Annotated in this window: 52 protein-coding genes, 2 tRNA genes, 1 pseudogene and 1 riboswitch (2 of these 56 running past the window's edge); of the genes and pseudogenes, 25 read left to right on the top strand and 30 right to left on the bottom strand. The window is 71.1% G+C overall.

What is annotated here, in order from left to right:
* On the top strand, positions 1-248 hold the 3' portion of the coding sequence (locus ABZ919_RS30410; protein WP_361253847.1) for a helix-turn-helix transcriptional regulator. It extends 151 nt beyond the left edge of the window; 248 of the gene's 399 nt are visible here — the last part of the coding sequence; the start codon falls outside the window, past its left edge; its stop codon occupies positions 246-248.
* Between the two features lie 40 nt (positions 249-288).
* Positions 289-705, top strand: a complete 417-nt coding sequence (locus ABZ919_RS30405; RefSeq protein WP_351613532.1) for a VOC family protein — start codon at positions 289-291, stop codon at positions 703-705.
* 8 nt (positions 706-713) lie between these two features.
* Here the strand turns inward: ABZ919_RS30405 and ABZ919_RS30400 are convergent, their stop codons facing one another.
* The 4 genes and pseudogenes from ABZ919_RS30400 to ABZ919_RS30385 all read right to left on the bottom strand — a co-directional run bounded on the left by ABZ919_RS30400 (position 714) and on the right by ABZ919_RS30385 (position 4,047).
* Positions 714-1,046 carry a DUF952 domain-containing protein gene (locus tag ABZ919_RS30400; RefSeq protein WP_361253844.1) on the bottom strand — a complete coding sequence of 111 codons (333 nt, stop codon included), beginning with the start codon at positions 1,044-1,046 and terminating at the stop codon, positions 714-716.
* Between the two features lie 29 nt (positions 1,047-1,075).
* A pseudogene (locus ABZ919_RS30395) lies at positions 1,076-1,240 on the bottom strand (dihydrofolate reductase); the annotation flags it as partial.
* 148 nt (positions 1,241-1,388) lie between these two features.
* On the bottom strand, positions 1,389-2,528 hold the full coding sequence (locus tag ABZ919_RS30390; RefSeq protein ID WP_361253842.1) for a family 2 encapsulin nanocompartment cargo protein polyprenyl transferase: 1,140 nt from the start codon (positions 2,526-2,528) through the stop codon (positions 1,389-1,391).
* A 112-nt stretch (positions 2,529-2,640) separates the two neighbouring features.
* Entirely contained in the window at positions 2,641-4,047 is a 1,407-nt protein-coding gene (locus ABZ919_RS30385) for a family 2B encapsulin nanocompartment shell protein (RefSeq protein WP_361253841.1), read from the bottom strand.
* 338 nt (positions 4,048-4,385) lie between these two features.
* Between ABZ919_RS30385 and ABZ919_RS30380 the strand changes: the two genes are divergently transcribed.
* A complete protein-coding gene (locus ABZ919_RS30380) occupies positions 4,386-5,285 on the top strand; it encodes a pyridoxal-phosphate dependent enzyme (RefSeq protein ID WP_361253838.1) in 900 nt (299 codons plus the stop codon).
* On the opposite strand, the gene ABZ919_RS30375 is transcribed toward ABZ919_RS30380, so the two are convergent.
* The gene (locus tag ABZ919_RS30375; protein ID WP_361253837.1) at positions 5,282-6,877 is read right to left on the bottom strand and encodes a Na+/H+ antiporter; all 1,596 of its coding nucleotides are present in this window, start codon (positions 6,875-6,877) and stop codon (positions 5,282-5,284) included. The genes ABZ919_RS30380 and ABZ919_RS30375 overlap by 4 nt on opposite strands.
* Positions 6,878-6,938: 61 nt before the next feature.
* Here ABZ919_RS30375 and ABZ919_RS30370 point away from each other — a divergent pair, with 61 nt between their 5' ends.
* The 3 genes from ABZ919_RS30370 (at position 6,939) to ABZ919_RS30360 (ending at position 9,107) form a co-directional block, all read left to right on the top strand.
* The gene (locus tag ABZ919_RS30370) at positions 6,939-7,199 is read left to right on the top strand and encodes a UBP-type zinc finger domain-containing protein (RefSeq protein ID WP_361253835.1); all 261 of its coding nucleotides are present in this window, start codon (positions 6,939-6,941) and stop codon (positions 7,197-7,199) included.
* A gap of 325 nt (positions 7,200-7,524) precedes the next feature.
* Positions 7,525-7,941 (top strand): anti-sigma regulatory factor, encoded by a 417-nt coding sequence (locus ABZ919_RS30365; protein WP_137301875.1) that lies wholly within the window; start codon positions 7,525-7,527, stop codon positions 7,939-7,941.
* Between the two features lie 17 nt (positions 7,942-7,958).
* Complete coding sequence (locus ABZ919_RS30360; protein ID WP_361253833.1) at positions 7,959-9,107, top strand: RNA polymerase sigma factor SigF; 1,149 nt, start codon at positions 7,959-7,961, stop codon at positions 9,105-9,107.
* A gap of 9 nt (positions 9,108-9,116) precedes the next feature.
* On the opposite strand, the gene ABZ919_RS30355 is transcribed toward ABZ919_RS30360, so the two are convergent.
* Positions 9,117-9,551: a hypothetical protein gene (locus tag ABZ919_RS30355; protein WP_361253887.1), complete on the bottom strand. Its 435-nt coding sequence runs from the start codon at positions 9,549-9,551 to the stop codon at positions 9,117-9,119.
* 147 nt (positions 9,552-9,698) lie between these two features.
* Here ABZ919_RS30355 and ABZ919_RS30350 point away from each other — a divergent pair, with 147 nt between their 5' ends.
* Both ABZ919_RS30350 and ABZ919_RS30345 read left to right on the top strand, forming a co-directional pair.
* Positions 9,699-10,667 carry a diacylglycerol kinase family protein gene (locus ABZ919_RS30350; protein ID WP_361253831.1) on the top strand — a complete coding sequence of 323 codons (969 nt, stop codon included), beginning with the start codon at positions 9,699-9,701 and terminating at the stop codon, positions 10,665-10,667.
* 333 nt (positions 10,668-11,000) lie between these two features.
* Positions 11,001-11,258, top strand: coding sequence for a WhiB family transcriptional regulator (locus tag ABZ919_RS30345; RefSeq protein WP_003992873.1), 258 nt, complete (start codon positions 11,001-11,003; stop codon positions 11,256-11,258).
* A 195-nt stretch (positions 11,259-11,453) separates the two neighbouring features.
* On the opposite strand, the gene ABZ919_RS30340 is transcribed toward ABZ919_RS30345, so the two are convergent.
* Together ABZ919_RS30340 and ABZ919_RS30335 are read right to left on the bottom strand one after the other, a co-directional pair.
* Positions 11,454-12,929: a PAS domain-containing sensor histidine kinase gene (locus ABZ919_RS30340; protein ID WP_361253829.1), complete on the bottom strand. Its 1,476-nt coding sequence runs from the start codon at positions 12,927-12,929 to the stop codon at positions 11,454-11,456.
* Positions 12,930-13,264: 335 nt separating this feature from the next.
* The gene (locus ABZ919_RS30335) at positions 13,265-13,894 is read right to left on the bottom strand and encodes a TetR/AcrR family transcriptional regulator (RefSeq protein WP_361253827.1); all 630 of its coding nucleotides are present in this window, start codon (positions 13,892-13,894) and stop codon (positions 13,265-13,267) included.
* 123 nt (positions 13,895-14,017) lie between these two features.
* Here ABZ919_RS30335 and nagB point away from each other — a divergent pair, with 123 nt between their 5' ends.
* From nagB to mctP, 4 genes are all read left to right on the top strand, one after another.
* Complete coding sequence (gene nagB / locus ABZ919_RS30330) at positions 14,018-14,803, top strand: glucosamine-6-phosphate deaminase (RefSeq protein ID WP_361253825.1); 786 nt, start codon at positions 14,018-14,020, stop codon at positions 14,801-14,803.
* 213 nt (positions 14,804-15,016) lie between these two features.
* A complete protein-coding gene (locus ABZ919_RS30325) occupies positions 15,017-15,781 on the top strand; it encodes a GntR family transcriptional regulator (protein WP_361253823.1) in 765 nt (254 codons plus the stop codon).
* 133 nt (positions 15,782-15,914) lie between these two features.
* The gene (locus ABZ919_RS30320; RefSeq protein ID WP_361253821.1) at positions 15,915-16,178 is read left to right on the top strand and encodes a DUF3311 domain-containing protein; all 264 of its coding nucleotides are present in this window, start codon (positions 15,915-15,917) and stop codon (positions 16,176-16,178) included.
* Positions 16,175-17,803: a monocarboxylate uptake permease MctP gene (gene mctP, locus ABZ919_RS30315; RefSeq protein WP_361253819.1), complete on the top strand. Its 1,629-nt coding sequence runs from the start codon at positions 16,175-16,177 to the stop codon at positions 17,801-17,803. The genes ABZ919_RS30320 and mctP overlap by 4 nt, the downstream gene beginning before the upstream one ends.
* Positions 17,804-17,886: 83 nt before the next feature.
* On the opposite strand, the gene ABZ919_RS30310 is transcribed toward mctP, so the two are convergent.
* On the bottom strand, positions 17,887-21,498 hold the full coding sequence (locus tag ABZ919_RS30310) for an ATP-binding protein (RefSeq protein WP_361253817.1): 3,612 nt from the start codon (positions 21,496-21,498) through the stop codon (positions 17,887-17,889).
* A 164-nt stretch (positions 21,499-21,662) separates the two neighbouring features.
* On the opposite strand from ABZ919_RS30310, the gene ABZ919_RS30305 reads away from it, so the two are divergent.
* The 3 genes from ABZ919_RS30305 (at position 21,663) to ABZ919_RS30295 (ending at position 25,854) form a co-directional block, all read left to right on the top strand.
* Positions 21,663-22,217 carry a GNAT family N-acetyltransferase gene (locus ABZ919_RS30305; protein WP_361253815.1) on the top strand — a complete coding sequence of 185 codons (555 nt, stop codon included), beginning with the start codon at positions 21,663-21,665 and terminating at the stop codon, positions 22,215-22,217.
* Positions 22,215-22,347, top strand: a riboswitch (cobalamin riboswitch). Its footprint overlaps the gene before it by 3 nt.
* Before the next feature lie 124 nt (positions 22,348-22,471).
* Positions 22,472-24,841 carry a ribonucleoside-diphosphate reductase subunit alpha gene (locus ABZ919_RS30300; RefSeq protein ID WP_361253813.1) on the top strand — a complete coding sequence of 790 codons (2,370 nt, stop codon included), beginning with the start codon at positions 22,472-22,474 and terminating at the stop codon, positions 24,839-24,841.
* Positions 24,841-25,854: a ribonucleotide-diphosphate reductase subunit beta gene (locus ABZ919_RS30295; RefSeq protein WP_361253811.1), complete on the top strand. Its 1,014-nt coding sequence runs from the start codon at positions 24,841-24,843 to the stop codon at positions 25,852-25,854. Before ABZ919_RS30300 ends, ABZ919_RS30295 begins: the two co-directional genes overlap by 1 nt.
* Here the strand turns inward: ABZ919_RS30295 and ABZ919_RS30290 are convergent.
* Positions 25,767-26,009, bottom strand: a complete 243-nt coding sequence (locus ABZ919_RS30290) for a hypothetical protein (protein ID WP_361253810.1) — start codon at positions 26,007-26,009, stop codon at positions 25,767-25,769. The two genes, ABZ919_RS30295 and ABZ919_RS30290, sit on opposite strands and share 88 nt — an antisense overlap.
* 92 nt (positions 26,010-26,101) lie before the next feature.
* Here ABZ919_RS30290 and ABZ919_RS30285 point away from each other — a divergent pair, with 92 nt between their 5' ends.
* Positions 26,102-27,064, top strand: a complete 963-nt coding sequence (locus tag ABZ919_RS30285; protein ID WP_361253808.1) for a helix-turn-helix domain-containing protein — start codon at positions 26,102-26,104, stop codon at positions 27,062-27,064.
* 22 nt (positions 27,065-27,086) lie between these two features.
* Here ABZ919_RS30285 and ABZ919_RS30280 read toward each other — a convergent pair whose 3' ends face one another.
* The 10 genes from ABZ919_RS30280 to ABZ919_RS30235 form a co-directional block, all read right to left on the bottom strand.
* Entirely contained in the window at positions 27,087-28,457 is a 1,371-nt protein-coding gene (locus ABZ919_RS30280) for a cytochrome P450 (RefSeq protein WP_361253806.1), read from the bottom strand.
* Positions 28,454-29,539 (bottom strand): epi-isozizaene synthase, encoded by a 1,086-nt coding sequence (gene cyc1, locus ABZ919_RS30275; RefSeq protein ID WP_361253804.1) that lies wholly within the window; start codon positions 29,537-29,539, stop codon positions 28,454-28,456. Before cyc1 ends, ABZ919_RS30280 begins: the two co-directional genes overlap by 4 nt.
* Before the next feature lie 284 nt (positions 29,540-29,823).
* Positions 29,824-30,480 carry a peptide deformylase gene (def, locus tag ABZ919_RS30270; protein WP_361253802.1) on the bottom strand — a complete coding sequence of 219 codons (657 nt, stop codon included), beginning with the start codon at positions 30,478-30,480 and terminating at the stop codon, positions 29,824-29,826.
* A gap of 73 nt (positions 30,481-30,553) precedes the next feature.
* Positions 30,554-31,534, bottom strand: coding sequence for a hypothetical protein (locus tag ABZ919_RS30265; protein ID WP_361253800.1), 981 nt, complete (start codon positions 31,532-31,534; stop codon positions 30,554-30,556).
* A 98-nt stretch (positions 31,535-31,632) separates the two neighbouring features.
* On the bottom strand, positions 31,633-32,925 hold the full coding sequence (locus ABZ919_RS30260; RefSeq protein ID WP_361253798.1) for a metal-dependent phosphohydrolase: 1,293 nt from the start codon (positions 32,923-32,925) through the stop codon (positions 31,633-31,635).
* Positions 32,922-34,223 (bottom strand): HD-GYP domain-containing protein, encoded by a 1,302-nt coding sequence (locus ABZ919_RS30255; RefSeq protein WP_361253796.1) that lies wholly within the window; start codon positions 34,221-34,223, stop codon positions 32,922-32,924. Before ABZ919_RS30255 ends, ABZ919_RS30260 begins: the two co-directional genes overlap by 4 nt.
* A gap of 109 nt (positions 34,224-34,332) precedes the next feature.
* Complete coding sequence (gene rsrA, locus ABZ919_RS30250) at positions 34,333-34,635, bottom strand: mycothiol system anti-sigma-R factor (RefSeq protein ID WP_361253794.1); 303 nt, start codon at positions 34,633-34,635, stop codon at positions 34,333-34,335.
* Positions 34,632-35,327 (bottom strand): RNA polymerase sigma factor SigR, encoded by a 696-nt coding sequence (sigR, locus tag ABZ919_RS30245; RefSeq protein WP_361253792.1) that lies wholly within the window; start codon positions 35,325-35,327, stop codon positions 34,632-34,634. Before sigR ends, rsrA begins: the two co-directional genes overlap by 4 nt.
* Positions 35,328-35,583: 256 nt before the next feature.
* Positions 35,584-36,210 (bottom strand): alpha/beta family hydrolase, encoded by a 627-nt coding sequence (locus tag ABZ919_RS30240; protein WP_361253790.1) that lies wholly within the window; start codon positions 36,208-36,210, stop codon positions 35,584-35,586.
* A 1-nt stretch (position 36,211) separates the two neighbouring features.
* Positions 36,212-37,027, bottom strand: coding sequence for an SOS response-associated peptidase (locus ABZ919_RS30235; protein ID WP_361253788.1), 816 nt, complete (start codon positions 37,025-37,027; stop codon positions 36,212-36,214).
* A 49-nt stretch (positions 37,028-37,076) separates the two neighbouring features.
* On the opposite strand from ABZ919_RS30235, the gene ABZ919_RS30230 reads away from it, so the two are divergent.
* The 4 genes from ABZ919_RS30230 (at position 37,077) to ABZ919_RS30215 (ending at position 40,576) form a co-directional block, all read left to right on the top strand.
* Positions 37,077-37,799 carry a M50 family metallopeptidase gene (locus ABZ919_RS30230; protein WP_361253786.1) on the top strand — a complete coding sequence of 241 codons (723 nt, stop codon included), beginning with the start codon at positions 37,077-37,079 and terminating at the stop codon, positions 37,797-37,799.
* Positions 37,800-37,827: 28 nt separating this feature from the next.
* Positions 37,828-39,144, top strand: a complete 1,317-nt coding sequence (gene aroA / locus ABZ919_RS30225; RefSeq protein WP_361253784.1) for a 3-phosphoshikimate 1-carboxyvinyltransferase — start codon at positions 37,828-37,830, stop codon at positions 39,142-39,144.
* Between the two features lie 9 nt (positions 39,145-39,153).
* The gene (rsgA, locus tag ABZ919_RS30220) at positions 39,154-40,164 is read left to right on the top strand and encodes a ribosome small subunit-dependent GTPase A (protein ID WP_361253782.1); all 1,011 of its coding nucleotides are present in this window, start codon (positions 39,154-39,156) and stop codon (positions 40,162-40,164) included.
* 88 nt (positions 40,165-40,252) lie between these two features.
* Positions 40,253-40,576 (top strand): multidrug efflux SMR transporter, encoded by a 324-nt coding sequence (locus ABZ919_RS30215; RefSeq protein WP_073889359.1) that lies wholly within the window; start codon positions 40,253-40,255, stop codon positions 40,574-40,576.
* A 63-nt stretch (positions 40,577-40,639) separates the two neighbouring features.
* Here ABZ919_RS30215 and ABZ919_RS30210 read toward each other — a convergent pair whose 3' ends face one another.
* The gene (locus ABZ919_RS30210) at positions 40,640-41,248 is read right to left on the bottom strand and encodes a TetR/AcrR family transcriptional regulator (protein ID WP_361253780.1); all 609 of its coding nucleotides are present in this window, start codon (positions 41,246-41,248) and stop codon (positions 40,640-40,642) included.
* Between the two features lie 213 nt (positions 41,249-41,461).
* On the opposite strand from ABZ919_RS30210, the gene hisN reads away from it, so the two are divergent.
* Together hisN and ABZ919_RS30200 are read left to right on the top strand one after the other, a co-directional pair.
* Positions 41,462-42,262: a histidinol-phosphatase gene (hisN, locus tag ABZ919_RS30205; RefSeq protein ID WP_361253778.1), complete on the top strand. Its 801-nt coding sequence runs from the start codon at positions 41,462-41,464 to the stop codon at positions 42,260-42,262.
* A gap of 149 nt (positions 42,263-42,411) precedes the next feature.
* A complete protein-coding gene (locus ABZ919_RS30200; protein ID WP_361253776.1) occupies positions 42,412-42,807 on the top strand; it encodes a CBS domain-containing protein in 396 nt (131 codons plus the stop codon).
* Between the two features lie 182 nt (positions 42,808-42,989).
* Here the strand turns inward: ABZ919_RS30200 and ABZ919_RS30195 are convergent, their stop codons facing one another.
* A complete protein-coding gene (locus ABZ919_RS30195; RefSeq protein WP_361253774.1) occupies positions 42,990-44,441 on the bottom strand; it encodes a catalase in 1,452 nt (483 codons plus the stop codon).
* A 156-nt stretch (positions 44,442-44,597) separates the two neighbouring features.
* Between ABZ919_RS30195 and ABZ919_RS30190 the strand changes: the two genes are divergently transcribed.
* Positions 44,598-45,014 (top strand): Fur family transcriptional regulator, encoded by a 417-nt coding sequence (locus ABZ919_RS30190; protein WP_361253772.1) that lies wholly within the window; start codon positions 44,598-44,600, stop codon positions 45,012-45,014.
* Between the two features lie 142 nt (positions 45,015-45,156).
* On the opposite strand, the gene ABZ919_RS30185 is transcribed toward ABZ919_RS30190, so the two are convergent.
* From ABZ919_RS30185 to ABZ919_RS30170, 4 genes are all read right to left on the bottom strand, one after another.
* A tRNA-Met gene (locus ABZ919_RS30185) sits at positions 45,157-45,230 on the bottom strand.
* 68 nt (positions 45,231-45,298) lie between these two features.
* Positions 45,299-47,110 (bottom strand): tetratricopeptide repeat protein, encoded by a 1,812-nt coding sequence (locus ABZ919_RS30180; RefSeq protein ID WP_361253770.1) that lies wholly within the window; start codon positions 47,108-47,110, stop codon positions 45,299-45,301.
* Positions 47,111-47,313: 203 nt separating this feature from the next.
* A tRNA-Met gene (locus ABZ919_RS30175) sits at positions 47,314-47,387 on the bottom strand.
* Positions 47,388-47,428: 41 nt separating this feature from the next.
* The gene (locus tag ABZ919_RS30170) at positions 47,429-50,317 is read right to left on the bottom strand and encodes a UPF0182 family protein (RefSeq protein WP_361253885.1); all 2,889 of its coding nucleotides are present in this window, start codon (positions 50,315-50,317) and stop codon (positions 47,429-47,431) included.
* A gap of 164 nt (positions 50,318-50,481) precedes the next feature.
* Here ABZ919_RS30170 and ABZ919_RS30165 point away from each other — a divergent pair, with 164 nt between their 5' ends.
* On the top strand, positions 50,482-51,024 hold the full coding sequence (locus ABZ919_RS30165; protein WP_361253768.1) for a PPA1309 family protein: 543 nt from the start codon (positions 50,482-50,484) through the stop codon (positions 51,022-51,024).
* 90 nt (positions 51,025-51,114) lie between these two features.
* On the opposite strand, the gene ABZ919_RS30160 is transcribed toward ABZ919_RS30165, so the two are convergent.
* The 4 genes from ABZ919_RS30160 to ABZ919_RS30145 form a co-directional block, all read right to left on the bottom strand.
* Positions 51,115-52,212 (bottom strand): PDZ domain-containing protein, encoded by a 1,098-nt coding sequence (locus ABZ919_RS30160; RefSeq protein WP_361253766.1) that lies wholly within the window; start codon positions 52,210-52,212, stop codon positions 51,115-51,117.
* Positions 52,213-52,261: 49 nt separating this feature from the next.
* Positions 52,262-52,435, bottom strand: coding sequence for a hypothetical protein (locus ABZ919_RS30155; protein ID WP_361253764.1), 174 nt, complete (start codon positions 52,433-52,435; stop codon positions 52,262-52,264).
* 190 nt (positions 52,436-52,625) lie between these two features.
* Positions 52,626-53,087 (bottom strand): molybdenum cofactor biosynthesis protein MoaE, encoded by a 462-nt coding sequence (locus tag ABZ919_RS30150; protein ID WP_361253762.1) that lies wholly within the window; start codon positions 53,085-53,087, stop codon positions 52,626-52,628.
* A gap of 119 nt (positions 53,088-53,206) precedes the next feature.
* Entirely contained in the window at positions 53,207-54,319 is a 1,113-nt protein-coding gene (locus tag ABZ919_RS30145; RefSeq protein ID WP_361253760.1) for an SDR family oxidoreductase, read from the bottom strand.
* A gap of 192 nt (positions 54,320-54,511) precedes the next feature.
* Here ABZ919_RS30145 and ABZ919_RS30140 point away from each other — a divergent pair, with 192 nt between their 5' ends.
* On the top strand, positions 54,512-55,072 hold the 5' end (the start) of the coding sequence (locus tag ABZ919_RS30140) for a zinc-dependent metalloprotease (RefSeq protein WP_361253758.1). 882 nt of this gene lie beyond the right edge of the window; the window shows 561 of its 1,443 coding nt (coding positions 1-561); the start codon lies at positions 54,512-54,514; the stop codon falls past the right edge of the window.

Below are 55,072 nucleotides of genomic sequence, written 5' to 3'. Positions count from 1 at the left end.
CGCCGTACAGCTATCTGATGACCCGCAGGATCGAGCGGGCCAAGGCGCTGCTGCGCCGGGGCGACCTCACCGTGACCGAGGTGTGCCTGGCCGTGGGGTGTACGTCGCTCGGCTCCTTCAGCTCCCGTTTCACCGAGCTGGTCGGCGAGACCCCGAGCGCCTACCGGGCCCGTGACCACGAGGAGAGCGCGGTGATCCCGTCCTGCGTGGCGCGTACGTTCACCCGGCCACGCCGCCGTCCCTACTGAGTCGCGCGCGCCCGGGCCCGGATGGGCCTAGCGTGAGCCCATGGACGTGAAACTCAAGCAGTGCTTCATCGCGGTGGACGACCATGACAAGGCGCTCGCCTTCTACCGTGACGTGCTCGGCCTCGAGGTCCGCAACGACGTGGGCTTCGAGGGCATGCGGTGGGTGACGCTGGGCTCGCCGCTCCAGCCGGACGTCGAGATCGTGCTGGAGCCCCCGGGCGCGAACCCGGATGCCTCCCCCGCCGACCGGCAGGCGCTGGCCGAACTGCTCGCCAAGGGCATGCTGCGGGGTGTCATCTTCACGACCGAGGACTGCGACGCGCTGTACGAGCGGGTGCGGGAGTCCGGCGCCGACGTGCTCCAGGAACCGACCGACCAGCCGTACGGTGTGCGCGACTGCGCCTTCCGGGACCCGGCGGGCAACCAGCTGCGGTTCCTCCAGCGTCCCGCGGAGTGACGGACGGGTCACCCCCAGGACTCCACCTCCACCACGGCGGCGGCCGGCACCGGCCCGTACACGTGCGGGAACTCCTCGCCGCCCGGCTCCATGGCCTCGTACCTCACCGGCGCGCCCACCAGGGCCGGATCCACGACCAGCACGACCAGCTCGTCCGGTCCGTCGTAGTCGCCGTAGAGGAACTCGGCGATGCGGGGCAGCTGTTCGCGGGTGGAGAAGTGGATGAAGCCCTCCTCCTGGAGGGTGCGGCCGCGGGTCGACAGCTCGTAGGCGCCGCGCTCGCACGCCGCCTCCCACAGGGAGCGTTCGGTGATGTGGAAGATGCGGGGCAGTTTCGGCATGCGCTCACGGTACGGCGTCCGGGGCGGTCTCAGCGCTTCCTGGCGTACGTCCGCACCAGCACGCCGTCGGGGAAGGCGCGCACCCCTTCGAGGGTGAACTCGTTGATGTCCAGGCCGGTGCCGGACATGGGCATGCCCGTGCCGTAGACGATCGGGTAGGTCTTGACGACGAGTTCGTCGATCTCGTCCGGCAGTGCTTTCACGCATGCGTGAGCGACGGGTCCCGCACGCCGTGGGGATGTGCGGGACCCGCCCGGCCGGAGCCCCGGTGAGCGTGCGGGGTCAGGAGCCGCACGGACCCGGGACTCCGGGGTTCTTCCCGGCCGCCGGTGCCGGCGGCTGTCAGCTGCTGCGCCGGGTGACGAACTCGGCGAGCGCGAGCAGACCGCCCGCCGCCTCGGGAACGGGGACCGCGCGGGACAGGTCCTGCACGGCGCGGGCCATCCGGTCGGCCGCCTCCGCCTGCGCCCAGTCCCGGCCGCCGGCCCGCTCCACGGCCAGTGCCGTGCGCGCGATGCCCTCGGCGTCACCGGAGACGTACGGCTTGCCGTAGAGCTCGGCCAGTTCGGCCGCCGCCCCGGTGCCGGAGGACAGGGCCGCCACCACCGGCAGCGACTTCTTGCGGACCGCGAGATCCGCGCCGGCCGGCTTCCCGGTGTGCCGCGGGTCACCCCATATGCCGATGACGTCGTCGATCAGCTGGAAGGCGAGCCCCGCCTGGCGGCCGAAGCCGTCCAGCGCCGCCACCTCCTCGTGCTCGGCGCCCGCGTACAGCGCGCCGAGGGCGCAGGCACAGCCCAGCAGCGCGCCGGTCTTCGCCTCGGCCATGGCGAGCACCTCGTCGAGGGTGACCTCGCCCGGGGCGCGGCGCTCCATGTCCGTGTCGCTGTGCTGCCCGGCGCACAGCTCCACGACACAGTCCGCGAGCCGGGCCGCGGCCGGACCGGCGGCCGGGTGCGGGTCCTCGGCGAGCAGCCGCAGGGCCAGCGCCTGCAGGGCGTCGCCGGCGAGGATCGCGTCGGCGTCGCCGAAGACGGTCCACGCGGTGGGCCGGTGCCGGCGGGAGGTGTCCCGGTCCATCACGTCGTCGTGCAGGAGGGTGAAGTTGTGGACCAGTTCGACCGCCACCGCCGCACGGACCGCCGCCGCACGCGCCGCCGGACCGCCGAGGGCGGCGGCCGCCGCCAGCACGAGCGCGGGCCGTATCGCCTTGCCCGCGTTGCCCGTCGCCGGGGCGCCGTCCGCGTGCTGCCAGCCGAAGTGGTAGAGCGCGATCCGGCGCATGGAACCGGGCAGCGACTCCAGGGCCGCGCGCAGCTCCGGGTCGACCAGGGCGCGGGTGCGCTCCAGCAGCGTCGCCGCCTCCTGCCCGTCGAACGGCCCGGCACCGGCGTCGCCGGCCCTCCCCCGACGGTCTCCTGCCGTGCCGGCCCTCTGCACGGCAGGGGACCGCTGTTCGGTCTCCGTCATGAACTCGGCCATGTCTCCCCCTCGCCAGGTCCGCGGACACCGGCGTCGCCGGCCCGGCCGGACGCATATTCCGAGGGTCTACCCGACACGGCGGGCAGGGACACGGCCGCGAAGTGCGGAAACGTCACCTCCACCGGCCGATCTCGACGTTCTCCAGCACGCCGAGCGCGTCGGGCACCAGTACGGCGGCCGAGTAGTAGGCCGTGACCAGGTACTTGATGATGGCCTGTTCGTTGATGCCCATGAACCGGACGGACAGGCTCGGCTCGATCTCGTCCGGGATCCCCGACTGCCTGAGACCGATGACGCCCTGGTCCTGTTCTCCGGTCCGCATCGCGATGATCGAGGTCGTGCGCTCGGGGGTGACGGGGATCTTGTTGCACGGGTAGATCGGCACTCCGCGCCAGGTCGGGATGCGGTTGCCGCCGATCTCGACGGTCTCCGGTACCAGTCCGCGCTTGTTGAGCTCGCGCCCGAACGCGGCGATCGCGCGCGGGTGGGCCAGGAACAGCCTGGTGCTGCGCCGGCGGCTGAGCAGCTCGTCCATGTCGTCCGGGCCGGGCACGCCGTCGTGCGGCTGGATCCGCTGGTCGTACTCGCAGTTGTTGAGCAGGCCGAAGTCGCGGTTGTTGATCAGCTCGTGCTCCTGGCGCTCCTTGAGCGCCTCGACCGTGAGCCGCAACTGCTGCTCGGTCTGGTTCATCGGCTGGTTGTACAGGTCGGCCACGCGTGTGTGGATGCGCAGCACGGTCTGGGCGATGCTCAGCTCGTACTCGCGCGGCCGGGGTTCGTAGTCGACGAAGGTGTGCGGGATGTCGGGCTCACCGGAGTGGCCGGCCGCCAGCTCGACCTCCTTCTCGCCGTACTTGTTGGTCCGCTGCTCCGGCACCGAACGCAGCTGTTCGAGGTGTTCGCGCAGGCTGTCCGAGCGCTCCGCGACCTGCTGGAAGTCCTGGCGGCTGAGGATCAGCACGGTGGTCGCGGTGTCCGCGCGGACGGTGTACTCCCAGATGGCGTCCGGGTCCAGCAGCGCCTGGTCGCCGAAGTAGGCGCCGTCGGCGAGGACTCCGAGGACGGCGTCGTCGCCGTAGGGGCCGGTGCCGATCTTCTCGAGCCTGCCGTGGGCCAGCAGGTACACCTCGTCGGTCTGGTTGCCGAAGTCGGCGATCACCTCACCCGGGGCGAAGTCGCGCTGACGGCAGCGCCGGGCGAGCTCGGTGAGCACCTCCTCGTCCTCGTACGCGCGCAGGGCCGGCAGCTCGCCGAGCTCGGCCGGGATGACCTCGACCTGGTCCCCTGTCTTCACGAAGGTGATACGGCCGTCGCCGACGGTGTACGTCAGCCGCCTGTTCACCCGGTACGTGCCGCCCTGCACGTCGACCCACGGGAGTGTGCGCAGCAGCCAGCGGGAGCTGATCTCCTGCATCTGAGGAACGGACTTGGTGGTGGTGGCCAGGTTCCGCGCTGCCGCCGTCCCGAGGGACTGCTGCGGCTTGCCCTGTTCCGTGCGGACCTCTTCGCCTACCGACATAGAGAATTGCCTCCCAGGTATGCCCGGCGCCGAATCGCAGGGGGGCACCGGTCTCGGCACCGAGCCTTCCAGCACGGAACGTGACCGCGCCATTACCCGAAAGAGCGGGAATGGATCATCGGATTACTGGGCACGAAGAGGGACCCCGGCCGGCCCTCGCCACGCCGGTGACCTGCGCCGGCTGTCCGGATCGGCTCGCACACCGTGCGAACGAAGCGGTCCGGCACTTCTACGGCGTCGTGCGGGGACCCGGGCGGCGGAAAGGATCCCTGCCTGCCCTGCGGGATCGTGTGGCCCGGCGGCCGAGGGGACAGCGCGCAGCGGGCGACAATGAGTCGGTGACCAGCCGTGCCCCGCTCAGCCCCCGCCTCCCCTCACCCCTGCAGGAGGTCGGGGACGAGCGCTTCGGCCGGCACGGACTCCGGCTGCTCCTCAAGCGCGACGACCTCATCCACCCCGACCTCATCGGCAACAAGTGGCGCAAGCTCGTGCCGAACATCGAGGCGGCTCGCGGCCGGCCGCTGGTGACCTTCGGCGGGGCCTACTCCAACCATCTGCGGGCCACCGCCGCCGCGGGCCGTCTCCTCGGCCTGCCGACCACCGGCGTGGTCCGCGGCGACGAGCTGGCCGACCGCCCGCTCAACCCCTCCCTCGCCCGGTGCGCGGCGGACGGCATGCGGCTGCACTTCATCGACAGGTCGACGTACCGGCGCAAGGCCGAGCCGGAGAAGCTGGCCGCGATCCTGCGCGCGGCCGGTACCGAGGAGGCGTACGTCGTGCCCGAAGGCGGCAGCAACAGCGCGGCCGTGCGCGGCTGCCGGGCCCTCGGCGAGGAGCTGCGGGGGCACGCCGATGTCGTCGCCGTGGCCTGCGGCACCGGCGGCACGCTCGCGGGGCTGGCCGCCGGGCTGGCGGCACGGCAGCGCGCGCTCGGCGTGCCGGTCCTCAGGGGCGGCTTCCTGGAAGCGGACGTCCAGGCACTGCAGGAACGTGCCTTCGGCGGCCGTACCGGCTCCTGGTCCCTCGACGAGCGCTTCCACTTCGGTGGTTACGCCCGTACGACGCCCGAACTGCTCGCCTTCGCACAGGACTTCGAGGACCGCCACGCGCTGCCCGTCGAACGTCTCTATGTCGCCAAGTTGCTCTACGGACTTGTCGCTCTCGCTCGGGAGGGGGCCTTCGCGCGCGGGACGGCGATCGCGGCCGTCGTCACCGGGCGGCCCTTCCCGGAGGGCTAGTCCGTCTCCCGGTAGGCCGCCGCCTCCTCCAGGTCCAGGCGCCTGAGCAGTGCGCGCAGCATCTCGTCGTCGATGTAGCGGTGGTCGCGGAGCTTGACGAAGACCTCGCGTTCGGCGCCGATCATCTCGCGGGACAGCCGGCGGTAGGTGTCGTCCACGGACTCGCCGGTGACGGGGTTGGTCTGCCCGAGCCGCTCCCAGACGGCGTTGCGGCGGCGTTCCAGGACGGTACGCAGGCGGTCGGCGAGCGGCGGGGGGAGGGCGTTGCGGTCGTCGGCGAGGAGGTCGTCGAGGCGGTGTTCGGCGGCCCGGGAGGCCTGGGCCTGGGCGTTGGCCTCGGCCAGCGTCTCGGCCTGCTGGTCGCGGCCGGGGAACCTCATCAGGCGGATCAGCGGCGCGAGGGTCAGGCCCTGCAGCACGAGGGTGCCGATGACCGTGGCGAACGTCAGGAAGAGGATCAGGTTCCGCTGCGGGAAGGGGGCGCCGTGGTCGACCGTGAGCGGGATCGAGAACGCGATGGCGAGGGACACCACACCGCGCATGGCTGCCCACCCGGTCACGACCGGCGCCCGCCAGGTGGTGTCCGGCTCGCGCTCCCTGATGCGCGGGAAGAGCGCGCGGGGCAGGAACGTGGCCGGGAACACCCACACGAATCGGGCCGCGACGACCACCAGGAAGACGGCGATCGCGTACCAGGCCGCGTCGGCCCCGTGGTACGCGCGCAATCCCTTCAGGACGGTGGGCAGTTGGAGGCCGATCAGCGCGAACACCGCCGATTCCAGCAGGAAGGCGACCATCCGCCACACCGCGTCCTCCTGGAGCCGGGTGGCGAAGTCGACCTCCCACGCGTGGTGCCCCAGGTAGACCGCGACCACGACGACCGCGAGGACTCCGGAGCCGTGGAGCTGCTCGGCGACGCCGTAGGCGACGAACGGGATCAGCAGGGAGAGGGTGTTCTGCAGCAGCGCCTCCGTCAGATGGGTGCGCAGCCAGTGGATCGGCACCATGAGCACCAGACCGACGACGACACCGCCGACGGCCGCCCGCAGGAACTCGCCGATCCCGCCCGCCCAGGTGGCGCTCGCGCCGACGGCCGCGGCGAGGGCGACCTTGTAGGCGGTGATCGCGGTGGCGTCGTTGAACAGGGACTCGCCCTGCAGGATGGTGGTGAGCCTGGGGGGCAGGCCCACCCGGCGGGCGATCGCCGCGGCCGCGACCGCGTCCGTCGGCGCGACCACCGCGCCCAGCACCAGGGCGGCGGGCAGCGGCAGCCCGGGCACGACGAGGTAGGCGACCCAGCCGACGGCGAAGGTCGCGAAGAGCACGTACCCGATCGACAGCAGCCCCACGGGCCGCATCTGGGCACGCAGGTCGAGGTACGAGCTCTCCGTGCCCTCCTTGTACAGCAGCGGCGGCAGCACCAGCGGCAGGACGACCTCCGGGTCCAGGGTGTAGTGCGGGACCCCGGGGACGTAGGAGACCGCCAGGCCCACCGCGACCAGCAGCAGCGGCGCCGGCACCGGAGTGCGCCGCGCGGCCCCCGCCACCGCCGCACTGCCCGCCACCAGCAACAGCAGCGGCATCACGTCCATGATCCTCGCCCACCCTCGTTTTCCGCGCGGCCACCCGCACGCCCGTCGTAATCTGGCAATCATGAAACAGTGCACGCACGCCGACGCGCTGCCGCACCCGGAACCGGAGCCGCTGGACCCGACCTGCCCGGAGTGCCTGCGGGACGGCACACACCCGGTGCAGCTGCGGCTGTGTCTCACCTGCGGCCACGTCGGCTGCTGCGACTCGTCGCCCGGGAGGCACGCGACACAGCACCACGAGACGTCCGGTCACCCGGTCATGCGGACCTTCGAACCCGGCGAGGACTGGCGGTGGTGCTTCGTGGACCACGTCCTGGTCTGAGCGACACCGTCGCAACGGGTTCCCACGTGATCGCATTCCCGCCCGGCCGGGTTCTCGTGTGACACTGCATGCGACGGGACCGCACGACGGTTCGAGCGTCTGACGCCTGGGTACGTCAATCCGGCGCGCGCTCTTCCCATTTGGGGCCGCAGACCCCCTAGACACGGAGCGTATGCACAGCTTTACTGTGAGTGACGCCAGGGGGGGTTGGGGTCCCGGGACAGGAACGTTCGGAGCGCGATAGCGTCACCGCGGAAGCACGTACGCGTTTACCCCGGGGGGCGACCCTCGGCCCCGTAGAGCTTGTACCACCATGGAGGTGAGGGTGTCCCAGATCGCAGGCGAGCCCGCGGCGAACCAGGACTTCGTGGAAGTCCGGCTGCCGGCTGCGGGTGCCTACCTGTCGGTGCTGCGGACGGCCACGGCCGGTCTCGCGGCCCGCTTGGACTTCACCCTGGACGAGATCGAGGACCTGCGCATCGCCGTGGACGAGGCCTGCGCGATCCTGCTCCAACAGGCCGTGCCCGGCTCCGTGCTCAGCTGTGTCTTCCGGCTCGTCGACGACTCGCTGGAGGTCACGGTCTCGGCGCCGACCACGGACGGTCACGCCCCCTCGCGGGACACCTTCGCCTGGACCGTGCTGTCGGCCCTCGCGGGCAAGGTCTCGTCCGCCGTCGACGAGGACAGGACCGTGTCGATCAGCCTCTACAAACAGCGCGGCGCGGGCCCCGGCCCGGCGTGAGGAACGGGGACGGTCCGGTGCGGGACGAAGAGCGCGGCACACGGGAGCTGCCGGCCGGGGACGGGGGTGCCCCCGGGCCATGGGGGTCCCCCCGCTCGAGCGGAGCCGAGAGTGGGGGAACGGGCGACATCTCCGGGGAAGTCCCCCCGGGCGGTTCGCGGCGCATGGCGAACGGCATCGACGGCATCCCGGAGCAGGCCAGGCCACACCCGGAGGACGACTCCGCGGCGACCGGCGGCGACGGCGCCGTGCAGGACGTGCCGCCGGAGGGCCCGGGCGGCACGCCGCCCCCCGTGCGTACGGGGGCCAGGGCTCGGGGAAGGGCTACGGGCGGGACGATGAGCGAGCACGAGCGGTACGGCCAGGACGACGCGCCGGTCGCGGAGGCCGTGCAGGCCGCACCGCACGATCCCCAGGACCGCAGCGGGGCGCGCGCGATGTTCGTTGAGCTGCGCAAGCTGAACGCGGGCAGCGCGGAGTACGCGGAGCTGCGCAATCGGCTGGTCCGTATGCACCTGCCGCTCGTGGAGCACCTGGCGCGCCGGTTCCGCAACCGCGGAGAGCCGCTGGACGACCTCACCCAGGTCGCCACGATCGGTCTGATCAAGTCCGTCGACCGGTTCGACCCGGAGCGCGGCGTGGAGTTCTCCACGTACGCCACCCCGACGGTCGTCGGCGAGATCAAGCGGCACTTCCGCGACAAGGGCTGGGCGGTCCGCGTCCCGCGCAGGCTGCAGGAGCTGCGGCTCGCACTGACCACGGCGACGGCCGAACTGTCCCAGCTGCACGGCCGCTCCCCCACGGTCCACGAGCTGGCCGAGAAGCTCGCGATCTCCGAGGAGGAGGTCCTGGAGGGCCTGGAGTCCGCCAACGCGTACTCCACGCTGTCCCTGGACGTCCCCGACACCGACGACGAGTCCCCGGCGGTCGCCGACACCCTCGGCGCGGAGGACGAGGCGCTGGAGGGCGTGGAGTACCGGGAATCGCTGAAGCCGCTGCTGGAGGACCTCCCGCCGCGCGAGAAGCGGATCCTGCTGCTGCGCTTCTTCGGCAACATGACCCAGTCGCAGATCGCGCAGGAGGTCGGCATCTCCCAGATGCACGTCTCCCGGCTGCTGGCACGCACGCTCGCCCAGCTGCGGGAGAAGCTCCTCGTCGAGGAGTAGGGCGCCTGCCTACTCGGCGCGGCCCGGCCCCTTGATGCCGAGGGCCCGGGTCGTCTCGCCGTTGACGAGGAGGACCAGGACCGCGACGGCGACCACCGCGAGGGCGATGCCGGCCGGGATGGCCATGCTGTCGGCCTTGAGCAGGCTGTAGGCGATCGGCAGCGCCATGAGCTGTGTGATCACCGCCGGGCCCCGGCTCCAGCTGCGCCGCAGCAGCAGTCCCCGCGCGGCGAGGAGCGGCAGGAGCGCCAGGACGGCCAGCGTGATGCCCAGGGTCACGGCCTGCTGCCGGTCGTCCGGGGCGCCGGTGATCCCCAGCACGAGCACCCAGAGACCGCCGGCCACCAGTGCGACGCCCTCCAGGCCGGCCAGCACGGCGGCGTAGGTCAGCCGACGAGGGCGGGGGCCGACGGTGTCCTGGGCGGGGTTCTGCTCACTGCTCACCCCAGCAGGGTAGCCGCCGGCCGGGTGCGGGCAGCGGGGGGTGCGCGTGCCGGCGGCGCTCTGCGTGTCCAGGCTCACGCCCCGTCCTCTTACCTGATCCCTACCTCGGTATGGGCGGGGTACCACCCAGTAGGTACGCTGCCCTCCATGCGTGCACTTCTCGTGGTCAACCCGGCGGCAACCACCACAAGCGCACGCAGGCGTGACGTGCTCATCCACGCGCTGGCGAGCGAGATGAAGCTGGAGGCGGTCACCACCGAGTACCGCGGCCACGCCCGCGACCTCGGCCGGCAGGCGGCGGACAGCGACGACATCGACCTGGTGGTGGCCCTCGGTGGCGACGGCACGGTCAACGAGGTCGTCAACGGCCTGCTGCACGCGGGACCCGCCCTCGAGCGCCTGCCGGGGCTCGCCGTCGTACCCGGCGGCTCCACCAATGTCTTCGCCCGCGCCCTGGGCCTGCCCAACGATCCGGTGGAGTCGACCGGCGCCCTGCTGGACGCGCTGCGCGAGGGCCGGGAGCGGGTGGTGGGGCTCGGGCTGGCCTCCGGCGTGCCCGGCACCGAGGACGAGGCGGTCCCGGACCGCTGGTTCACCTTCAACGCCGGACTCGGCTTCGACGCGGGCGTGGTCGGCCGGGTCGAGCAGCAGCGCGAACAGGGCAGGAAGTCGACGCACGCGCTGTACGTGCGTCAGGTGGTCCGGCAGTTCCTCGGTGAGCCGAACCGCCGGCACGGCTCGATCACGCTGGAGCGGCCCGGCGAGGAGCCGATCGGTGACCTTGTGGTCGCCATAGTCTCGAACACGTCGCCTTGGACGTATCTCGGCAATCGCCCGATGTACACGTCGCCTAAGGCCTCGTTCGACACGGGGGTCGACGTGCTCGGTCTCAGCCGCCTGTCGACCGCCGCGGTTGCCCGGTATGGCACCCAGTTGCTCACTTCGTCCCCCGAGCGCGGCCCCCATGGCAGGCACGTGGTATCTCTGCACGATCTGGATCAGTTCACCTTGCATTCGAAGGTGCCACTACCCCTGCAGATGGACGGTGACCACCTGGGGCTGCGTACGAGCGTGGCGTTCACAGGCGTACGCCGTGCACTGCGTGTGATTGTGTGAGCGGAAGACGCAAAAGTCCTTTCACTCGAACGTTTAGGCCAGGATCCACCCCATGGAAGTACGGCTGTGACCTAGTCGACACCGAGGAATCAAAAAAAACTTTCCGGAAGGGGTTGTATCCGTCGCTGAGGTTTGCCAGTCTCTACGTGGCGATCGGGACGGCCCGCAACACCGGCCTCCACTGATCACCAGAACCCCTCTTCAAACCAAGGACCACGCCGGGGAGACTCGGCGGTCGGCCCTTCACTTGTTGAGGGATTCGTGAAAGCGTTCACATTCACAAGCACCCTCTACGTCATACACGTTCAGAGGAACCAAGGAGAGGTAGCAGCCATGGACTGGCGTCACAACGCCGTTTGCCGCGAGGAAGACCCCGAGCTCTTCTTCCCCATCGGCAACACCGGTCCTGCGCTGCTGCAGATCGAGGAAGCCAAGGCCGTCTGCCGTCGCTGCCCGGTGATCGAGCAGTGTCTGCAGTGGGCGCTCGAGTCCGGTCAGGACTCCGGCGTCTGGGGTGGTCTCAGCGAGGACGAGCGCCGCGCCATGAAGCGCCGCGCCGCCCGCAACCGGGCTCGTCAGGCCTCCGCCTGACATACCCACCCCTGCTGACAGCCTGAGCTTGGCGGCGCGTGCAGCACGCACGCATCTCCCGCCCCCGAGCCGCAGCGCGCAGTATCCCCCGATGCGCTTAGCGATTGAGCGGAGCAGCAACGAGCACGAGCCTCGGACCCATGGCGGTCCGGGGCTTTTTGCTGTGCCCGATCCAAGGCCAGGCAGGGAAGTCGGCTACTTCTGCGCCCGCACCGGAATGTCGAGGATCACCCGGGTTCCCCGACCCGGTGCCGGAACCATGTCGAAGGAACCGCCCAACTCCCCCTCCACCAGCGTCCGTACGATCTGCAGCCCCAGGTTCCCGGAGCGGTGCGGGTCGAAGTCGTCCGGCAGGCCGACGCCGTCGTCCTGGACGGTGACCAGGAGGCGGGCCTCCTTCGTCGTACCGCCACGGACCGCGGAGACCTCGACCGTGCCGGTGTCGCCCTCACGGAAACCGTGCTCCAGGGCGTTCTGCAGCACTTCGGTGAGAACCATCGACAGCGGGGTGGCGACCTCCGCGTCGAGTATCCCGAAACGCCCGCTGCGCCGGCCGGTCACCTTGCCCGGCGAGATCTCGGCGACCATCGCCAGCACGCGGTCGGCGATGTCGTCGAACTCCACGCGCTCGTCCAGGTTCTGAGACAGCGTCTCATGCACGATCGCGATCGAGCCGACCCGGCGCACGGCCTCCTCCAGGGCCTCCCGGCCGCGCTCGGACTCGATGCGCCGGGCCTGCAGCCGCAGCAGCGCGGCGACCGTCTGGAGGTTGTTCTTCACCCGGTGGTGGATCTCCCGGATGGTCGCGTCCTTGGTGATCAACTCGCGCTCGCGGCGCCGCAGTTCGGTGACGTCCCGGCACAGCACCAGCGAACCGATGCGGGTGCCCTTGGGCTTGAGCGGGATCGTCCGGAACTGGATCACCCCGTCGCTGGCCTCGATCTCGAACTCGCGCGGCGCCCAGCCGCTGGCCACCTTGGCGAGCGCCTCGTCCACCGGCCCCCGGGTCGGCGCGAGTTCGGCGGTGGTCCGCCCCAGGTGCTGGCCGACCAGGTCGGCGGCGAGGCCCAGGCGGTGGTAGGCGGACAGGGCGTTCGGGGAGGCGTACTGGACGAGGCCGTCCACGTCGAGCCGGATCAGGCCGTCGCCGACGCGGGGCGCGGCGTCCATGTCGACCTGCTGGTCGGGGAACGGGAAGGAACCGGCCGCGATCATCTGCGCGAGGTCCGAAGCGCTCTGCAGATAGGTGAGCTCGAGGCGGCTCGGGGTGCGGACGGTCAGCAGATTGGTGTTGCGGGCGATCACACCGAGGACGCGGCCCTGACGTCGTACGGGGATGGACTCGACCCGGACGGGGACCTCTTCGCGCCATTCCGGGTCGCCCTCGCGCACGATCCGGCCCTCGTCGAGCGCCGCGTCCAGCATGGGCCGCCGGCCGCGCGGGACGAGGTGGCCGACCATGTCGTCCTGGTAGGAGGTGGGGCCGGTGTTGGGGCGCATCTGGGCGACCGAGACGTACCGTGTGCCGTCGCGGGTGGGGACCCACAGGACGAGGTCGGCGAAGGACAGGTCGGAGAGCAGCTGCCACTCCGAGACCAGCAGGTGGAGCCACTCGAGGTCGGAGTCGTCGAGGGCGGTGTGCTGGCGGACCAGTTCGTTCATGGAGGGCACGTCTGCGAGCGTACCCGGACGTTCGAGCATGGCCGAAAAACACCCGCGGGCCGCGGCGCCTGGAAGGGACCCTCAACCCTCCCGGCACCGCAGCCCGGAGCATCATCGGCCGTGGGGTGTGCGGTCCCGGTCGGCCGAAGGTCGAGGAGCCGGGGCAGTCAGGGCAGAGAGCTCCGGTTCCTCGGTCCGCCCTCCTGTGCGGGGAAGACGGAGGCTTGTTCACTTGCGATTGTGGACTAGACCACAAGTCCGTGTCCATGGTCGTGTGGGCATGCACGGAGAACGCCCCACAGACCCTACTGGCACCCGATGCCACGCAGCCTAGCCCGCACAGATCAGTAGCGGGGCCAGATGGCCATGGCAATTTCCGCGAGGGCCTCCAGTTCCCCCCGGCCCGCCCCGTCCCGGGCCTGCTGCGACATGCCCTGCTGCAGAGCGCCGGTGTGCCGGGCGAGGGCGGTGGCATCGGTGCCGGGCGGCAGCCGGCCGGCCGCGACGTCCGCCCGGATCCGGGCCTCCACGGCGGCGATGCCGGCGTTGCGCCGCTCGCGCAGCAGCTGCTCCACCTCGGGGCTGGTGCAGTTCGTGGCGGCGTGGACGACCAGGCAGCCGTACGGATGGGCGGGGTCGGTGTACTCGGCGGCGGCCTCGCGCAGCATGCGCGCGACGGCGGCGCGGGCGGTGGGCTCCTCGGTGAGGGCGCGGTCGCCGAAGGCGCCGTACGTGTCGGCGTAGAGCCGCACGACCTCCTCGAACAGCGTCCGCTTGTCCCCGAAGGCCGCGTACAGGCTCGGGGCGCCGATACCCATGATCCGGGTGAGCCCGGAGACGGAGGTGGCCTCGTATCCGTGCCGCCAGAAGGCCATGAGCGCCTTCTCCAGTGCGGTGGCACGATCGAAGGAGCGCGGGCGGCCACGGGACCTGGGGGCTTGGGGCTGTGTCCTGGTGTCCTGACCGCTCGCCATGAGCGGCATTTTATAGCGGCCCTTAGAGAAATGAAGAGGCCCAGTGCGGGAAGGTCGATTCTGTTAGATTGGTCTAAACCACATAGAGACGTCCAGAGCCCACTTCAGAACGGCAGGCCCAGCGTGGAAGTTGTCATCGTTCCGGACGCCGCGGCGGGCGGCGAGCTGATCGCCGAGGCCATGGCCCAGCTGCTGCGACGCAAGCCCGACGCCCTGCTCGGCGTGGCCACCGGCTCGACCCCGCTGCCCATCTACCAGGCGTTGGCCGCGAAGGTGCGCGACGGCGCCGTGGACACCTCGCGGGCGCGCATAGCCCAGCTCGACGAGTACGTGGGGCTGCCCGCCGACCACCCCGAGTCCTACCGCTCGGTGCTGCGCCGGGAGGTGCTGGAACCGCTCGGCATCGGCATGGACGCGTTCCTCGGGCCCGACGGCACCGCCGAGGACGTCCAGGCGGCCAGTGCGGCGTACGACCGTGCGCTCGCCGAGGCCGGCGGCGTCGACCTCCAGCTGCTCGGAATCGGCACCGACGGGCACATCGGGTTCAACGAGCCGTGCTCCTCGCTCGCCTCGCGCACCCGGATCAAGACGCTGACCGAGCAGACCCGCGTCGACAACGCCCGCTTCTTCGACGGCGACATCGACCAGGTGCCGCACCACGTCATCACCCAGGGCATCGGGACCATCCTGGAGGCCCGGCACCTGGTGCTGCTCGCGACCGGCGAGGGCAAGGCGGACGCCGTGGCCGCGACCGTCGAGGGCCCGGTGGCGGCCGTCTGCCCGGCGTCCGCGCTCCAGCTGCACCCGCACGCCACGGTGGTCGTCGACGAGGCGGCCGCGTCCGAACTGAAGCTGGCCGACTACTTCCGCCACACCTACGCGGGCAAGCCGGACTGGCAGGGCATCTGATCCGGGGTGCCCCTCCTGGGCAGCCGCCCGGGCGACGGCACGGCCGAGAAGCGCCGCCGCCCGCTGGACTAGACCAACAGTGGGGCCACCGGTATACAGAGGAGATCACGGAGCGTGCGGGTGGGCCCCTGAACACACGAAGGCGTGCCACGATGTGAGCCGTGGCCGATGTCAGTCGGTCGCTTTCGGCATCAGGAGCCGGGAAGGCAGAGCATGAGCACCGACGTCAGCAGTGCGGAGAACGAGGCCGGGACGACCGTCCGTACGGCGCGCGTGCCCAAGTACTACCGCTTGAAGAAGCACCTGCTCGACATGACCGAGACACAGGCGCCGGGCACCCCGGTCCCGCCCGAACGCACCCTGGCGGCCGAGTTCGACACCTCCCGCACCACCGTCCGCCAGGCCCTGCAGGAACTGGTCGTGGAGGGCCGGCTCGAACGCATCCAGGGCAAGGGCACCTTCGTCGCCAAGCCCAAGGTGTCCCAGGCGCTCCAGCTCACCTCCTACACCGAGGACATGCGCGCGCAGGGACTGGAGCCGACCTCGCAGCTGCTGGACATCGGCTACATCACCGCCGACGACCGGCTCGCCGGACTCCTCGACATCGCCGCCGGCGGACGCGTGCTGCGCATCGAGCGGCTGCGCATGGCCAACGGCGAGCCGATGGCGATCGAGACCACCCACCTGAGCGCCAAGCGCTTCCCGGCCCTGCGCCGCTCCCTGGTGAAGTACACCTCGCTCTACACCGCCCTGGCGGAGGTCTACGACGTCCACCTCGCCGAGGCCGAGGAGACCATCGAGACCTCCCTGGCCACCCCGCGTGAGGCGGGTCTGCTCGGTACCGACGTGGGCCTGCCGATGCTGATGCTCTCCCGCCACTCCCTGGACCACGAGGGCCAGCCGGTGGAGTGGGTGCGGTCCGTCTACCGGGGCGACCGCTACAAGTTCGTGGCGAGACTGAAGCGGCCCGCCGAGTAGGCAAGCAGGGACCGGGGGCCTTCGCTGAATCGATATACCGAGATACGGACGAGGTCTTCCACTGCCACGACACCGTCACCTAGATTGCCTGCGCATTACACAGGTGATCAGCGAGGGGACGGAGAGCCGTGGCATGTCCGATACGCCTGAAGTGAGACCACCGGTCGTCACACCTGCCCGGGTGGTCATCGCCCTGTGTCTGGTCGCGCCCTTCGTGGCGATGCTCTGGGTCGGCTCCTACGCCGAGACCGACCCCGCCTTCATCGGGATCCCGTTCTTCTACTGGTACCAGATGCTCTGGGTGCTGATCTCCACCGCGCTCACGATGCTCGCGTACCGGCTGTGGCGGCACGACCAGCGCTCCCGCGCCTCCGGAAAGGGCGGTGAGGCGAAGTGAAGAACGACGTCAACGGCGTCGCGCTCGGCGTCTTCATCTTCTTCTTCCTGGCCGTCACGGTCATGGGCTTCCTCGCCGCACGCTGGCGCAGAGCCGACGACGAGCACTCGCTGGACGAATGGGGCCTGGGCGGACGGTCGTTCGGCACCTGGATCACCTGGTTCCTGCTGGGCGGCGACCTGTACACGGCGTACACCTTCGTCGCCGTGCCCGCGGCGGTCTACGCGGCGGGCGCGTCCGGCTTCTTCGCGGTGCCGTACACGATCCTGGTCTACCCGCTCATCTTCACGTTCCTGCCCCGGCTGTGGTCGGTCAGCCACCGTCACGGCTATGTGACCACCTCCGACTTCGTCCGGGGCCGGTTCGGCTCCAAGAGCCTGTCGCTGGCGGTGGCCCTGACCGGCATCCTGGCGACGATGCCGTACATCGCGCTCCAGCTCGTCGGCATCCAGGCGGTGCTCGACGTGATGGGTGTCGGCGGCGGGGACAACACCAACTGGTTCGTGAAGGACCTGCCGCTGCTGATCGCCTTCGGCGTGCTGGCGGCCTACACCTACTCCTCCGGTCTGCGCGCCCCCGCGCTGATCGCCTTCGTCAAGGACGCCCTGATCTACATCGTCATCGCGGTGGCGATCATCTACATCCCGGTCAGGCTGGGCGGCTTCGACGACGTCTTCGCCAAGGCTGCCCACGCGTTCAGCCAGGTCAATCCGGCGACGGGCAAGCCGCGCGGCGCACTCACGCCCCCCGAGGCGGGCCAGTGGACGTACGCCACCCTGGCCCTCGGCTCCGCCCTGGCCCTCTTCATGTACCCGCACTCGATCACCGCGACCCTCTCGTCCAAGAGCCGTGAGGTGATCCGCCGCAACACCACGATCCTGCCGCTGTACTCCCTGATGCTCGGCCTGCTGGCCCTGCTCGGTTTCATGGCGATCGCGGCCGGAGTGAAGGTCACCAACGGGCAGTTGGCGATCCCGCAGCTGTTCGAGGACATGTTCCCGGACTGGTTCGCGGGCGTGGCCTTCGCGGCGATCGGCATCGGAGCCCTGGTCCCCGCGGCCATCATGTCCATCGCGGCCGCGAACCTGTTCACCCGCAACATCTACAAGGACTTCATCAAGCCCGACGCCACGCCGAAGCAGGAGGCACAGGTCTCCAAGATCGTCTCTCTGCTGGTGAAGGTCGGCGCCCTGGTCTTCGTCCTCACCATGGACAAGACGGTCGCCATCAACTTCCAGCTGCTGGGCGGGATCTGGATCCTGCAGACCTTCCCCGCCCTGGTCGGCGGCCTGTTCACCCGCTGGTTCCACCGCTGGGCCCTGCTCGCCGGCTGGGCGGTCGGCATGGTGTACGGCACGGCGGCCGCGTACGGTGTCGCCTCCCCGACCCAGAAGCACTTCGGCGGCTCGGCCAAGGAGATCCCCGGCATCGGCGAGATCGGCTACATCGGCCTCACGGCGTTCGTGCTCAACGTCGTGGTCACTGTGGTCCTGACGGTCGCCCTGAGGGCTCTGAAGGCCCCTGAGGGCGTCGACGAGACCACACCGGACGACTACACGGCGGACGCGGGCGACGCGGGGGTGCAGGTGGAACTTCCGCCGGCCACGGCGGGCTCCGCCCACTAGCCCACGCCACGCCCCACCTCGGCCGGGCGCACCCTGGTGCTGTGACCGGAAAGGTGAGCCGGTGAACCTTTCCGGTCGCGGCATCAGCCACGGGTCCGCCCGGCCATCTCGCCCCAGAAGCGGTCCAGGTCCCCGACGCGCATGCCGACCCAGGCGGGGGTCTTGCGGTGCAGGGTCGCCACGCCTCTGGGCAGCCGGCGCCGAAGCCGTCCGGGCAGCAGGGCCTGCTGCTGCCGGCAGAACGGCTCGCTGATCTCGCCCCGGGGCACACAGCCGCGGGGCGGGTAGGGGCACAGCTGGAACTTGCAGTCGGGCAGGCAGGTCGCGCCCGGTGTGGGCGGCCGCGAGGTACCGGCCTTCATGCCGGGCCACAGTGCCCTCCGGTCCCGGCGGATGCACGGCGGCAGAGGCATGCCCGGCTGCTCGACGCGCTCCAGGCGCTCCTCCACCCCTTCGGGGTGCCCGTCGCGTTCGATGAGGTTCAGCATGACCAGCACATCGGCGATGAGACGCTGCGCCCGCCCGTCCAGGGTGCGCCAGCCGGCCGAGGGTGGAATCCACAGGTGGTGCTTGCGGTAGCCCCGCGGGGCGGTGCGGGAGCCGATGTTGTCGGCGGCACCCTTCTCGTCGATCCAGACGAACCGCTCGGGCCGCCTGGTCTCCAGAGCGAGGGCCACCAGATCCCCGGTCTCGGCGACGAACGGATGCAGACGCCCCCGGGTCGCGGTGCCGTCGGCACCGGCCCGGGCGGCTGCATGGTTGACCGTTCCCGCCATCGACAGCCAGCGCTCCACGGTCTGTACGGCGGTCAGCCCGCGGACCGCCCCGGACGCCTCGCCCGGCGGCTCTCCGTCCCTCTCGTGTCCGTTCCCGGTCCGGCCACCCTGTTCCCGGTGCTTGCCGCTGTCCGGGAGTTCCCAGAGGCACAGCGCCTGGAGCAGGTTGAGCTGCGCGTACCAGCACCGGCTCTGCTGCAGCACGGTCTCCGCCTGCCGGATCAGGTCGGCCCGGGCGCCCGGATAGGTGTCCGGATGGCGTCTGCGCCGGTTGGCCGCGTACTTGAAGCCCTGGGCCAGGGCGGCCTCCAGCGCGAGAGGCAGATCGGGAGTACCGCCGGTCGACCGCGGGTCGAGGTGCCACAGCCACTTGGTGAGGCGCTCCCGGGCCTCGTCACGATGGTTGTCCTCGACGGAGCCCAGGAGCATGGGGATCATCCAGGCCCGCATCACGAACTCCCGCAGCAGCACGTCGCGTTCCCGCTGGTACTGCTGGTCGAAGGACTCCCGGCGGCGTGTCAGCTGTGTGACGAGCCGGTCCCGGTCCTGGGGTGCGATGGCGGCGGCTCTCACCCTCTGCATGTCCGCCGCCCAGACCTCGCACAGCCGCCTCCTCGAGTCCTTCAGCCCGCTGACCCTGTCGTTGTACTCCCGCACGGGATCGGTGTGCTTGTTGATCCACCGGCGGACCACGGCGAACGCGTCGTTGCCGCCGCTGCCGAACTCCTGAGCGGCCGCCAGCCGGATCGAGTACGCCGGCTCCTCCTTGCCCATCTCGAAGAGTTCCTGGTAGAGCGGCGTGGTGTCGATCCTGCCGGAGGTGGCCCGCAGCGCTGTGCCGAGCTGCCTGAGCAGCCCCAGTTTCGCCTCCTCCAGGGTGCGCTTGTCGCCCTTGAAGACCCGCCACCGGCGGTGCACCGTGCGGACGATGGCATGGAGCAGCCTGGGGTCGTCCTCCACGCACTCGATCTCCAGGGCCGCCGTGTAGAGATCGAGCGCCTTCGGGTCGGGTGAGCGGCGGTTGGCGGCGATCAGCAGCCGGTGGGCCAGGGACCGCCCCGGCACGGGAGCCCGCCGCCGGTCCCCCTCGGCACGTTTCCTCTGCCCGGCGGTCACCGCGCCGCCCTTCGCGGACCGGTCCGCCGCCCATCGGCGGGACAGCAGCACGAGAGCGATGAGCAACTCCCTGCCGGGACCCGGAGGCCGCAGCGCCTGCTCGACCAGTTCCCCCGCGTCGCGCTCCCCCAGCCGGTAGAGCGTGCGGTAGCCGAAGTACGCCTGCAGGATGCTGTGCGGGAAGCGGACCTTCTGGTCGAAGCCCTCCACCAGCTTCAGTCTGTCGGCGTGGCTCGCGTAGTGGGCGAGAACGTCATAGCCCTGGCTCAGGTTGCCCTCCCTGAGCCTCCTGCTCACCTCGCCCCTCCCGTCGCACAGGAGCTTCCAGATCTGGTGCCTGTGCCACTGGGAGAAGGCGCCGCCGCGTTTGCCGGACGGGTCCCAGCCCCGCTGCTCCCACAGATGCCCGGCATGCGCCCGCACCCGCCTGGCCCGGCCGGGGTGAACGTCGTTGTCCACCAGCTCCGTGAAGCCGACCTCGAGGGTGTCCTGGAGGAGCCCCACACAGGCCAGGGCGGAAACCACCTCCAGGGTGTCCTGCCGCTCCCTCTCCCCCAGCGGCTCCTCCGTGCGCAGCCGGCCCTCCAGCAGGGAGTTCCCCCATGTCTCCAGCAGCCACAGCCGCAGTTGGCTGCGGTCCGTGCTGCGGGAGTCCAGGCGCCGAGGGTCGTTGCGGCGGTCCCGCTCGAGGTCTCCGTGCTGGTGCAACTCCCGGGCGATCTGCAGGTAGATGGGAGACTCGGTCACCTCCGCCGTCTCCACGATCCAGTCGACGCGACGCTCGTCCGTCTCCGGCACGCGAGCCTCGACGAAGTCGAGCGCCTCCTCCTCACTGAGGGGTTCCAGCTCCACGATGGCGGCGGGGGTGCTCTCCAGCGGGCTGTGCGGCCGGGAGGCGATGACCAGGGGCAGCCGCTCCTCGTGGGCGCGTTCGATGGCCCGGCGGATGATGTTGTCCCGGTCCTGCCGCACGCCCTCGTCGAGAACGGCCTCCTCCAAGCCGTCGGCGAGGACGACCACCTTGTCGTCGGCGAGCAACTGCTGCCAGACACGGTCGGTCTTGGTGCGGGCCAGTACCCCGCGAGGCGCCGCCTCGGCGAAGCGCTTCTGGGCCATGCGCTCGAAGTCCAGGTCGGGGCCCGTGGCGTCCCGCAGCCGGATCGGCACGGGGACGGCACCCTGCTCGGCGAGCATCTCGGTGAGCCGCACCAGGACGGCGGTCTTGCCCACGCCCACCCCGCCGACGAGCAGGTAGGGGCGGCGGGTGTCGCGCTCGCGCAGCCGCTGGGTGATGACCTGGGCGACCTCCTCCCGGCCGACGATCTCGGCGGTGTCCGGTCCGGCGGTGACCACCAGCTCCCGCGGGACGCGGCGCGCCTTCTTCAGGTAGCGGCGCTTGGTCCAGCTGTACCACCAGAACAGGAAGAGCGCGGCGGCGAGCGAGGCGGTCAGGACGGGACCGACGACGCGGACGATTCCATCGAACCCCGGGCTCTTCCGCCAGTGCTCGAACCAGTTCGACCCGCCCGCGACGGAGATGTACACGGCCTCGGCGGCCCAGGCGAGGACGGCGAGCGCGGCGACGGCCCAGACGACCCTGGTGGCGTTGGTGTAGGAGACCCATCTGCGCCACTTCTTGGATCGTGTGGTGTCCTGGCGTGCCTCCCAACGGACCGTCAGGCAGTGCCAGTGGCGCAGGTACACGCGTCTGATCCGGCGCCCCAGCCCCCTCAGTGGGAGCGTCGCCATGGGTGCGTTGCGCGGCCGGTCCTTGCCCGGTGGGTGGCGGACGATCTTCGGCATGGAGCGTCTCCTCCCGCGTCTCTGCCCGTTCCTGCTCGGGACGGAGGACCGCCGGACACCCACACCCACTTCCATGGAAGCACTCCAGGCCCGTCCCGCAACCCGGCCCCGGCCCAGGTGAAACCGGCGGCCCGCCGTCGTACCCGTCCGGCACACTCGGCCCCATGGACATCGTCATCCGGCAGGCGGCTCCCCACGACTACGAGGCCCTCGGCGAGATCACGGCCCAGGCCTATCTCCAGGACGGCCTCCTGGACTTCGGCGAAAGCGACGAGTACCTCGGTGAGTTGCGGAACGTGGCAGAACGAGCGGGCGCAGCCGAGCTCCTCGTGGCCACCCGCGACGACATCCTGCTGGGCGGCGTCGCCTTCGTGCCGAACGGCGGCCCCATGGCCGACATCGCCCGCCCCGGAGAGGCCGAGATCCGCATGCTGGCCGTGGCGGCGGCCGCCCGCGGGCAGGGCGCCGGCGAGACCCTGGTCCGCGCCTGCGTCGACCGCGCCCGGTCCACCGAGGGCTGCACCGCCGTCGTCCTGTCCACCCAGCGCACCATGCACACCGCCCACCGCATCTACGAACGCCTGGGCTTCGTGCGCACACCCGAGCGGGACTGGAATCCGCTGCCCCAGCGGCTCGACGTCACTCTGCTCACCTACGAGTTGACGCTCCGAGACCGCCACGACACAACATCTGGGGGTGACGCGACAGCCCGGCACTAGATGTATGCTCATGCTCGCTGTCGCCGCAGGGGAATCCGGTGCGAATCCGGAACTGTCCCGCAACGGTGTACTTGTGCGCGTCTGCGCCCAGGAGTCAGTCCGAGGACCTGCCGGCAGCGCACCCGGCCGTCCGGTCCGGGTGCCCTGAGACGTCCGGGCCTCGTGGGATGGGCCGGTGGACGCGACGCCGTGTGCGCTCGTGACTGCCCCCTGCCCTCCGCAAGGCCCCCGTGCCGAGCGAGGGAGAGCCCCACGTGACCATCGCGCCAGCAGATCCGGCTTCAGCCGGCGCCCTGGAGACCGACGGTCCCGGTGCCGCGCTGCTGCGGACCCTGACCGAGCTGACCGCCGACCTCCCCGACGCCGACCCCGGCCGGGTCGCCGCCGCCGCGCTGCGCGGCCGGTCGGCTCGTGCGGACGAGTCGGAACTGCGGGAGCTGGCCACGGAGGCCGCCGCCGGGCTCATCTCCGAGGACCCCGCCTACTCCCGGCTGGCCGCCCGGCTGCTGACCGTCTCCATCCGCGCCGAGGCCGCCTCGCAGGGCGTGACGTCGTTCACCGAGTCCGTGGCCGTGGGACACCGCGAGGGGCTGATCGCCGACCGGACCGCCGCCTTCGTGACGCTGCACGCCGAGCGGCTGGACGCGCTGACCGACCGCCGGGCCGACGACCGTTTCGGCTACTTCGGCCTGCGCACCCTGCACAGCCGGTACCTGCTGCGGCACCCGATCACCCGCAAGGTCATCGAGACCCCCCAGCACTTCATGCTGCGGGTCGCGAGCGGCCTCGCCGAGGACGACACCACCCGCTCCGTGGACGAAGTCGCCGCGCTCTACGGCCTCATGAGCCGCCTGGACTACCTCCCGTCCTCCCCCACCCTCTTCAACTCCGGCACGCGGCACCCGCAGATGTCGTCCTGCTACCTCCTCGACTCCCCGCTGGACGAGCTGGACTCCATCTACGAGCGCTACCACCAGGTGGCCCGGCTCTCCAAGCACGCCGGCGGCATCGGTCTGTCGTACTCCCGGATCCGCAGCCGCGGTTCGCTGATCCGCGGCACCAACGGGCACTCCAACGGCATCGTGCCGTTCCTGAAGACCCTGGACGCCTCGGTCGCCGCCGTGAACCAGGGCGGCCGGCGCAAGGGCGCCGCGGCCGTGTACCTGGAGACCTGGCACTCCGACATCGAGGAGTTCCTCGAGCTGCGGGACAACACCGGCGAGGACGCCCGCCGTACGCACAACCTGAACCTCGCGCACTGGGTCCCGGACGAGTTCATGCGCCGGGTCAACGCCGACGAGCAGTGGTCGCTGTTCTCCCCGGCGGACGTGCCGGAGCTGGTGGACCTGTGGGGCGAGGAGTTCGACGCCGCCTACCGCAAGGCCGAGGCTGCGGGTCTGGCGAAGAAGACCATGTCCGCGCGTGAGCTGTACGGCCGGATGATGCGGACCCTCGCGCAGACCGGCAACGGCTGGATGACCTTCAAGGACGCGGCGAACCGCACCGCCAACCAGACGGCCCTGCCGGGGCACGTGGTCCACTCCTCCAACCTCTGCACGGAGATCCTGGAGGTCACCGACGACGGGGAGACGGCGGTCTGCAACCTGGGGTCCGTCAACCTGGGTGCCTTCGTCGACACCGTGACCGGTGACATCGACTGGCAGCGGCTGGACGAGACCGTCCGCACGGCCGTCACCTTCCTCGACCGCGTGGTCGACATCAACTTCTACCCGACCGAGCAGGCGGGCCGGTCGAACGCGAAGTGGCGCCCGGTGGGCCTCGGCGCGATGGGTCTGCAGGACGTCTTCTTCAAGCTGCGCCTGCCCTTCGACTCGCCGGAGGCCAGGGCCCTGTCCACGCGGATCGCCGAGCGGATCATGCTCGCCGCGTACGAGGCCTCCGCCGACCTCGCCGAGCGCAACGGTCCGCTGCCGGCCTGGGAGAAGACCCGTACGGCCCGGGGCGTGCTGCACCCCGACCACTACGGCGCCGAGCTGACCTGGCCCGAGCGGTGGGAGGCGTTGCGCGCGCGCATCGCGTCCGTCGGCATGCGCAACTCGCTGCTCCTCGCCATCGCCCCGACGGCCACCATCGCCTCCATCGCGGGCGTGTACGAGTGCATCGAGCCACAGGTGTCGAACCTGTTCAAGCGCGAGACGCTGTCCGGTGAGTTCCTTCAGGTCAACTCCTACCTGGTCCAGGACCTGAAGAACCTGGGTGTCTGGGACGCCCGCACCCGGGAGGCGCTGCGTGACGCGAACGGCTCGGTGCAGGACTTCGCCTGGATCCCCGAGGACGTACGCCGGCTCTACCGCACGGCGTGGGAGATCCCGCAGCGCGGCCTGATCGACATGGCGGCGGCCCGCACCCCGTTCCTGGACCAGGCGCAGTCCCTCAACCTGTTCCTGGAGACACCGACCATCGGCAAGCTCTCCTCGATGTACGCGTACGCCTGGAAGTCGGGCCTGAAGACGACGTACTACCTGCGCTCCCGCCCGGCGACCCGCATCGCCCGCGCCGCCCGGGCGCAGGCGCCCGCCACCCTCCCCGTACAGCAGGTGGCCGACCCCGACGCGGTCGCCTGCTCCCTGGAAAACCCCGAGTCCTGCGAGGCCTGCCAGTGATGACCACCCGAGACCAGAACCTGCTCGACCCGGGCTTCGAACTCACCCTCCGCCCGATGCGCTACCCGGACTTCTACGAGCGCTACCGGGACGCGATCAAGAACACCTGGACCGTCGAGGAGGTCGACCTCCATTCCGACGTCGCCGACCTCGCGAAGCTGACGCCCGAGGAGCAGCACCTCATCGGTCGTCTGGTCGCCTTCTTCGCGACGGGTGACTCGATCGTCGCGAACAACCTGGTGCTGACGCTGTACAAGCACATCAACTCCCCCGAGGCGCGGCTGTACCTGAGCCGTCAGCTCTTCGAGGAGGCCGTGCACGTCCAGTTCTATCTGACGCTGCTGGACACCTACCTGCCCGACCCGGACGACCGGGCGGCGGCCTTCGCGGCCGTCGAGAACATCCCCTCCATCCGCGAGAAGGCGCAGTTCTGCTTCAGGTGGATGGACTCGGTGGACCGGCTCGACCGCCTGGAGACGAAGGCCGACCGCCGCCGCTTCCTGCTGAACCTGATCTGCTTCGCCGCGTGCATCGAGGGCCTGTTCTTCTACGGCGCCTTCGCGTACGTCTACTGGTTCCGCAGCCGGGGCCTGCTGCACGGTCTCGCCACCGGCACCAACTGGGTGTTCCGCGACGAGACGATGCACATGTCCTTCGCCTTCGACGTGGTCGACACGGTCCGCAAGGAGGAGCCGGAGCTGTTCGACGACGAGCTCGGTCAGCAGGTCACCGACATGTTGCGGGAGGCCGTCGAGGCCGAGCTGCAGTTCGCGCGCGACCTGTGCGGCGACGGCCTGCCAGGGATGAACACGGAGTCGATGCGGCAGTACCTGGAGTGCGTCGCCGACCAGCGCCTTGCGCGTCTGGGCTTCGCCCCCGTCTACGGCTCGGAGAATCCGTTCTCCTTCATGGAGCTGCAGGGGGTTCAGGAGCTGACGAACTTCTTCGAGCGCCGCCCGTCGGCGTACCAGGTGGCGGTGGAGGGCACCGTCGACCTGGACGAGGACTTCTGATCCCTCCCTTCGCGCCGGGCCTCCTGGGCCCTCCTGATCTGGCGGTCGATGATCCGGTCGTGCACGATGCCGATCACCGCCGGGAGGACCAGGAGGCCCAGGATCCCGATCACGGCGATCATTCCGAGCAGTCCTTCTGTCTGTGCCGTAGTCATGTCACCACTGTCGCGCCGGATGCTGCTTACCGTGAGTGGCAGGACTGCCGCACGTCTTCAAATTCCTGCCACCGTGGGGGCACACTGGGGGCATGCTCCAGAACGTGGCCGCCGTGCTCCTGGACGGCGTGAACCCCTTCGAGATGGCCGTCGTCTGCGAGGTGTTCGGCACCGACCGCAGCGACGAGGGCCTGCCGGTGTACGACTTCGCGGTCGTCTCGGCCGAGGGCCCGGTGCTGCGCTCCACGGCGGGGTTCACCCTGCAGGTCGAGCACGGCCTGGAGCGCCTGGAGGCGGCCGATCTGATCGCCGTGCCCGCCGGGTCCGCCTACGACTGCCGGGAGTTCCCGCCCGAGCTGCTCGATGCCCTGCGCCGTGGTGTGGACCGCGGCGCCCGGGTGCTCAGCGTCTGCTCGGGCGTCTTCGTGCTCGCCGCCGCCGGGCTGCTGGACGGCCGGCGCTGCGCCGTGCACTGGCACCATGCCGGGGAGCTGGCCCGGCAGTACCCGGGACTGACCGTCGAGCCGGACGTGCTCTACGTCGACGAGGACCCGGTGATCACGTCCGCCGGCACCGCCGCCGGGATCGATGCCTGTCTGCACCTCGTGCGCAAGGAACAGGGACCCGAGGTCGCCAACAAGATCGCCCGCCGGATGGTCGTGCCGCCGCACCGGGACGGCGGGCAGGCGCAGTACATCGAGCGGCCGTTGCCCAAGGGCCCGTGCGACACCGTCGGCGAGGTGCTGGTGTGGATGGAGGAGCACCTCGACCGGGAGGTCACCGTCGAGCAGCTCGCCGCTCGTGCCCACATGGCGCCGCGCACCTTCGCGCGCCGTTTCCAGCAGGAGACGGGGACGACCCCCTATCGCTGGGTCCTGCGCCAACGGGTGCTACGGGCACAGGAGTTGCTGGAGGGGACCGACGAGACCATGGACGCGATCGCCTGGCGCACCGGGTTCGGTACGGCGGCGGCGCTGCGGCACCAGTTCGTCCGGGCGCTCGGCACCACGCCCCACGCCTACCGGCGCGCGTTCCGGGGCCCGGAGGCCGCCTGAGCGCGCGCCGGTACCAGGTGTCCTACCAGGGCATCGGCCGCAGCCTCAGGCCGTGCGGACGGAGCGTGATGCCCACGCGGGTGGTGTCGTCGGATCCCGCGGCCTGCTCGAAGCGGTACTTCGCCGAGATCGCCGCCGTGATCAGGCTCAGCTGGGTCATCGAGAAGTGGTCGCTGGGGCACTTGCGGTTGCCGACGCTGAACGGGCTCATGGCGTACTTCGGCACGTCCTTGGCGCGCTCGGGCAGCCAGCGGTCGGGGTCGAAGTCGAGGTGGCGGTCGTAGGAGCGGGCGTCTCGCTGGATCGCGTACGGGCTGTAGACGATGTCCGCCCCGGCGGGAATGCGATAGCCACCGAGTGCCGTGTCGGTCACCGCGCGGCGCGTCAGAATCCATACGGCCGGCCTGAGCCGCATGGCCTCGACGACGACATTGTTGGTGTGCCGCAGTGAGCGGACGTGCTGGAATCCGACCGGTCGGCCACCGGTCACGGATTCGACCTCGGTCCGTACCTTCTCGGCGTGTTCCGGGTGTTTCGCGAGGACCTGGAGGAGCCACATGATCGTGGAGGCCACTGTTTCGCTTCCGGGGGTGAGTATCGCGACGACCTGGTCGTGGATCTCCTGTTCCCCGATGGGGTCGCCATTGTCGTCCTTCGCCTCCAGCAATGCCGTCAGCAAATCGTCCGGCTTTTGACCAGATGCCCTCCGCTCGGTGACGATCTCGTCGACCAGCAGATGCAAATCGGCCAGGGCCCGGTTGAATTCGCGGTTGGCCGGGAACGGCAGCCGGTACAGCGGTCCGAGCGGAACGACCATCCGGCGGTACATGCCGCGGAAGACGGTGGCGAGGTCGACGCTGAGCCGCTCGGCGCGCTCGTCCATGTACTCGCCGCGCAGCAGGCAGCGGGCGGCGATGCGGACGGCGACCCGGAAGGACTCCGAGGTGCAGTCGACGGTGTCGCCGGGTTTCCAGCGGTCGGTCAGCGCGTGCGCCTCCTCTTCCATGATCGGCCCGTAGTCGGGTATCGCGTCCAGCCGGAAGGCGGGCTGGATGGTGCGGCGCTGGCGCCGGTGCCTGGGGCCGTTGGCGGTGGCCACGCCCTCCTTGCCGAGCAGCCCTTCGAGGGACTCCCACAGCGGCCCGTCGATCTTGAAGTCGCTGCTTAGGGCGAGCGCACCGGTCAGCGCCGGCGTGGTGACGGCGTACACCGTCTTGGGGCCGAGCTTGAGGCGTACGACGTCGCCGTGGTCGCGGAGCCCGGACATGAAGGCGAGCGGGTCGCGGACCAGTTTCAGGCCGTGCCCGAGGCCCGGTACGGCGCCCCCGGCCAGGGGCGGCTCACGCAGTTCGGTCGCCTCGGGGGTGACGGGGTGCACAGACTCGACGGTCATTTCTCACCTGCCGCTTCGTGGGTGACGTACGGGGGCGTGGACCGGTCGTCCCAGGTGTCGACCCTGTACCGGCCGGACTCGTGGTGGAACCAGTAGACGGAGCTGAACCAGTTCCGCATATTGCCGACGCAGGCGCGCACCGCGGCACTCAAGCCCTTTGCGCGGACCGTGTCGTCGCCGATTTCGTCGGCGAACCGCAGGGCGGCCTGCTCGGCTTCGATGAATTCACTGATGCATTCCTCGACGCGTCGCCTGACTTCGTCGATCGCTTCTTCGAGCGTCATCCCCTCATGAGTGATGAGGCTGATTCCGAGATTATGGACCTCGTCGCCCGCTATTTCCTTCGGCAGCGAGCAGAGGTCGTTGTACCAGGCGGCGAATTCCTGGCTGAGCAGGGCGGCCCGGCGGTAGTCCGGGTTTTTTCTCACGGAGGCCGGGAGTTCGCATCCGGCGCTCGGCTCCAGCAGGTCCGTCCATATCCAGTGCGCGAAGGTGTGCCGGCGCAGCGCGAGATATTCCTCGACGCCGGGTACGCGTCCCTCGGTGCGGTTGCGGAACTCACGGTCGTAGGCCTCGATCACCGCGTGGAAGTGCCGGGCGAACCGCTGGTTCCAGGTGCGCGGCAGGAAGCCGTACAGCCGGAGCACGCCGTCCGCGAAGGCCGCCACCAGTGGGTCCGGGTGGTGCAGATGGTGCCGGGGGGCATCGAGGGCCGCGTGCAGGCGGTACCTCAACCGGCGCCAGTCGCCCGCCCGGCCGTGGACGACGTACCGGTCGTGGCGGTCGTCCCAGACGAAGAACCACGCGCTGTAGTCGGCGATGGCTTGCAGGACCTCGTCGGGGGCGCCCAGGTAGTACCCCGCCATGAGGTCGGTGTAGCACAGTCCGTCGGCATATTCCTGCACCTTGTCCGCAGGCATGAGGCGTTTTTCCAGCAGCCAGCGCCGCGTCCTCTCCTGGAGCCGCGGCCAATACGGGTGCAGTTGCCGGGGAAAGGCGGACTCGATCACCGGGAGTGCCAGTGAGGGTGGTACTACGACCGCCGTTGGCGTCGCTGTGGTGCTGTATGGGAAAGCATGCACGTACAAACCCCTCTCAGCCGCCGGGAGCGCACACCCCTCCCGTTGTGCCGGGCGTGCGCCGTTGCGTATCCCCGCACTTACATTCAGCACCACAACTGACGGTCATGGGAACGGATTTGCTTCACTCACTACCCCAAGGTGCCGAGAATGCCCCCTGGTATGACCGATTAAGGATCACCGGGGTCCCGAAGGGATCGGTTGTACGACGCACGGACGAGCGAGAGCAGGACATACGAAGGGCGCCCGACCGGGAGTTATCCCGGCCGGGCGCCCCAAGACCCCCGTCACGCCTGGTCGTTGGCGACCACCGGATAACGTGGCTCGTTCTCGGCCATCTGCCGCAGCGCGTCCTTGCGGTCCCGCTTGGACAGCCGGTCGATGTACAGGTAGCCGTAGAGGTGGTCGGTCTCGTGCTGCAAACACCGTGCGAAGTAGCCGGTGCCACGGACCTTGACCGGGTTGCCCCGCTCGTCCTGGCCGGTCACCTCGGCGTAGTCGGGGCGGGCGAGCGGCGCGTACGCCGTCGGCACGGACAGGCAGCCCTCGTTGCTGTCGTCCAGCCGGCGCCGGTCGGCCGGCAGGTCGACCAGCTTCGGGTTGCACACCACGCCCACGTGCCGGGCACCCTCGTCGTCCTGGCAGTCGTAGACGAAGACCTTCAGGTCGACACCGATCTGGTTGGCGGCCAGGCCCACGCCCTCGGCGGTGCGCTGGCTGGCGAACATGTCGGCGACCAGCTGCTGCAGCTCCTCGCCGAACTCGGTGACGTCCCTGCACTCCTTGTGCAGCACGGGGTTGCCGACGACCGTGATCGGCCGCGAGGTCCCGCGCTCGCGCCAGGCCCTCTCGCGCTCCTCGCAGTCCTCCGTGTCGACGACGTACCCCTCGTCGTCGACGGGGAGCACGCCCGCGTGCTGCTGATCGGTGTCCTGCTGCGCCATGACCGACGTACGCCTTCCTGCAAATCTGGGAAAAGTCTCGGGTACAGCCTAAAGGCGGCTGGTCATCGGCGGCTCAGCAAACCTCTTCCAGGTCCCGCCAGTCCCGCGAGTCCGGGCTGTCGGCGACCCAGCCGTCCAGCAGGCCACGGACCAGCGAGGCCGGCGCGGCCACGCCGCACTCCCGCTCGGGCACCCACAGCTGCCCGTCCGTCCGGTGGCCCAGCGGCCCCGGATGCCCGGGCTCGCTGTGGTCGTGCGGATCCAGGTGCACACCCTCGCCCTCGTCCGAAGGCATCCGGGACTCGGAGCACATCCGGCACAGCAGCCGCACCGAGGACGACCAGTCCTCCGCGGCGAACCCGGCGTCGGCCGCCAGCTGCTCCAACGCGTCGCGGTCCGCCTCCGTGGCCGCCTCCAGCAGAACCACCCAGGTCGGCACGGGTGAGGGCGCCCACAGCTCGATCTCGTCGAAGACCGGGTACGCGTGCCCGGCGGACGTCGTGCGCTCGCCGTGCGGGACGCCGTCGTGCAGCACGACCTCGCCCCAGCGCCGCCCGGACGAGGGAAGCGGGATGGACAGCACCTCCATGCGCGCCGGGTCCAGCCTGCGGCCCCACACGACCTCGGCCTCGCCCTCCGGGGAGAGCCGTACGGCCGCGCTGCCCAGCTCCATGCCGACCGGTTCACCGGCCACCGTGGCCCCGCCGGGCACCTTCAGCCCGTACGCCTGCCAGGCGCGGCGGGCCAGCGGCCAGTCCTGCAGGGCGGTGGCGGCGATGCCGACGTTCCACCAGTCGGGCGCCCCGGTCTCCCGGTCCAGCAGCGCGACCGCGCGCAGACCGGCGGCCCGCGCCTGCTCCCAGTCGTGCCGGAACTTGTGCAGCAGGGCGAGGTTGAACCAGGACTCCGACAGCCAGGGCTCCAGGTCGGCGGCCCGTGTCAGCAGCTCGCCCGCGTCCTCGTACCGGCCGTCACCGATGAGCGTGAACGCGCGGTCTGTGGCCTGCCGCCAGGAGGCGGAGGGCCGGTGCCGTCCCTTTCCGAAGATCCTCACGATTCCCGCCTGCCAGTTCCAGTTCCACAATGGGCTGGCTTGTGCCCCCGGACACCCTCTCCCTCGCATCCAACCACGTACGGCGGGAAAGGCGCTCATTACCCATGGGTTACCCAGCCGCGAGCGGGGTCAGACAGTGCCGTGCGTCTCCCGTCGGCCGCCTCCGGCGCGCTCTGACGCCAGGCCCGTGGCTGGGCCAGGACCCGGGCGAGGGACTCCACCACCTCGGGAGCGTAGTCGTCGGCGGTGCCGAGGCGCAGTTCCTCCAGCGCTCGCAGAGGTCCCTCGGGGCCGGCGTCCCTGGCCTTCTCCTCGTAGGCGTTCACGACCCGGATGATCCGGGCGGCGACCGGCTGTTCGCGGTAGCCGTCCGCCTGCCGTTCCACCATCACGGCGACGGCCGGTGCCACGCCCGTCTGCCGTACCACCGCCCCGCCGAGCAGCGCGATCCGCCGCTGTTCCGCGACGGGCAGCCCGGCCGTGGCACCGCCCGGGACCGGGTCGACCAGGCTGAGCTGGCCGATGTCGTGCATCAGGGCCGCGTACTCCAGCACGGTCAGTTCCCCGCCGGTCAGGCCCAGGTCGCGCCCGACGGCGAGACTGAGCGCGGCCACGCGGCGGGCGTGCCCGGCGGGGGTGTACCCGGCTATCTCGGTGGCGCGGGCGAGGGAGGCGATGGTCTGCCGGTAGGTGGCGCGGACGGCCGCGTAGCGGCGTACGGACAACTGGGTGAGCAGCAGCGGCAGGCAGAACACGGGCAGCGCCCACAGCCCGGCGACGGCGACGCCGAGCGCCATCACCACGCCCGTCGCACAGACGGCGGAGCCGATGCCGAGCAGTCCCTGCAGCTCCTCGCGCAGCAGCGGGCCGAACGGCCAGCGGGTGCGGGAGCGGGCCAGCGCGGCGGCCAGCACGGCGTCGCACAGGGCGGTGAGCAGGAGGAGGGAGACGAGCAGCAGGGCGTAGGCGGGACCGCTCCAGGACCGGAACACGCCCCTGCTGGACAGGGGTTGGAAGCAGACGGCGGCGAATCCGACGGTCAGGACGCGGCGGGCGAGGTGGTCGAGGGTCGGGGTGCGGCCGCACCAGATGTGCGGGACGCCGCCGAGCAGGGAGGCGGCGAGGACCACGGTGACGACCTGCGGCGCGTCGTGCAGCGTCGGGTGTCCCGCGTCGGGCCCGAGCAGGGCGTACGACAGCGATCCGGCGGTGCCCAGCGGTGCGGCCTGCCGCGCGGGGGCTCCGCTCCACCGGGTCAGCTCGCCCACGGTTATGAGCACGCCGAAGGCGAGCGCCACGCCCCGGTCGTCGAGGCCGCTCCACAGGGTGGCGGCCAGGGAGCCGCCGGCGACGAGGGCGGCGGCGCCGTGGACGATCCGCGGGGCGGTCACCGGGGTGCCCCGCTCACCGGCCGCGTGCCCCGGGTCCGCTGCGGCGCCTCGTCGTCGGCGGTGACCGTCGGATGCCACCCGGACCGGGCCAGCGCCCGAACGAGGGCGCCGACCATGCGCGGGTCGAACTGCGCGCCCGCGCAGCGCTCCAGCTCGGCGACGGCCGCCTCGACCGGCCGGGCCCTGCGGTAGGAGCGGGTGGAGGTCATCGCGTCGAAGGCGTCGGCGACGGCGACGATCCGGGCGCACTCGGGGATCCGGCTGCCGGCGAGGCCGTACGGGTAGCCGTTGCCGTCGAGGCGCTCGTGGTGGTGCAGGATCGCGGCGCGGGCCTCGCCGAGGAAGGAGATCCCGCGGACCATCTCATGGCCGTACTCGGGGTGCAGCTCGATGATCCGGCGCTCCTCGGGGGTGAGCGGGCCGTCCTTGCGCAGCAGCCGGGTGGGGACGCCGAGCTTGCCGACGTCGTGCAGGATGCCGGCGAAGCGCAGCACCTCGACCCGGTCGTCGTCCATGCCGAGTTCCCGGGCGATCATCACGGAGGCCTGGCCGACGCGTTCGCTGTGGCCGCGGGTGTAGCCGTCCTTGATGTCGACCGCCTGCACCAGGGCGCGGATGGTGGCCTGGTGGGCGGCGCGTTCGCGGTGGTACTGGGCGAAGATCCACCAGGACACGCACATCGGCAGCAGCACGAGCAGCGCGGCGACCGGGCCGTACGGGCTGCGCCACAGCACGGCCATCATCAGCCCGGCGAGTCCGTGCACGGCGACCGGTGCGAGCGAGCGGGACAGCAGCCCGCGCCAGGCCCGGCGCAACGGGACGCCGAGGGCGGCCGCGCGGATGCCGCCGTCGAGCACGGTGAGGACCAGGCAGAAGGCGAGGACGGCCGCGCCGGCGGGCAGCAGCGCGTACGGGAAGTCGGAGGCGACGACCGCGTCCCGGCCGCCGAGCGCCCAGTGCACCCGGGCGGCTCCCCACACGGCGAGCACGAGCTGCGCGGCCCGCCAGACGCGGCGCGGCAGCGCGGGCCCGTGGTCCACCGGGGTGAGCAGGGCGGCGGGCAGCGGGATCAGCGCGGCGGCCGGCGGCGGCAGCAGGAACGCCCCGGCGAGCAGGACGGGGTGGAAGGTGCCGCCGAAGCGCCGGCGTACGACGTGCTCGCAGGCGGCGTAGAGCGCCACCAGCAGGCCGAGCGCCCACCAGGGGGTGCGTGTCGTCGGCAGCGGCAGGAGGCAGAGCAGCGCCAGCAGGGCGGCACAGGCCACATAGCCGCGTGCCCTCGCAGGTACCGCCTCCATCGCGCCCCTCCCGACCGTGCCGGTCCAGGCTCGGAGCCTAGGGCGGCGGTCGGCGGGTACGGGGCTACGACCTGAGGATTAGCACGTTCGGGTGATACGGCGCGGCTGCTCAGCTCTCCTGGGGCGTCGCCGTCACATCGTGCTCGGGCACGGTCTGGCCGGAGCGGATCAGGTCGATCCGGCCCATCACCTTGGCGCGCAGGTCCGCGGGGACGTCGTCATGCCCGCAGCACCGCTTGACCAGCTTCTTCACGGCCTGTTCCAGGCCGTACTTCTCCAGGCACGGCGAGCATTCCTCGAAGTGGTGCTGGAACTTGTCGCGGTCGATTTCCGGCATCTCGCTGTCGAGGAACTCGTACAGGTGGTCGAGGACCTCGCTGCAGTCCGTCTCGTGCGGCTCTCCGCAGCTCATGAGCCCGAGCCTTTCGCTTCGTTCGACTCTCCGGCGCCCGCCGGGACCAGCCCGCGCTCACGCGCGTAGTCCTCCAGCATGCCGCGCAGTTGACGGCGGCCCCGGTGCAGCCGGGACATCACCGTACCGATGGGTGTCCCCATGATGTCCGCGATCTCCTTGTACGCAAAGCCCTCGACGTCCGCCAGATAGACGGCGATGCGGAACTCCTCGGGGATCGCCTGCAGCGCTGCCTTCACGTCCGAGTCGGGCAGGTGGTCGAGCGCCTGCGACTCGGCGGAGCGCAGACCCGTCGACATGTGCGACTCGGCGCGGGCGAGCTGCCAGTCCTCGATCTCCTCCGCGGCGGAGCGCTGCGGCTCGCGCTGCTTCTTGCGGTAGGAGTTGATGAAGGTGTTGGTGAGGATCCGGTACAGCCACGCCTTGAGGTTGGTGCCCTCACGGAACTGGTGGAACGACGCGTACGCCTTCGCGTACGTCTCCTGCACCAGGTCCTCGGCGTCGGCGGGGTTGCGCGTCATGCGCAGCGCGGCCGAGTACATCTGGTCGAGGAATTCGAGCGCGTCCCGCTCGAAGCGCGCACTGCGCTCGGCGGTGGACTCGGAGTTCGCCTCCGCGCTCACGCCCTGGCCCTCGGGCTGCTCCGCCTGGCCGTTGTCGGTCCCTGCGTCGGTACCGGTGACCGGACCCACCTCCTCAAGATCCCGGGCAGGACCGAGACCGGTCCCACTCGATTCGGAGGATAGAACACGACCCGTCCCTGCCGCCCCTCGAATAGGAGCGGCCTTGGCCGCGTGCAGCACCGTCCAGTCCAGGTCAGCGCTGCTGCTGCGGGCCGGGCAGATGGTCGAACCCATGCGGCGGACTTCCTCTCCCACGACGTCGGTGCCGAGGCCTCAGCACTTCTGTCCGCCACAACAGTGGTCCGCCCCGCGGCATTCCCGGGGGTCACCCGAGTGACGCGGCCCACTCCACGACACCCTCGGTGATGATCTCCAGCGCCCGCTCCTCGCCGATCTGCGCCCGCTTGGGTACCGCGAAGCCGTGATCGCCACAGGGCACCTCGATCAGTCCGTACGGGCCCTCGGGGAACTCCTCCGGCTTGCCGAAGGGGTCGTTGCCGCCCTGGACGACCAGCGTCGGCACCCCGGCCCCGAGCAGCTCCTCGGCCCTGGACTTCTCCGGCTTGCCCGGCGGGTGCAGCGGGAAGCTGAGGGCGAGCACGGCGTGCGCGCCCAGCTCCACGGCGGTCCGGCAGGCGACCCGGGCCCCGGCGCTGCGCCCGCCGGAGATCACCGGCAGCCCGGGCCCGGCCAGGGCGGGCCAGACCCCCCGCCAGCCGACGTCCAGCGTCTTCGGCGCGGGTGCGACCTTCTTCCCGGCCACCCGCCAGGGCTGCTCGACGAGGGCGACGCTCACGCCGTGCGCGGGGAGTGCGCGCGCGAGCGCCTGCAGGTCCCGCGCCTCGATGCCACCCCCGGCACCGTGACTCACGGCGAGGACGAGCGTGGGCTGCTCGGCGTGGTGCCAGGTGACGCGCGCGGTCCCGGCCTCGGTCTCGACAGTCTCGATCACGCTAGAAGAGTGTGCCCTCTTCCGGTGCCGGAAGCTCCTTCAGCAGCTCCGGGCCGTTGTTGCGGACGTTGCTGACGGCCGTGGAGACCGGGTAGGCGCGCATCAGGCCGGGCGGCGGCGGCGCCAGCAGGTCGCGCAGCATGCCGGGGTCGGTGCGGCCGGGGTCGAGCCAGGCGTCCCAGCGGTCCGGGGTGAGCATCAGCGGCATCCGGGGGTGGATGTCGACGAGGGAGCGCGGGCCCTCGGCGGGGGCCACGGCCAGCGGGCTCGTCTCGGCCTCCGTGGTGATCACCGAGCAGGTGGCCCACCAGGCCTGCGGGTGGTCGTCGGGCAGGGTCCGGTCGCGCCAGAACTCGTACAGCCCGGCCATCGCGAACACCGAACCGTCGGCCGGCAGCACGAAGTACGGCTGCTTGCGCGGCCGCTTCTTCTTGCCCTCGACCTCCAGCTCGCGCTCCTGCGCTGCGGTGACCCACTCGTAGTAGCCGTCGGCGGGGACGATGCAGCGCCGGGCGGCGAAGGCACGGCGGTAGGCGGGCTTCTCGTGCACGGTCTCCGCCCGCGCGTTGATCATCCGGGCGCCGCCCTCGGGGGTCTTGGCCCAGGAGGGCACCAGTCCCCACTTCAGCCTGCGCAGCTGGCGAACCGGGCGCGGGGAGTCCGCGTCTTTCAGGGGACGGTCGAGGACGGCGTAGACCTCCTTGGTGGGAGCCACGTTGTAGTCCGGCTCCAGGGTCTCCTCGGGCACCCACTTGTCGATCTCAAAGATTCCTGCGAGATCCTCGGGCCTACGACTGGATGCATACCGTCCGCACATACGTGCCACACTGCCAGACTCCGTACCAGGACAGGAGCCGCTCGGACACATGGACAGCCTCGCCGCCCTCGCGCTGCCCGACCTCTGGGACCGGCTCACCGGCACCCAGCCCGATCCGGACCTGTGGGTGGTCGTGGCCACCGCGGCCGCCGCCCTCGCCGTCGTCGTCCCGCACACGCTGTGGCGGATATCCCGCAACGCGATCACCATCGCGCACGAGGGCGGCCACGGCCTGGTCGCCCTGCTCACCGGCCGGCAGCTGACCGGCATCCGGTTGCACTCCGACACCAGCGGCCTCACGGTCAGCCGGGGCAAGCCGTACGGCCTGGGCATGATCCTGACGGCCACCGCGGGATACACCGCGCCCTCGCTGCTGGGTCTGGGCGGCGCCACCTTGCTGGCCGCCGGCCGCATCACGCTCCTGCTGTGGGTGGCGACGGCGCTGCTGGTGGCGATGCTGGTGATGATCCGCAACGCGTACGGGGTGCTGACCGTGGTGCTGGCCGGGGGCGCCTTCCTGCTGGTGTCCTGGCTGGCGGGGCCCCAGGTGCAGGCGGCCTTCGCGTACGCGGTGGTGTGGTTCCTGCTGTTCGGCGGGGTGCGGCCGCCGTTCGAGCTGCAGATGAAGCGGGCCCGGGGCGGCGCCGGTGACTCGGACGCGGACCAGCTGTCGCGTCTGACGCATGTCCCGGCGGGGCTGTGGCTGTTCCTGTTCCACGCGGTGTCGCTGTGCTCGCTGATCGGTGGGGGCCGCTGGCTGCTGGAAGGTTGACGGCGGGCCGCCCTTATAAAGTGGCCCCATGGCCCCGAACACTGCTCCTCCCGCCCTCTGGCCCGCCCCGCACGCGAGCGGAGCCGTCGACGCGACGGTCCACGTGCCCGGGTCCAAATCGGTCACCAACCGCGCGCTGGTGCTGGCCGCCCTCGCCTCCGAGCCCGGCTGGCTGCGCCGCCCGCTGCGCTCGCGCGACACCCTGCTGATGGCCGGTGCCCTGCGTGCGATGGGCGTGGAGATCGAGGAGGGAGTGGGCCCGGACGGCACGGGCGAGGCCTGGCGGGTGCTGCCGACGGGCCTGCACGGCCCGGCGACGGTCGACGTCGGCAACGCCGGCACGGTGATGCGCTTTCTGCCGCCGGTGGCCGCGCTGGCCGACGGCCCCATCCGGTTCGACGGCGACCCGCGCTCGTACGAGCGCCCGCTGCACGGCGTGATCGACGCGCTGCGCGTGCTCGGTGCCCGGATCGACGACGACGGCCGGGGCGCGCTCCCGTTGACCGTGCACGGCGGCGGAGCCCTGGACGGCGGCCCGGTGTCGATCGACGCGTCCTCCTCCTCGCAGTTCGTCTCGGCCCTGCTCCTGTCCGGTCCGCGCTTCAACCAGGGCGTCGAGGTCCGTCACACCGGCGCGACCCTGCCCTCCGTGCCGCACATCCGGATGACCGTCGACATGCTGCGCGCGGTCGGCGCCCAGGTGGACACCCCGGAGTCGGGCGGCGAGCCGAACGTGTGGCGGGTGACGCCGGGCGCGCTGCTCGGCCGGGACCTGACGATCGAGCCGGACCTGTCCAACGCCCAGCCGTTCCTGGCGGCGGCCCTGGTGACGGGCGGCAAGGTGCTGATCCCGGACTGGCCGGAGCACACCACCCAGCCGGGTGACCGGCTGCGGGAGATCTTCACCGAGATGGGCGGTTCCTGTGAACTGACCGAGTACGGGCTGGTGTTCACCGGTACGGGGTCCATCCACGGTATCGACGTGGACCTGGGCGACGTCGGTGAGCTGACCCCGGGCGTCGCGGCGGTCGCCGCCCTCGCCGACTCCCCCTCGACCCTGCGGGGCGTGGCCCATCTGCGGCTGCACGAGACGGACCGGCTGGCCGCGCTCACCAAGGAGATCAACGAGCTCGGCGGTGACGTCACGGAGACCGCCGACGGCCTGCACATCCGCCCGCGCCCGCTGCACGGCGGCGTCTTCCACACCTACGAGGACCACCGCATGGCGACCGCCGGCGCGATCATCGGCCTGGCGGTCGAGGGCGTGCGGATCGAGAACGTGGCGACCACGGCGAAGACCCTGCCGGACTTCCCCGAGCTGTGGGCCGGGATGCTCGGGCAGTAGGGACACGCCATGCGCCGCTACGGCAAGCACACCGACGAGGACGACATCCGCACCCGTCCCAACCGCAAGGGCAACCGGCCCCGTACCAACATCCGGCCCAAGCACGAGGACGCCGCCGAGGGCCTCGTCCTCACGGTCGACCGCGGCCGGCTGACCTGCCTGGTCGAGGACACGGTCGTCCTGGCGATGAAGGCCCGCGAGCTGGGCCGCAAGGCGGCGGTGGTCGGGGACCGGGTGGCCCTGGTCGGTGACCTGTCCGGCAAGAAGGACACGCTCGCGCGGATCGTGCGGATCGAGGAACGCACGTCGGTCCTGCGGCGCACGGCCGACGACGACGACCCGTTCGAGCGTGTGGTCGTCGCCAACGCCGACCAGCTGGCGATCGTCACGGCCCTGGCCGACCCGGAACCGCGTCCCCGCCTGATCGACCGCTGCCTGGTCGCGGCCTACGACGGCGGTCTGGAGCCGCTGCTGGTGATGACGAAGTCGGACCTGGCCCCGCCGGACCAGCTGCTGGAGCTGTACGGCGCCCTGGACATCCCGTACCTCGTCACCAGCCGCGAGGAGCTGGAGAACGGGGACGCGGCGGACCGGGTGCGGGAGCAGCTGGACGGCAGGGTCACCGCGTTCGTGGGTCACTCGGGCGTCGGCAAGACGACACTGGTGAACGCGCTGGTTCCCGAGGAGCGCCGCCGCATCACGGGTCATGTGAACGCGGTGACGGGCCGCGGCCGCCATACGACCACCTCCGCCCTCGCGCTCCCCTTGATGGGCGCGGACGGCTGGGTCGTCGACACCCCCGGTGTCCGCTCCTTCGGACTCGCCCACGTCGACCCGTCCCGCGTCATCCACGCCTTCCCCGATCTCGAGCCGGGCACAGAGGGCTGTCCCCGCGCGTGCAGCCACGACGAGCCGGACTGCGCGCTGGACGCCTGGGTCGAGGAGGGGCACGCGGATCCCGCGCGGCTGTACTCGCTGCGCAGGCTGCTGGCGACACGGGAGCGCAAGGAAGGCGACTGAGCCGCTGTCGCGTTGTTTGCCGGGGCCCGGTGCCGGTAAGTGCATAATCGCACCGAGCCGGAGATCCGGACCAACGGGAGGACAGCACATGGCGTGGCTGCTGGTCATAGTGGCCGGGATCCTGGAGACCGGTTTCGCCGTGTGCCTGAAGCTCTCGCACGGGTTCACCCGCCTGTGGCCCACGATCGCCTTCGCCTCGTTCGCCCTCGGCAGCTTCGGCCTGCTGACCCTGTCCCTGAAGAAGCTCGACGTCGGCCCCGCCTACGCGGTGTGGACCGGCATCGGCGCCGCCGGCACCGCCATCTACGGCATGGTCTTCCTCGGCGACCTGGTGTCCACCCTGAAGATCGTCTCCATCAGCTTCGTGATCGTCGGGGTGATCGGGCTGCAGCTGTCGGGCTCGGCGCACTGACCACGGGGCGCTGAAGGCGTCGCGCCGCAGTCACGCCGGAGTCACGCCGGGGTCATGCCTCAGTCACGCCGCCAGGCGCGGGACGACCGCTCGGATGAGTTCGGCCATGCCGCCCTGGCCGGGCGGCGCCGCGACGCACGACAGGGCGAGGCGTACCGCCAGTTCGCAGGGGCGGGTCAGCTCGGCGGTGTCGGCGGGGGCGGCGGCGGGACCGGTCAGCGCGGTGACCGCGCGGTCCCGCACGATCCGCACGAAGTCGCGGGGCGTCGGCAGCGGCCCGTCCGCGCGGCGCTGCGCCGGCACCGAGGACGAGGACGGTACGGCGGTGCGGGGCGGGGCGGGCAGCCGTTCGCTCCAGCAGCCGGTGAGCATGGCCCGGATCAGCGCGTTGTCCCGCGCGGCGGAACTCGTCCACTCGGCGACGGCGGTGAGCCGTTCCGTCGGCTCGCCGGGGCCGGCGAGGGCCCGCTCGACTCCGGCCAGATAGCCGTCGGCCTCCCGCCGCACCAGCGCGCGGGCCAGCCCGTCCTTGCTGCCGAACTCGTTGTACAGGGTCTGCCGGGACACTCCCGCCGCCGTGGCCACGTCGACCATCCGCACCGCGGACCACGGCCGGCGCGCGAGCGCCGTGTAGGCGGCGTCCAGTAGGGACTCCCGGGCAGCGGGCATCATCGCCTCCCTGGGGCGGAGCGGCTGTCCGCCCAGATTTGACGCGCTTGTATGCACTGTCAAGGGTTCGCGGTGGTACAGGTGCGCCGCGCCCCCGCCGCGAGGCGAGCCGTTTCGCGGCCGCGCGCGGTTCCGCGCGTCCGATCGGTGCTCCGCCGCCGCAACGCCCGCGCCCCTGCTGGCCCGGTACCGACCACGGCGGATACCGTTCCGTGCATGCCGGACTACCTCGACGACCTGCGCCTCGCCCACGTCCTTGCGGACGCCGCCGACGCCGCCACGATGGACCGTTTCAAGGCGCTCGACCTGAAGGTCGAGACGAAGCCGGACATGACCCCTGTGAGCGAGGCGGACAAGGCGGCGGAAGAAGTCATCCGCGGCCATCTCCAGCGCGCACGCCCGAGAGACTCGGTCCTCGGCGAGGAGTACGGGGTGCAGGGCTCCGGCCCGCGCCGCTGGGTGATCGACCCCATCGACGGCACCAAGAACTACGTGCGCGGCGTCCCCGTCTGGGCCACCCTGATCGCGCTCATGGAAGCGGGCGAGGGCGGCTACCACCCCGTCGTCGGCCTCGTCTCCGCCCCCGCTCTCGGCCGCCGCTGGTGGGCCGCGAAGGGCCACGGTGCCTTCACCGGCCGCAGCCTGACCTCCGCGACCCGCATCCACGTCTCCGGCGTCGGCGAGCTGGCCGACGCGTCCTTCGCCTACTCCTCCCTTTCCGGCTGGGAGGAGCAGGGCCGCCTCGACGGCTTCCTCGACCTCACCCGCCAGGTGTGGCGCACGCGCGCGTACGGCGACTTCTGGCCGTACATGATGGTCGCCGAGGGGTCCGTGGACATCTGCGCGGAGCCGGAGCTCTCGCTCTGGGACATGGCGGCCAACGCGATCGTCGTCACGGAGGCCGGCGGCAGCTTCACCGGTCTCGACGGCCGTCCGGGCCCGCACAGCGGCAATGCCGCGGCGTCCAACGGTCTGCTGCACGACGAGTTGCTGGGGTATCTCAACCAGCGCCAGTGAGGAACGGGACTACTCCCGGTACGCCCTCAACTGGCGCCACGCGCCCCCTTGTTGACCCGCACTTTACCTGGCATGCTGAGTTCACCCCCACTTTGTGAACTTGTGAATCCGTGCACAACGGCAGGGATTCCTAGGAGGTGGCCCCATCCATGCTCGTCCGTGACGCCATGAGCACGGTGATCCTCACCGTCGGCCCCGCCCATACCCTCCGTCAGGCAGCCACCCTGATGTCCGCCCGTCGCGTAGGCGCCGCCGTCGTCCTCGACCCGGACGCCGGCGGCATCGGCATCCTCACCGAACGCGACATCCTCAACTCCGTCGGCCTAGGCCAGAACCCCGACACGGAACGCACCCACGCCCACACCACCACCGACGTCGTCTTCGCCGCCCCCACCTGGACCCTGGAGCAGGCCGCCCGCACCATGGCCCACGGCGGCTTCCGGCACCTGATCGTCCTCGACCGCGGCGAGGTGGCCGGCATCGTGTCGGTCCGCGACATCATCCGCTGCTGGGCCCCGGCCCGGGAGCCCGCGGCGGCGCTCTGAGCCGTCCCGGACAAGCGGAACGGGCCGGACCCCGAGCACCGGGGGGTCCGGCCCGCCTGGAGGCACCCCCCAGGTCCTTGATGCTCCGAGGGAGGCACGGGCGGTGCCCCGACTTGTACGGCCGGCCCACTGCAGCCGACTCAACGCAGCCGACTCAACGCAGCCGGCTCACTGCTGCCGGCTCAGCCGCGCAGCGCCTGCACGGCCGCCTCCAGCCGCTTGCCGAAGCCGGGGTCGGCCTTGCGGAAGTTGCCGACGGCACGCTCGACGATGTCCTCGCGCGAGACGGGCGCGAGCGCGCCCGCGAGGTTTGCGACCAGGCGCTCCTTCTCCTCCTGCGACATCAGCCGGTAGAGGTTGCCCGCCTGTACGAAGTCGTCGTCCTCGGCGTGCGCGGGCGTGGGGTGACCGCCCGTGGCCCCGGCCACCGGGGTGGACCGCCACAGCGGCCGGCCGGTCTGCCGCGGCCCGCCGAAGCTGTTCGGCTCGTAGTTCTTCGCCGCGCCGTGCCGTCCGTCGTAGAGGTGGCCGTCACGGGAGTGGGTGCGCGCCTCGGTGGCGTGCGGACGGTTCACAGGCAGGTGGTCGGCGTTGATGCCGACGCGGTAGCGGTGCGCGTCGCCGTACGCGAAGAGGCGGCCCTGGAGCATCTTGTCCGGCGACGGACCGATGCCCGGCACGAAGTGCGCGGGGTTGAAGATCGCCTGCTCGACCTCGGCGAAGATGTTCCGCGGGTTGCGGTTCAGCTCCAGCCTGCCGATCTCGACGACCGGGTAGTCCGCGTGCGGCCACACCTTGGTCAGGTCGAACGGGTTGAAGCGGTAGGCCGCCGCGTCGGCCGCCGGCATGATCTGCACACCCACGGTCCAGCTCGGGAACTCGCCGCGCTCGATCGCCTCGCGCAGGTCGCGCTGGTGGGAGTCGGGGTCCTGGCCGGCGAGGGCGCCGGCCTCCTGCGCGGTGAGGTTCTTGATCCCCTGGTCGGTCTTGAAGTGGTACTTGACCCAGAAGACCTCGCCGGCATCGTTGTTCCACTGGAAGGTGTGCGAGCCGAAGCCGTCCATGTGCCGGTACGACGCCGGGATGCCGCGATCGCCGAACAGCCAGGTCACCTGGTGGGTCGACTCCGGCGACAGCGACCAGAAGTCCCACACGTTGTCGGCTTCCGTGGAGCCGGTGCAGGGGTCGCGCTTCTGGGTGTGGATGAAGTCCGGGAACTTGATCGCGTCCCGGATGAAGAACACCGGGGTGTTGTTGCCGACGAGGTCGTAGTTGCCCTCCTCGGTGTAGAACTTCAGCGCGAAGCCGCGCGGGTCACGCACCGCGTCGGCCGCACCGAGGTTGCCGGCCACCGTGGAGAAGCGCAGGAAGACCTCGGTCTCCTTGCCGGCCTCGGAGAGGAAGGCGGCCCGGGTGTACGGCGTGACGTCGGCGGTCACCGTGAAGGTGCCGTAGGCGCCGGCACCGCGTGCGTGCACCACCCGCTCCGGGATGCGCTCCCGGTTGAAGCGGGCGAGCTTCTCGAGCAGGAGCTGGTCCTGGACGAGGACCGGTCCGCCGACGCCCGCCGTCTCGCTGTTCTGGTTGTCGGCGACCGGAGCACCGGCCTCCGTGGTGAGCGGTCCCTGCGTCACGCGCGCCTCCTGCGTCATTGCTGACTGGTCCTGTCCCAGTCCTGCCCCATGGCCAAAGCCATTCGCGATCCTACATTGGACTAAGTCCAAGTCAAACATCGTTCCAATCTCACACCTATTCCCGTCCTGGTCCCCCTTCCTGTTAGGCTTGTGGCCATGAGCGACCTTCTGGAACGGCTGCGTGGACGCGGATGGCGGATGACCGCGCAGCGGCGCGTCGTGGCCGAGGTGCTCGACGGCGAGCACGTCCATCTGACGGCCGACGAGGTCCATGCGCGGGCTGTCGTGAAGCTGCCGGAGATCTCCCGGGCGACCGTCTACAACACGCTGGGTGAGCTGGTCTCGCTCGGTGAGGTGCTGGAGGTCTCGACGGACAAGCGCGCCAAGCGCTACGACCCGAACGCACACCGGCCGCACCACCACCTGGTGTGCGCCCGGTGCGGTGCGATCCGCGACGTCCACCCCACGGGTGACCCGCTGGCCGACCTCCCCGACACGGAGCGCTTCGGCTTCACGGTGTCGGACGTCGAACTGACGTACCGCGGGCTGTGCCCGGACTGCGCGAAGGCGTAGCCACCGCTTCTTCGCAGAGCCCCGGCGACCGCCGGGGCTCTTTGCGTGGCCGGCGTGCCCGCTCCTTGCACGCACGCCCTCGCACGCGCAACAAACACCGAGGGCCGGAACCCATCTCTGGATTCCGGCCCTCGGCCTTCAGTAGCGGGGACAGGATTTGAACCTGCGACCTCTGGGTTATGAGCCCAGCGAGCTACCGAGCTGCTCCACCCCGCGTCGGTGAACACGACATTACGTGAGGGAGGTCGACGGAAGCAAATCAGTTACCGGAGACGTGGCCGGGCTCACGCCGAGAGCTCCTCCCGCAGCGCGTCCCGCAGCCGCCCCGCCCGCTCCGAGACCTCCGCCGGCCCCAGCTCGACGGCCCTGGCGGCCCACGTCTGCCCCTCGGCCAGCTCGCCACGACGCGCGTAGACCAGGGCCAGCCGGAGCGCCGCCCGGCCGTGCCCGGCGTCCGCCGCCCGCGTCCACCACACCGCCGCCTCCGGCTCGCTCCCCTCCCGCGCCAGCAGCAGCCCGAGGTTGAACGCCCCGTTGCGGGATCCGGCCTCCGCCGCCGCCCGGTACCACCGCGCCGCCTCGACCACGTCGCCGCGCGCCGCCGCGAGCATCCCGACGCGCACCTGCGCCCGCCGGTGCCCCTGCGTGGCCGCCCGCTCGTACCACTCCTCGCACTCGGTCTTCTCGTGCACGATCTCGCCCAGCTCGTGCGCCGGCTCCGGCGGGCGACGGGCGTCGAGCAGGGTGGCCAGCCGGTACGCGCCCTCCGCGCTGCCGCCGCCCGCCGCGCACCGCAGATGCCGCTCGGCCTCGGGCTCGTCGCCCTCGCGCAGCCGGGCGATCCCGACCTGGAGCGCGGCCTCGGTGTGCCCGGCGGCGGCCGCCCGCTCGTACCAGCGCAGGGCCATCGCCTCCTCGCCGCGTCCGGCGTAGAGGATGCCGAGGTTGAAGGCGGCGTCCACGCTGCCGGCCTCGGCCGCCTTGGAGAACCACGGCTCGGCGCCGGTCGTGTCGCCGCCCTGGAGCAGCAGGATGGCCAGCGCGTTGGCGGCCTCCCGGTGCCCGGCGTAGGCGGCCCTGCGGTACCACTGCTCGGCCTGCGTGGTGCGCCCCTGCTCGGCGCAGAGCAGTCCGAGGTTGTACGCGCCGTTGTCGTCACCGGCGTCCAGTGCCGCCCGGTACCAGCGCTCGGCGGTCTGCGTCTCGCCGCGTTCGGCGTGCAGCGCGCCCAGCGCGTTGGCCGCGTTGCCGTCGCCGTCCTGGGCGGCGCGCAGCCACCACACGGCGGCGCTCTCGGTGTCCCCGGCGTCGCGCAGCAGGAAACCGAGCGCGCAGGCGGCCCGGGACTCGCCGTCCTTGGCGGAGGTCAGGTACCACCGCCCCGCCTCCTTCAGCTCCCCGCGCTTCTCCAGGATCGCGCCGAGGTGCAGCGCGGCACGCCGGTGGCCGCGCGCGGCCGCCTGCCGGTACCACTGCTCGGCCTCGGCGACAGCGTTGTCGGACGCGGTCTCGTCCTCGCGGCCCGCGGCGCTGTCGAGCGTGCGGGCCAGCCGGTAGGCGGCCTCCCGGTGTCCGCGTTCGGCCGCGGCGCGCATCCAGTGCTCGGCGCCGACGTCACCGCGGTGCTCCAGCAGGTCGGCGAGCGCGTAGGCGCCGAGGACATGGCCCTGCTCGGCGGACTGACGCAGCCAGTACTCGGCGGCGGGCTCGTCGCCTCGCTCGCGGTGGTAGCGGCCCAGCGCGTGCGCGGCGGCGGCGGAACCGGCGACGGCCGCGATGCGCCACCAGCCGGCCGCCTCCTCGGGGTAGCCGCGCTGGTGCAGGAGGACACCCAGGTTGTTCGCGGCGGCCCGGTCGCCCGCCGCGGTGGCGGCCCGCAGATGGGGTTCGGCTCCGTCGAGGTCGCCGCGGCGCAGCAGCATGGCCCCGAGGACGCTCGCCGCCTCGGCGTCGCCGCTCTGTGCGGCCAGTGCGAGGCGTACCTCTTCCGCGGCGTCCCCCGTCTCGGTCAGCTCGTCGCGGGTCGGCTCCTCACCGGAAGTCTGCACAAATCGCCCTGACTCGAACAGAGTTGCCTTGTCCCCCATAACGTCCATCGTCGCACCACCTGCAACCTGGGTACACCCGGTATACCGCAGCCCGTGAGGTCACTTCAGCGTTTTGTCGACATGCCCACAGGACGACAAGTCAAACACACCCCACCCAACTCCCCACGGCGGCGCGGCCGTCCCTCCCCTCAGTACATGAGTTCGCACACCACGAAGGCCCGGATCCTGAGGATCCGGGCCTTCGACTGCAGTAGCGGGGACAGGATTTGAACCTGCGACCTCTGGGTTATGAGCCCAGCGAGCTACCGAGCTGCTCCACCCCGCGCCGTTGCCCGGCAACCGTATCACGACACCGGGGCGGCTTGATCAACTCCCGTTCTTGCCGCTGGTCCCGTCCGGCTTGGACTGTGCGCCCTCGGCTCGCTTCAGCGCGTCCTGGAGATCCTTCTGCGCCTTCGCGTACGCGCCCCAGTCCGGCCCGTCCTTCAGCGCCTGCTGCCCGGCCTCGAAGGCCTTCTGGGCGTCCTGCAGCGCCTGTTTGACCGTCGGGTTGCCGGTGCCGGGCGGGCTGGTGGTGCCGTTGTCCGGTGGTGTGGTCGTCGAGGCCGCCGTACCGAAGACCTTGTCGAGTGCCTCGCCGAGCGTGTTCTCGAACGCGGTCCTGCCGTTGTAGGAGACGAGCACCTTGCCCAGCAACGGGTACTTCAGCTTGCCGCCGAGGACGTAGACCGGCTCCGCGTACAACAGTCCGTCGTCGAGCGGCACGGTCAGCAGATTGCCGTACTCGACCTTGGAATGCCCGCGGGTGAGCAGACTGATCGTCTCCGCGATGTCCGGCCGGGAGTTGAACTGGCTCTGCACCTGTTTGGGGCCGTCGGCCGTCGTGCTGGTCGGCAGTTTCAGAATTCTGATCTTGCCGTAGTCACTGGTGCCCGGGTCGGAGTCGACCGCCATGAACGCGCTGAGGTTGTCACGTCCGTTCGGCGTGAACGTCGTCGTCAGCGAGAACGACTGCTTGCTCTGGTCCGGCATCTTCATGCTCAGGTAGTACGGCGGCACCGCGCTGCCCGAGTCGTTGGTCGGGTCGTTCGGCACCTGCCAGACCTCGCTGCCGGTGAGGAACGTCTGCGCGTCCGTCACGTGGTAGCGGCTGAGCAGCTCGCGCTGGACCTTGAACAGGTCCTGCGGATAGCGCAGATGGGCCAGCAGGTCCCCGGAGATGGCGCTCTTCGGCCGCACCGTGCCCGGGAACGCCTTCATCCAGGTCTTCAGTACGGGGTCCTTGGTGTCCCACTGGTACAGCTTGACCTCGCCGGTGTACGCGTCGACGGTCGCCTTCACCGAGTTGCGGATGTAGTTGACCTGGTTCTGCTGGGCCACCACCGCCCGGTTGTTGTTGGCGGCGGTGAGCGAGTCGGCCGTCGTATCGCCCAGGGTCGTACGGGAGGAGTACGGGTAGCCGTTCGACGTCGTGTACGCGTCGACGATCCACTGGACGCGGCCGTCCACGACCGCCGGATAGGCGTCCCCGTCGATGGTCAGCCAGGGTGCGACCGCCTCCACGCGCTCCTTGGGCGTGCGGTTGTACAGGATCCGCGAGCCCTTGCCGATCGCGCCGGAGTAGAGGATCTGGGGCTCGTTGAACGCCACCGCGTACGCGGCCCGGTTGATCGGGCTGTCGAGGTTGACGCCGCTCTTGCCGGTGTAGCTGGTGGTCTTCTCGTCGCCGTTGTCCGCCGAGTAGTCGACCTCCTTCTGCGGTCCGCCGACGATGGAGTACGTGGTGGTCTTCTCGCCGTAGTAGACGCGCTGTTCGTACGTGCCGAGCTCGCCCTTGGACGGCAGGCCGGACTCGGCGAAGACGGGCTGGCCCTGGTCGTCGGCGTCGGTGCCCCGGGCGGCGACCACGCCGTAGCCGTGCGTGTAACGGAAGTGGTCGTTGATCCAGTTGTTCTTGGGGACGCCGTCGAGGTTCAGCTCGCGCAGACCGATGACGGTGTCCTGGTCCTTGCCGTCCTTGGCCGGATACCGGTCGACGTCCAGGTTGGTCGGGAAGGCGTAGTAGTTCTTCATCTGCTGCGCCTGCTGGAACGTCGGCGAGACGATGTTCGGGTCCATGATCCGGATGCTCGCCGCGTCGTCCGCGTCGCCGCGCAGCTTGCTCTTGTCCGTGGCGGTGGACTTGCCGGCGTACTCGGTGACCTTGGTGTCGTCGATGCCGTACGCCTCACGGGTCGCCTTGAGGTTCTTCTGGACGTACGGGGCTTCCTTGGCCTGCTCGTTGGGCTCGACCTGGAACTTCTGCACGATCGCCGGGTACAGGCCGCCGATCAGGATCGCCGAGAGGACCATCAGGCCGAAGCCGATGACGGGCAGCTGCCAGGTGCGCCGCCACAGCGTGGCGAAGAACAGCAGGGCGCAGATGACGGCGATGCAGAACAGGATCGTCTTCGCCGGCAGATAGGCGTTGGCGTCGACGTAGCGCAGGCCGGTCCAGTTGCCGGTCGTCTTGAAGTCGCTGGACTTCACGGCCAGGCCGTACCGGTCGAGCCAGTAGGCGACCGCCTTGAGGGCGACGAAGACGCCGAGCAGCACCGACAGATGCCCGGTCGCGGCGGCGGTGGCCTTCGCGCCGGGGCTGGTGACGCGCAGCCCGCCGTACAGGTAGTGCGTGAGCGCGGCGGCGATCAGGCACAGGATGGCGGCGGCGAAGCCGAACCCGAGCAGGAAGCGGTACCAGGGCAGGTCGAAGGCGTAGAAGGAGACGTCGAGGTGGAACTGGGGGTCCTTCTGGTGGAAGGGCACGCCGTTGACCCACATCAGCCAGGTCCGCCACTGGCCGGCCGCGGAGGCGCCGGCGATCAGGCCGACGAGGGCGGTGACGGCCAGCAGCAGCCACTTCTTGTACGGCGCGATGCCCATCCGGTAGCGGTCGAGGCTCTGCTGCTCCATGGACATGGCGCTCAGCGGGGGCCGCAGCCGGTGCGCGAGCCAGATGTTGACACCCACCGCGACCGCCATCAGCAGACCGAAGACGGAGAAGAGGCCGATCTTGGTCCACAGTGTGGTCGTGAACACGGACGAGTAGTGCACCGACCGGTACCACAGCCAGTCCGTCCAGAAGCCCGCGAACATGGTGAACGCCATGCCGAGGACGGCCAGGACGCCCAGTGTCATGAGCAGGGCCCGGACCCGCCGGGACGGGCGGCCCGCCGTGATCCGTGGCCCCGTCGGGCCTCCGCCGCGGTCCGGCATCTGGAAAGCCAAGGTGCGCACCTCGAAGTTCGCTGTCGATCCGTCAGGCCCTCGTGTTCGCGGACCCGCCGTGGCCCCCCGTGATCGCGGGCCAACACCTATGCAACTTACTCACGCTTTGCTCGGTTCCCGATTCGGGCCGGGAACGAGGCAGGATTGTGACCATGTCCAACACTCCCATGGCAGCGAGCCCGCTCACCCGGGCCGTACTCGAGATCGACGAGTACGTCTCCGGCCTCGGCTGGGACCAGCCCGCCCGCCTCTTCGCCCTTGTCGACACCGCACGGCTGCGGGATCAGGAACCCGCGCTCGCCGCCCAGCTGGGCCTGGAGGACGAGTCCGCCTCCACCGGTCTCACGCCGATCGAGCAGGACGAGATCCCGTCCGGCAAGCCGCTGGACGAGTTCCTCGGCACCATCGCCTGGCCCGACGCCGTGACCGGCTGCGCGCTGTCGGTGGAGCGGCTGATGCTGCCGCCGTCCGCCGAGGCGCAGGTCCCCGAGAACCTGAGCGAGGCCAGGCTGACCAGGTGGGTGGCCGAGCACCCCGAGCGCCAGGAGGTGCGCATGACGGTCGCGGTGCTGCGCGACGGCGGCCGGGAGTCGGCGCTGCGGCTGCGCGAGAAGGACACCGCGACGGAGGTCCTGACCGGCCCGGACCTGGTGCCCGGCCTGGCGGAGGCGCTGGCCGCGACGTTCGAGGACTGACGGCCGGCGTCCGCGCGGCCGCCGGTCCGGTACGGCGCCGGCGGCGGGGGCGCACCTGCCAGGGGCGCCCCCGGCCGTGTCACCGGCCGCTCAGCCCCTGGTGGTGCACCTGGGCAGCGCGGCGGTGTTCCCGCCGCGGATGTCCTTCAGCGCGTCCAGCGCGTCCCCGATCGTCCTGACCTTCACCAGCCTGAGCCCGCCCGGGGTGTCCTTGGCGGCGGCCGCGCAGTTGTCGGCCGGCGTCAGGAAGTACTGGGCGCCCTTGTCGCGCGCGCCGACCGTCTTCATCTCGATGCCGCCGATCGGGCCGACCTTGCCGTTGTCGTCGATGGTTCCGGTGCCGGCGACGAACTTGCCGCCGGTGAGGCTGCCCGGGGTCAGCTTGTCGTAGATGCCGAGGGCGAACATCAGACCGGCGCTGGGGCCGCCGACGTCGGCGAGCTTGATGTCGATGTCGAACGGGAAGGTGTGGTCGGTCCCGGCGGAGATCCCGACGACGGCCCGCTTGGCGCCGCTGTCGTTCGAGGTGGTCGTGGTGATGGTGACGTCCTGCGTCGTCGTCGCCGTCCTGTGCGCCTTCTCGGCGGCGGCCTGCTCCTTGGCGGGGATGACGGTGAAGACGACGTTCTGCCCGGGCTTGTGCCTGGTGACGAGCTTGGACACGTCCGAGGGCTGCTTCACGGCCGTGCCGTCGACAGCCTTGATCACGTCACCGGCGTGCAGCCTGCCCTGGGCCGGCGAGCCCTTGACGACGGTGGAGACGATCACCCAGGACTTCACCGGGACGCCCAGTTCCTTCAGGGCGGCGACCTTGGCGCTCTCCTGGGACTGGCTGAACTCCTCGGCGTTCTGCTGCGAGGACTGCTCCTCTGTCGTCCCGTTCGGGTAGAGCGTGTCGTGCGGGACGATCTTGGTGTCGGGGTCCAGCCAGCCGTAGACGGCCTGCACCAGGTTCATCCGGAAGTCGGCGCTGGTCACCCTGACGGTCGTCATGTTCAGATTGCCGTCGGTCCTGTACGTCCGATGTCCGGTGATCTGCAGCACCGGCTCGCCGTCGTGGTCCCCCAGCGTGTTCACGGTCGGGCCGGGGGACATCTCCGCGTAGGGCACGGGGATGAGCACTCCGGCGCACAGGAGCGCGATCAGCATCAGGGTGGAGGCGAGCATCGTCGCGGTGCGGCGTGGCATGCCACGACAGTACGGGACGCCTCTGTCAGCGCACCGTCAGGGCACCCCGTCACGCGCCGTCGGCACCCGTGTGGGACCTCTCCATGGCCTCGCGGAACCGGGCATAACCGTCCAGCTCCGGGCCGTCCCCGCGCACCTTGCGTGTCCGATTGGCCCAACTGCCCCACAGCCCGCCGCCGACCGCGGCCACCAGCGGAATCAGCAGCCAGACAAGCGCCCCCATGCCGACCTCCCAACGCCACGAGCGTCCGCAACTGACTGATCAGCAGATTAACCATCCGCACGGACAACGCTCACGCCAGGGGGTCAGTTACGCAACCCGGGGGACGGGGATGCTCCGAGTGACCGACGCTTCGGGTGACGGGCGTCGGCGGGCGCCGGCCCGTGGTGGCCGGCAGGCACCGCCCCCGGGGTCAGCAGGCGCCGACCCACTCCTGCGTGCCGTCGGAGAACTTCTGGTGCTTCCAGATGGGCACCTCGTGCTTGAGGTCGTCGATCAGCTTGCGGCAGGCGTCGAAGGCCTCGGCGCGGTGCGGGCAGGCGACGCCGACGACCACGGCGAGCTCCCCGACCCGCAGGTCGCCGACGCGGTGGACGGCGGCCAGCGCCCGCACCGGATACTCGGCCACCACCTTCTCGGCGATCCGCCGCATCTCGGCCTCGGCGCTGGGGTGGCAGGAGTACCCGAGCGCGTCCACGTCGGCGCCCTCGTCGTGGTTGCGCACGGTTCCCACGAACAGGGCGATGCCGCCGGCCGCGTCGTCCCCGACGGCCCGGAACACCTCGTCGACGGAGAGTGCGCTCTCCCGGACGCCGATCAGCTTGATGGGATCCTGCGCCCCCTGCTCACCGGGGTGCTCGTTCGCGTGTGCCATGCCCCCCATCGTGCCGCACGCCCGTGACGGCGGGGAATACGAGATTCACCAGGCACACGCGTGTGCTGTCTTGGATGCTCGTACGACATGGCCGCGGGGCGTTCGTGCCGGGGCACGCCTCACGCGCGCCGCCGGGCCTTCCGGGCGCGCCGTACCACCGCCGCCGCGCCCAGCAGGGCCACCGTCGCGCCCGCGGCCCCCGCGGCCGTGGCGTCCTTGCGCCCGAGCCGCCGTCCGGCGACCGTGTGCCGCCCGGAGACCTCTTCCAGCAGTTCCGCGAGGACCTCCTCGTTGGTCCACGTCGGCCGCCACCCGGCGTCGTGCAGCCGGCTCCCGCTGACCACCCACGGGTGCATGGTGTAGGCGAGGTCCCCCGCCGGAGACGGTGTGAGCCCGATCCGGTGCAGCCGGGCCGCCGCGCCCAGCGCCACGGCCGACGGCAGCTCCATCCGGCGGATCCCGCTCAGCTCCTCGACCTCCTCCTGCTCCAGCCACCCGTCGCAGCCCACGGCCAGTTCCCCGTCGACCTTCTCCAGGACGGCGTACTCCAGAGCACTGCACAGGTCCTCGACGTGGCAGAACTGCCACACGGGCCGCGAGCCGGCGACGACGAGCAGCCGCGGCGACTCGAAGTACCGGGTCAGCGCGGTGTCGGTACCGCCGACCAGCACGGCGGGCCGTACGACGGTGACGTTCAGCCCCGGATGCGCCCGCGGCGCCCGCCGCGCCAGCCGTTCGATCTCCAGCAGGTCGCCGACACCGGTGGCCTCGGCGGTGGCGCGCAGCTCGGCGTCCTCCGAAAGGGGCAGCTCGTTGTCCGGCAGGGCGCCGTAGACCATCGCCGAGGTGCAGAGCACGACCCGGTGCACACCGGCCGCCGCGGCGGCCGTCAGCACGGTCTGCGTCCCCCGGACGTTGTAAGCGGTACGGGCGGCCGGATCGGTCTCCAGGTCGAGGTCGAGCGCGAGGTGGACGACGACGTCGGCGCCCCGCAGCTTGTCCGCGATGGCGGGGTCGCGCACGTCGAGGATGTGCCACTGGGCGTCGGCGCACTCGCCGCGCCGCTCGTCGATGGCGATGACCTGCTTGATCTCCTCGGAGGCGGCCAGCCGCGCGGTGAGCAGGGCGCCGACCCCGGTGGCAGCGCCGGTGACCGCGACGACGGGGCCGCGCACGGCGTGCGGGGTTGCGAGGTTTCGCGCTGCGCGAACCTGCGGATCTGGGGAACTCACCGGGCGTCTCCAGCGGTTGTCTTCGCATACGGGCGCGACTGACGCGTACGTACCAGGTGCATCCATCCTGCCGCAGGCTTGGCGTGGGCGAAGCACCGAGGCCCGATCGGGTCCGGGTGTCTACGCTGGGTGGTGTTGTCGGGCAGCCGCGCCGCCGGAGAGAACCGGTGGCCTTACCAGCCGAGGAATCCCGTGAGTGACACCCCATTCGGTTTCGGCCTTCCGCCGGAGGAGCCGGAGGACGGCGACGAGGGCAAGAAGAAGGACCCGCAGAGCGGTGGTGGGCAGGGACCGGCCAACCCGTTCGGTTTCGGCGGCCTGCCCGGAGCCGGAGGCTTTGGCGGCCCCGGCGCCGACAATCCGCTCGCAGCGATGTTCGGTTCGCTGAACCCCACGGATCTGGGTGCCGCGTTCCAGCAGCTGGGCCAGATGCTCTCCTACGAGGGCGGCCCGGTGAACTGGGACATGGCCAAGCAGATCGCCCGCCAGACCGTCGCGCAGGGCACCCCGGACGGCACGAAGGACGCCAGTGTCGGGCCGGCCGACCGCAGGGCGGTCGAGGAGGCCGTCCGTCTCGCGGATCTGTGGCTGGACGACGCGACGTCCCTGCCGTCGGGCTCGGCCTCGGCGGTGGCCTGGTCCCGCGCGGAGTGGGTCGAGGCGACGCTGCCCGCCTGGCAGGAGCTGGTCGACCCGGTCGCCGAGCGGGTGGGCGCGGCCATGGGCGACGTCCTGCCGGAGGAGATGCAGGCC

This window comes from Streptomyces sp. NPDC046759 (genome assembly GCF_040645475.1).
Taxonomy (GTDB): domain Bacteria; phylum Actinomycetota; class Actinomycetes; order Streptomycetales; family Streptomycetaceae; genus Streptomyces.
Note: the sequence above shows the minus strand (reverse complement) of the source record. Positions and strands in the feature narration are given on the sequence as shown.

What these genes read in the sequence shown, in the direction of transcription:
- ABZ919_RS30405 (WP_351613532.1), top strand. Translation starts at nt 289, where the DNA reads ATGGACGTGAAACTCAAGCAGTGCTTCATCGCGGTGGACGACCATGAC.
- ABZ919_RS30400 (WP_361253844.1), bottom strand. Translation starts at nt 1,046, where the DNA reads ATGCCGAAACTGCCCCGCATCTTCCACATCACCGAACGCTCCCTGTGG.
- ABZ919_RS30390 (WP_361253842.1), bottom strand. Translation starts at nt 2,528, where the DNA reads ATGGCCGAGTTCATGACGGAGACCGAACAGCGGTCCCCTGCCGTGCAG.
- ABZ919_RS30385 (WP_361253841.1), bottom strand. Translation starts at nt 4,047, where the DNA reads ATGTCGGTAGGCGAAGAGGTCCGCACGGAACAGGGCAAGCCGCAGCAG.
- ABZ919_RS30375 (WP_361253837.1), bottom strand. Translation starts at nt 6,877, where the DNA reads ATGGACGTGATGCCGCTGCTGTTGCTGGTGGCGGGCAGTGCGGCGGTG.
- ABZ919_RS30370 (WP_361253835.1), top strand. Translation starts at nt 6,939, where the DNA reads ATGAAACAGTGCACGCACGCCGACGCGCTGCCGCACCCGGAACCGGAG.
- ABZ919_RS30350 (WP_361253831.1), top strand. Translation starts at nt 9,699, where the DNA reads ATGCGTGCACTTCTCGTGGTCAACCCGGCGGCAACCACCACAAGCGCA.
- ABZ919_RS30345 (WP_003992873.1), top strand. Translation starts at nt 11,001, where the DNA reads ATGGACTGGCGTCACAACGCCGTTTGCCGCGAGGAAGACCCCGAGCTC.
- ABZ919_RS30335 (WP_361253827.1), bottom strand. Translation starts at nt 13,894, where the DNA reads ATGGCGAGCGGTCAGGACACCAGGACACAGCCCCAAGCCCCCAGGTCC.
- ABZ919_RS30325 (WP_361253823.1), top strand. Translation starts at nt 15,017, where the DNA reads ATGAGCACCGACGTCAGCAGTGCGGAGAACGAGGCCGGGACGACCGTC.
- ABZ919_RS30320 (WP_361253821.1), top strand. Translation starts at nt 15,915, where the DNA reads ATGTCCGATACGCCTGAAGTGAGACCACCGGTCGTCACACCTGCCCGG.
- ABZ919_RS30310 (WP_361253817.1), bottom strand. Translation starts at nt 21,498, where the DNA reads ATGCCGAAGATCGTCCGCCACCCACCGGGCAAGGACCGGCCGCGCAAC.
- ABZ919_RS30305 (WP_361253815.1), top strand. Translation starts at nt 21,663, where the DNA reads ATGGACATCGTCATCCGGCAGGCGGCTCCCCACGACTACGAGGCCCTC.
- ABZ919_RS30295 (WP_361253811.1), top strand. Translation starts at nt 24,841, where the DNA reads ATGACCACCCGAGACCAGAACCTGCTCGACCCGGGCTTCGAACTCACC.
- ABZ919_RS30290 (WP_361253810.1), bottom strand. Translation starts at nt 26,009, where the DNA reads ATGACTACGGCACAGACAGAAGGACTGCTCGGAATGATCGCCGTGATC.
- ABZ919_RS30285 (WP_361253808.1), top strand. Translation starts at nt 26,102, where the DNA reads ATGCTCCAGAACGTGGCCGCCGTGCTCCTGGACGGCGTGAACCCCTTC.
- ABZ919_RS30280 (WP_361253806.1), bottom strand. Translation starts at nt 28,457, where the DNA reads ATGACCGTCGAGTCTGTGCACCCCGTCACCCCCGAGGCGACCGAACTG.
- def (WP_361253802.1), bottom strand. Translation starts at nt 30,480, where the DNA reads ATGGCGCAGCAGGACACCGATCAGCAGCACGCGGGCGTGCTCCCCGTC.
- ABZ919_RS30255 (WP_361253796.1), bottom strand. Translation starts at nt 34,223, where the DNA reads ATGGAGGCGGTACCTGCGAGGGCACGCGGCTATGTGGCCTGTGCCGCC.
- rsrA (WP_361253794.1), bottom strand. Translation starts at nt 34,635, where the DNA reads ATGAGCTGCGGAGAGCCGCACGAGACGGACTGCAGCGAGGTCCTCGAC.
- ABZ919_RS30235 (WP_361253788.1), bottom strand. Translation starts at nt 37,027, where the DNA reads ATGTGCGGACGGTATGCATCCAGTCGTAGGCCCGAGGATCTCGCAGGA.
- ABZ919_RS30230 (WP_361253786.1), top strand. Translation starts at nt 37,077, where the DNA reads ATGGACAGCCTCGCCGCCCTCGCGCTGCCCGACCTCTGGGACCGGCTC.
- aroA (WP_361253784.1), top strand. Translation starts at nt 37,828, where the DNA reads ATGGCCCCGAACACTGCTCCTCCCGCCCTCTGGCCCGCCCCGCACGCG.
- rsgA (WP_361253782.1), top strand. Translation starts at nt 39,154, where the DNA reads ATGCGCCGCTACGGCAAGCACACCGACGAGGACGACATCCGCACCCGT.
- ABZ919_RS30215 (WP_073889359.1), top strand. Translation starts at nt 40,253, where the DNA reads ATGGCGTGGCTGCTGGTCATAGTGGCCGGGATCCTGGAGACCGGTTTC.
- ABZ919_RS30210 (WP_361253780.1), bottom strand. Translation starts at nt 41,248, where the DNA reads ATGATGCCCGCTGCCCGGGAGTCCCTACTGGACGCCGCCTACACGGCG.
- hisN (WP_361253778.1), top strand. Translation starts at nt 41,462, where the DNA reads ATGCCGGACTACCTCGACGACCTGCGCCTCGCCCACGTCCTTGCGGAC.
- ABZ919_RS30200 (WP_361253776.1), top strand. Translation starts at nt 42,412, where the DNA reads ATGCTCGTCCGTGACGCCATGAGCACGGTGATCCTCACCGTCGGCCCC.
- ABZ919_RS30190 (WP_361253772.1), top strand. Translation starts at nt 44,598, where the DNA reads ATGAGCGACCTTCTGGAACGGCTGCGTGGACGCGGATGGCGGATGACC.
- ABZ919_RS30180 (WP_361253770.1), bottom strand. Translation starts at nt 47,110, where the DNA reads ATGGACGTTATGGGGGACAAGGCAACTCTGTTCGAGTCAGGGCGATTT.
- ABZ919_RS30170 (WP_361253885.1), bottom strand. Translation starts at nt 50,317, where the DNA reads ATGCCGGACCGCGGCGGAGGCCCGACGGGGCCACGGATCACGGCGGGC.
- ABZ919_RS30165 (WP_361253768.1), top strand. Translation starts at nt 50,482, where the DNA reads ATGTCCAACACTCCCATGGCAGCGAGCCCGCTCACCCGGGCCGTACTC.
- ABZ919_RS30160 (WP_361253766.1), bottom strand. Translation starts at nt 52,212, where the DNA reads ATGCCACGCCGCACCGCGACGATGCTCGCCTCCACCCTGATGCTGATC.
- ABZ919_RS30155 (WP_361253764.1), bottom strand. Translation starts at nt 52,435, where the DNA reads ATGGGGGCGCTTGTCTGGCTGCTGATTCCGCTGGTGGCCGCGGTCGGC.
- ABZ919_RS30150 (WP_361253762.1), bottom strand. Translation starts at nt 53,087, where the DNA reads ATGGCACACGCGAACGAGCACCCCGGTGAGCAGGGGGCGCAGGATCCC.